Origin of the sequence: Mesorhizobium sp. B2-4-15 (genome assembly GCF_006658505.1) — a bacterium.
Taxonomy (GTDB): Bacteria; Pseudomonadota; Alphaproteobacteria; order Rhizobiales; family Rhizobiaceae; genus Mesorhizobium.
In genome coordinates this window covers 113,505-170,153 of the sequence record NZ_VFUZ01000007.1, presented here as the reverse complement: position 1 = coordinate 170,153, position 56,649 = coordinate 113,505, and the positions used below count along the sequence as shown (strand labels likewise).

Annotated in this window: 52 protein-coding genes and 1 riboswitch (1 of these 53 cut by a window edge); of the genes, 30 read left to right on the top strand and 22 right to left on the bottom strand. The window is 63.1% G+C overall.

Annotation, left to right across the window (positions count from 1 at the left end; genetic code table 11):
• The first annotated feature begins 44 nt into the window (after positions 1 to 44).
• Positions 45 to 1,826: a single-stranded-DNA-specific exonuclease RecJ gene (gene recJ, locus FJ930_RS11095; RefSeq protein WP_141837549.1), complete on the top strand. Its 1,782-nt coding sequence runs from the start codon at positions 45 to 47 to the stop codon at positions 1,824 to 1,826.
• Positions 1,827 to 1,924: 98 nt separating this feature from the next.
• Here the strand turns inward: recJ and FJ930_RS11090 are convergent, their stop codons facing one another.
• The 3 genes from FJ930_RS11090 to folE form a co-directional block, all read right to left on the bottom strand.
• Complete coding sequence (locus FJ930_RS11090; RefSeq protein WP_181176319.1) at positions 1,925 to 2,899, bottom strand: patatin family protein; 975 nt, start codon at positions 2,897 to 2,899, stop codon at positions 1,925 to 1,927.
• A gap of 87 nt (positions 2,900 to 2,986) precedes the next feature.
• Entirely contained in the window at positions 2,987 to 3,442 is a 456-nt protein-coding gene (gene hisI / locus FJ930_RS11085; protein WP_141837547.1) for a phosphoribosyl-AMP cyclohydrolase, read from the bottom strand.
• A gap of 91 nt (positions 3,443 to 3,533) precedes the next feature.
• A complete protein-coding gene (gene folE, locus FJ930_RS11080) occupies positions 3,534 to 4,169 on the bottom strand; it encodes a GTP cyclohydrolase I FolE (RefSeq protein WP_140741165.1) in 636 nt (211 codons plus the stop codon).
• Positions 4,170 to 4,409: 240 nt separating this feature from the next.
• Between folE and FJ930_RS11075 the strand changes: the two genes are divergently transcribed.
• Both FJ930_RS11075 and FJ930_RS11070 read left to right on the top strand, forming a co-directional pair.
• A complete protein-coding gene (locus tag FJ930_RS11075) occupies positions 4,410 to 4,856 on the top strand; it encodes an iron-sulfur cluster assembly scaffold protein (protein WP_140741167.1) in 447 nt (148 codons plus the stop codon).
• 80 nt (positions 4,857 to 4,936) lie between these two features.
• Positions 4,937 to 5,314 carry a cell envelope integrity protein TolA gene (locus FJ930_RS11070; RefSeq protein ID WP_141837545.1) on the top strand — a complete coding sequence of 126 codons (378 nt, stop codon included), beginning with the start codon at positions 4,937 to 4,939 and terminating at the stop codon, positions 5,312 to 5,314.
• A 19-nt stretch (positions 5,315 to 5,333) separates the two neighbouring features.
• On the opposite strand, the gene FJ930_RS11065 is transcribed toward FJ930_RS11070, so the two are convergent.
• A complete protein-coding gene (locus FJ930_RS11065) occupies positions 5,334 to 6,251 on the bottom strand; it encodes a LysR substrate-binding domain-containing protein (protein WP_141837543.1) in 918 nt (305 codons plus the stop codon).
• A gap of 334 nt (positions 6,252 to 6,585) precedes the next feature.
• Between FJ930_RS11065 and yidD the strand changes: the two genes are divergently transcribed.
• The 4 genes from yidD (at position 6,586) to FJ930_RS11040 (ending at position 11,074) form a co-directional block, all read left to right on the top strand.
• A complete protein-coding gene (gene yidD / locus FJ930_RS11055; protein ID WP_140741175.1) occupies positions 6,586 to 6,957 on the top strand; it encodes a membrane protein insertion efficiency factor YidD in 372 nt (123 codons plus the stop codon).
• Between the two features lie 148 nt (positions 6,958 to 7,105).
• Complete coding sequence (blaOXA, locus tag FJ930_RS11050) at positions 7,106 to 7,924, top strand: class D beta-lactamase (protein WP_140741295.1); 819 nt, start codon at positions 7,106 to 7,108, stop codon at positions 7,922 to 7,924.
• 149 nt (positions 7,925 to 8,073) lie between these two features.
• On the top strand, positions 8,074 to 10,050 hold the full coding sequence (gene thrS / locus FJ930_RS11045) for a threonine--tRNA ligase (RefSeq protein WP_141837541.1): 1,977 nt from the start codon (positions 8,074 to 8,076) through the stop codon (positions 10,048 to 10,050).
• An 85-nt stretch (positions 10,051 to 10,135) separates the two neighbouring features.
• Complete coding sequence (locus tag FJ930_RS11040) at positions 10,136 to 11,074, top strand: GNAT family N-acetyltransferase (protein ID WP_141837539.1); 939 nt, start codon at positions 10,136 to 10,138, stop codon at positions 11,072 to 11,074.
• A 79-nt stretch (positions 11,075 to 11,153) separates the two neighbouring features.
• Here FJ930_RS11040 and FJ930_RS11035 read toward each other — a convergent pair whose 3' ends face one another.
• A complete protein-coding gene (locus FJ930_RS11035) occupies positions 11,154 to 12,116 on the bottom strand; it encodes a hypothetical protein (RefSeq protein ID WP_141837537.1) in 963 nt (320 codons plus the stop codon).
• Between the two features lie 154 nt (positions 12,117 to 12,270).
• Here FJ930_RS11035 and FJ930_RS11030 point away from each other — a divergent pair, with 154 nt between their 5' ends.
• Positions 12,271 to 12,855: a nitroreductase gene (locus tag FJ930_RS11030; protein ID WP_141837535.1), complete on the top strand. Its 585-nt coding sequence runs from the start codon at positions 12,271 to 12,273 to the stop codon at positions 12,853 to 12,855.
• Complete coding sequence (locus FJ930_RS11025; RefSeq protein WP_141837533.1) at positions 12,856 to 13,464, top strand: flavin reductase family protein; 609 nt, start codon at positions 12,856 to 12,858, stop codon at positions 13,462 to 13,464. It abuts the gene before it with no gap.
• 79 nt (positions 13,465 to 13,543) lie between these two features.
• On the opposite strand, the gene FJ930_RS11020 is transcribed toward FJ930_RS11025, so the two are convergent.
• Together FJ930_RS11020 and FJ930_RS11015 are read right to left on the bottom strand one after the other, a co-directional pair.
• Positions 13,544 to 14,425: a CoA ester lyase gene (locus FJ930_RS11020; RefSeq protein WP_141837531.1), complete on the bottom strand. Its 882-nt coding sequence runs from the start codon at positions 14,423 to 14,425 to the stop codon at positions 13,544 to 13,546.
• On the bottom strand, positions 14,425 to 14,877 hold the full coding sequence (locus FJ930_RS11015; protein ID WP_141837529.1) for a MaoC family dehydratase: 453 nt from the start codon (positions 14,875 to 14,877) through the stop codon (positions 14,425 to 14,427). Before FJ930_RS11015 ends, FJ930_RS11020 begins: the two co-directional genes overlap by 1 nt.
• A gap of 151 nt (positions 14,878 to 15,028) precedes the next feature.
• Here FJ930_RS11015 and FJ930_RS11010 point away from each other — a divergent pair, with 151 nt between their 5' ends.
• Entirely contained in the window at positions 15,029 to 16,153 is a 1,125-nt protein-coding gene (locus tag FJ930_RS11010) for a DUF2336 domain-containing protein (RefSeq protein ID WP_141837527.1), read from the top strand.
• A 97-nt stretch (positions 16,154 to 16,250) separates the two neighbouring features.
• Here the strand turns inward: FJ930_RS11010 and FJ930_RS11005 are convergent, their stop codons facing one another.
• Positions 16,251 to 18,317, bottom strand: coding sequence for an FUSC family protein (locus tag FJ930_RS11005; protein ID WP_141837525.1), 2,067 nt, complete (start codon positions 18,315 to 18,317; stop codon positions 16,251 to 16,253).
• Positions 18,318 to 18,362: 45 nt separating this feature from the next.
• The gene (parE, locus tag FJ930_RS11000) at positions 18,363 to 20,417 is read right to left on the bottom strand and encodes a DNA topoisomerase IV subunit B (RefSeq protein WP_141837522.1); all 2,055 of its coding nucleotides are present in this window, start codon (positions 20,415 to 20,417) and stop codon (positions 18,363 to 18,365) included.
• Between the two features lie 237 nt (positions 20,418 to 20,654).
• On the opposite strand from parE, the gene cpaB reads away from it, so the two are divergent.
• From cpaB to FJ930_RS10955, 9 genes are all read left to right on the top strand, one after another.
• A complete protein-coding gene (cpaB, locus tag FJ930_RS10995; RefSeq protein WP_246676867.1) occupies positions 20,655 to 21,581 on the top strand; it encodes a Flp pilus assembly protein CpaB in 927 nt (308 codons plus the stop codon).
• 29 nt (positions 21,582 to 21,610) lie between these two features.
• Complete coding sequence (locus FJ930_RS10990; RefSeq protein WP_141837520.1) at positions 21,611 to 23,050, top strand: type II and III secretion system protein family protein; 1,440 nt, start codon at positions 21,611 to 21,613, stop codon at positions 23,048 to 23,050.
• A gap of 4 nt (positions 23,051 to 23,054) precedes the next feature.
• On the top strand, positions 23,055 to 23,321 hold the full coding sequence (locus FJ930_RS10985) for a hypothetical protein (protein WP_141837518.1): 267 nt from the start codon (positions 23,055 to 23,057) through the stop codon (positions 23,319 to 23,321).
• A gap of 50 nt (positions 23,322 to 23,371) precedes the next feature.
• Entirely contained in the window at positions 23,372 to 24,586 is a 1,215-nt protein-coding gene (locus tag FJ930_RS10980) for a CpaE family protein (RefSeq protein ID WP_140741198.1), read from the top strand.
• Positions 24,583 to 26,004, top strand: coding sequence for a CpaF family protein (locus FJ930_RS10975; RefSeq protein ID WP_141837516.1), 1,422 nt, complete (start codon positions 24,583 to 24,585; stop codon positions 26,002 to 26,004). The genes FJ930_RS10980 and FJ930_RS10975 overlap by 4 nt, the downstream gene beginning before the upstream one ends.
• Positions 26,005 to 26,008: 4 nt before the next feature.
• Positions 26,009 to 26,974, top strand: coding sequence for a type II secretion system F family protein (locus FJ930_RS10970; RefSeq protein ID WP_141837514.1), 966 nt, complete (start codon positions 26,009 to 26,011; stop codon positions 26,972 to 26,974).
• Between the two features lies 1 nt (position 26,975).
• Complete coding sequence (locus FJ930_RS10965; protein ID WP_141837512.1) at positions 26,976 to 27,941, top strand: type II secretion system F family protein; 966 nt, start codon at positions 26,976 to 26,978, stop codon at positions 27,939 to 27,941.
• Positions 27,942 to 28,008: 67 nt separating this feature from the next.
• Complete coding sequence (locus FJ930_RS10960; RefSeq protein ID WP_141837510.1) at positions 28,009 to 28,236, top strand: hypothetical protein; 228 nt, start codon at positions 28,009 to 28,011, stop codon at positions 28,234 to 28,236.
• Positions 28,237 to 28,321: 85 nt separating this feature from the next.
• On the top strand, positions 28,322 to 28,795 hold the full coding sequence (locus tag FJ930_RS10955; protein ID WP_141837507.1) for a tetratricopeptide repeat protein: 474 nt from the start codon (positions 28,322 to 28,324) through the stop codon (positions 28,793 to 28,795).
• 56 nt (positions 28,796 to 28,851) lie between these two features.
• Here the strand turns inward: FJ930_RS10955 and gcvP are convergent, their stop codons facing one another.
• Genes gcvP through gcvT form a run of 3 tightly spaced genes read right to left on the bottom strand, consistent with a single transcriptional unit; the run spans position 28,852 to position 33,153 of the window.
• Complete coding sequence (gene gcvP, locus FJ930_RS10950; protein ID WP_141837505.1) at positions 28,852 to 31,662, bottom strand: aminomethyl-transferring glycine dehydrogenase; 2,811 nt, start codon at positions 31,660 to 31,662, stop codon at positions 28,852 to 28,854.
• A gap of 16 nt (positions 31,663 to 31,678) precedes the next feature.
• On the bottom strand, positions 31,679 to 32,047 hold the full coding sequence (gene gcvH, locus FJ930_RS10945) for a glycine cleavage system protein GcvH (protein ID WP_140741208.1): 369 nt from the start codon (positions 32,045 to 32,047) through the stop codon (positions 31,679 to 31,681).
• A gap of 5 nt (positions 32,048 to 32,052) precedes the next feature.
• A complete protein-coding gene (gene gcvT, locus FJ930_RS10940; RefSeq protein ID WP_141837503.1) occupies positions 32,053 to 33,153 on the bottom strand; it encodes a glycine cleavage system aminomethyltransferase GcvT in 1,101 nt (366 codons plus the stop codon).
• Between the two features lie 149 nt (positions 33,154 to 33,302).
• Positions 33,303 to 33,389: riboswitch (glycine riboswitch) on the bottom strand.
• A 304-nt stretch (positions 33,390 to 33,693) separates the two neighbouring features.
• On the opposite strand from gcvT, the gene FJ930_RS10935 reads away from it, so the two are divergent.
• Positions 33,694 to 34,695, top strand: a complete 1,002-nt coding sequence (locus tag FJ930_RS10935) for a hypothetical protein (protein WP_141837502.1) — start codon at positions 33,694 to 33,696, stop codon at positions 34,693 to 34,695.
• Positions 34,696 to 34,743: 48 nt separating this feature from the next.
• On the opposite strand, the gene FJ930_RS10930 is transcribed toward FJ930_RS10935, so the two are convergent.
• The 6 genes from FJ930_RS10930 to FJ930_RS10900 all read right to left on the bottom strand — a co-directional run bounded on the left by FJ930_RS10930 (position 34,744) and on the right by FJ930_RS10900 (position 39,671).
• Entirely contained in the window at positions 34,744 to 35,535 is a 792-nt protein-coding gene (locus tag FJ930_RS10930; protein WP_141837500.1) for a molybdopterin-binding protein, read from the bottom strand.
• Position 35,536: 1 nt separating this feature from the next.
• On the bottom strand, positions 35,537 to 36,418 hold the full coding sequence (locus FJ930_RS10925; protein WP_141837498.1) for a cytochrome b/b6 domain-containing protein: 882 nt from the start codon (positions 36,416 to 36,418) through the stop codon (positions 35,537 to 35,539).
• A gap of 84 nt (positions 36,419 to 36,502) precedes the next feature.
• A complete protein-coding gene (locus FJ930_RS10920) occupies positions 36,503 to 37,183 on the bottom strand; it encodes a DUF1345 domain-containing protein (RefSeq protein ID WP_141837496.1) in 681 nt (226 codons plus the stop codon).
• A 194-nt stretch (positions 37,184 to 37,377) separates the two neighbouring features.
• Positions 37,378 to 37,845: a YaiI/YqxD family protein gene (locus FJ930_RS10910; RefSeq protein WP_141837492.1), complete on the bottom strand. Its 468-nt coding sequence runs from the start codon at positions 37,843 to 37,845 to the stop codon at positions 37,378 to 37,380.
• Positions 37,846 to 37,907: 62 nt separating this feature from the next.
• On the bottom strand, positions 37,908 to 38,477 hold the full coding sequence (gfa, locus tag FJ930_RS10905) for an S-(hydroxymethyl)glutathione synthase (protein ID WP_140741220.1): 570 nt from the start codon (positions 38,475 to 38,477) through the stop codon (positions 37,908 to 37,910).
• Between the two features lie 66 nt (positions 38,478 to 38,543).
• Positions 38,544 to 39,671: an S-(hydroxymethyl)glutathione dehydrogenase/class III alcohol dehydrogenase gene (locus tag FJ930_RS10900; protein ID WP_140693774.1), complete on the bottom strand. Its 1,128-nt coding sequence runs from the start codon at positions 39,669 to 39,671 to the stop codon at positions 38,544 to 38,546.
• A gap of 196 nt (positions 39,672 to 39,867) precedes the next feature.
• On the opposite strand from FJ930_RS10900, the gene FJ930_RS10895 reads away from it, so the two are divergent.
• Both FJ930_RS10895 and dnaE read left to right on the top strand, forming a co-directional pair.
• Positions 39,868 to 41,880 (top strand): acetyl/propionyl/methylcrotonyl-CoA carboxylase subunit alpha, encoded by a 2,013-nt coding sequence (locus tag FJ930_RS10895; protein WP_141837490.1) that lies wholly within the window; start codon positions 39,868 to 39,870, stop codon positions 41,878 to 41,880.
• A gap of 184 nt (positions 41,881 to 42,064) precedes the next feature.
• Complete coding sequence (dnaE, locus tag FJ930_RS10890; RefSeq protein ID WP_181763350.1) at positions 42,065 to 45,535, top strand: DNA polymerase III subunit alpha; 3,471 nt, start codon at positions 42,065 to 42,067, stop codon at positions 45,533 to 45,535.
• A gap of 137 nt (positions 45,536 to 45,672) precedes the next feature.
• On the opposite strand, the gene FJ930_RS10885 is transcribed toward dnaE, so the two are convergent.
• Positions 45,673 to 46,554: a DMT family transporter gene (locus FJ930_RS10885; protein ID WP_140741226.1), complete on the bottom strand. Its 882-nt coding sequence runs from the start codon at positions 46,552 to 46,554 to the stop codon at positions 45,673 to 45,675.
• Positions 46,555 to 46,730: 176 nt separating this feature from the next.
• Between FJ930_RS10885 and FJ930_RS10880 the strand changes: the two genes are divergently transcribed.
• Positions 46,731 to 47,237, top strand: coding sequence for a hypothetical protein (locus tag FJ930_RS10880; protein WP_140741228.1), 507 nt, complete (start codon positions 46,731 to 46,733; stop codon positions 47,235 to 47,237).
• Between the two features lie 65 nt (positions 47,238 to 47,302).
• Here the strand turns inward: FJ930_RS10880 and FJ930_RS10875 are convergent, their stop codons facing one another.
• Complete coding sequence (locus tag FJ930_RS10875) at positions 47,303 to 48,631, bottom strand: DNA polymerase IV (protein WP_141837486.1); 1,329 nt, start codon at positions 48,629 to 48,631, stop codon at positions 47,303 to 47,305.
• 65 nt (positions 48,632 to 48,696) lie between these two features.
• On the opposite strand from FJ930_RS10875, the gene FJ930_RS10870 reads away from it, so the two are divergent.
• Both FJ930_RS10870 and FJ930_RS10865 read left to right on the top strand, forming a co-directional pair.
• Entirely contained in the window at positions 48,697 to 49,278 is a 582-nt protein-coding gene (locus tag FJ930_RS10870) for a GNAT family N-acetyltransferase (protein WP_141837484.1), read from the top strand.
• Between the two features lie 93 nt (positions 49,279 to 49,371).
• The gene (locus FJ930_RS10865) at positions 49,372 to 50,931 is read left to right on the top strand and encodes a hypothetical protein (RefSeq protein WP_141837676.1); all 1,560 of its coding nucleotides are present in this window, start codon (positions 49,372 to 49,374) and stop codon (positions 50,929 to 50,931) included.
• A 49-nt stretch (positions 50,932 to 50,980) separates the two neighbouring features.
• On the opposite strand, the gene FJ930_RS10860 is transcribed toward FJ930_RS10865, so the two are convergent.
• Together FJ930_RS10860 and FJ930_RS10855 are read right to left on the bottom strand one after the other, a co-directional pair.
• A complete protein-coding gene (locus FJ930_RS10860; RefSeq protein ID WP_141837482.1) occupies positions 50,981 to 51,634 on the bottom strand; it encodes a hypothetical protein in 654 nt (217 codons plus the stop codon).
• The gene (locus FJ930_RS10855) at positions 51,631 to 51,930 is read right to left on the bottom strand and encodes a DUF3572 domain-containing protein (protein WP_141837480.1); all 300 of its coding nucleotides are present in this window, start codon (positions 51,928 to 51,930) and stop codon (positions 51,631 to 51,633) included. Before FJ930_RS10855 ends, FJ930_RS10860 begins: the two co-directional genes overlap by 4 nt.
• A 244-nt stretch (positions 51,931 to 52,174) precedes the next feature.
• On the opposite strand from FJ930_RS10855, the gene FJ930_RS10850 reads away from it, so the two are divergent.
• The 5 genes from FJ930_RS10850 to FJ930_RS10825 all read left to right on the top strand — a co-directional run.
• Positions 52,175 to 52,546 carry a response regulator gene (locus FJ930_RS10850; protein WP_006334976.1) on the top strand — a complete coding sequence of 124 codons (372 nt, stop codon included), beginning with the start codon at positions 52,175 to 52,177 and terminating at the stop codon, positions 52,544 to 52,546.
• A 33-nt stretch (positions 52,547 to 52,579) separates the two neighbouring features.
• Positions 52,580 to 53,953, top strand: coding sequence for a PleD family two-component system response regulator (locus FJ930_RS10845; protein WP_141837478.1), 1,374 nt, complete (start codon positions 52,580 to 52,582; stop codon positions 53,951 to 53,953).
• 512 nt (positions 53,954 to 54,465) lie between these two features.
• Positions 54,466 to 55,200, top strand: coding sequence for a FadR/GntR family transcriptional regulator (locus FJ930_RS10835; protein WP_141837476.1), 735 nt, complete (start codon positions 54,466 to 54,468; stop codon positions 55,198 to 55,200).
• Positions 55,197 to 56,384, top strand: coding sequence for a PLP-dependent transferase (locus FJ930_RS10830; RefSeq protein ID WP_141837474.1), 1,188 nt, complete (start codon positions 55,197 to 55,199; stop codon positions 56,382 to 56,384). Before FJ930_RS10835 ends, FJ930_RS10830 begins: the two co-directional genes overlap by 4 nt.
• Before the next feature lie 29 nt (positions 56,385 to 56,413).
• Positions 56,414 to 56,649: the 5' portion of a sugar ABC transporter substrate-binding protein gene (locus tag FJ930_RS10825; RefSeq protein WP_141837472.1), read on the top strand. 1,042 nt of this gene lie beyond the right edge of the window; only the first 236 of its 1,278 coding nucleotides appear in the window; the start codon lies at positions 56,414 to 56,416; its stop codon lies beyond the right edge, outside the window.

Sequence of the window (56,649 nt, the reverse complement as noted above, 5' to 3'; positions counted from 1 at the left end):
GGCCTTTGGCCTATCCTGCGGCCAACCGTGAGTTGGCAAAGCGCATGATGGGCGAAAGGCGTCTTTTCCTCGATGTCAGGCAGTCGGCTACCGGTCTCTCCTGGGAGCACCGGCTGACCGAACGGCAGGACATGATCGCGCTTGCCATCGCGCAGGGCCATGGCGTGCCCGATATCGTCGCGCGCGTCCTGGCCGGACGCGGCGTCACCGCCGAGCAGACCGAGCGGTTCCTCGATCCGACGATCCGCGACCTGTTGCCGGATCCGGCCTCGCTGACGGACATGGACAGAGCCGCCATCCGCATCGCGGCAGCGGTGATGGCGCGGGAAAAGGTCGCGATCTTCGGCGATTACGATGTCGACGGTGCCGCCTCGTCGGCCTTGCTGAAGCGGTTCCTGACGCATTTCTCCGTGCCGTCGGAGATCTATATCCCGGATCGTATCTTCGAGGGCTATGGTCCCAATCCCGATGCCATGCGCGAGCTCGTCTCACGCGGCGCGACCCTCATCGTCACTGTCGATTGCGGCACCAACAGCGCCGTTTCCGTCGACGCGGCCAATGCGGCTGGCGCCGATGTCGTGGTGCTCGACCACCATCAGGTCGGCGGCGCCTTGCCGGCCGCAATTGCGGTCGTCAATCCAAACCGCGACGACGACCTTTCGGGGCAGGGCCATCTCTGTGCCGCGGGCGTGGTCTTCCTGGCCCTGGTGCAGACGGCGAGGGTGCTGCGCGGCCTGACCGATGCCACGCAGCCGGACCTGCTTTCGCTGCTCGATCTCGTGGCGCTTGCCACCGTCTGCGACGTGGTGCCGCTCACCGGCGTCAACCGGGCTTTCGTCGTCAAGGGCCTGCAGATGGCGCGCCAACAGAGGAATGAAGGGCTGGCCGCATTGGCGCGGGTGTCGCGGATCGGCGAACCGATCAGCACCTTCCATCTCGCCTATCTGATCGGTCCGCGCATCAATGCCGGCGGCCGCATCGGCGACGCGGCTCTCGGCAGCCGGCTGCTTGCGACAGACGATCCGGTCGAGGCGGGGACCATTGCCGAAACGCTCGACCGGCTGAACCAGGAGCGGCAGCTGATGGAGCAGGAGATGCTGGCCGCGGCGCGGGCCGAGGCCGATGCCGAGCTTGCGGGTGGCAACGGCCCGGCGATCGTCGTCACCGCCAGCAACAACTGGCATCCCGGCATTGTCGGCCTGCTTGCCTCGCGGCTGAAGGATCATGCGCGCCGGCCAGCCTTCGCCATCGCTTTCAACGCCAACGGCACCGGTACCGGGTCGGGCCGTTCGGTTTCGGGCTTCGATCTTGGGAGATTGGTTCGCGAAGCCGCCGACGCCGGGCTGATCGTCAAGGGCGGCGGCCATGGCATGGCGGCCGGCATCACCGTTGAGCGTGTCAGGCTCGGCGAACTCAGGGCGTTTTTCGAAGAACGGGCGGCTGCCGACGTGTTTCGGCTGCAAGACGAGGAAAGCCTGGCGATCGATGGCGCGCTTGCCGCGGAAGGTGCGACGCTCAGTCTGCTCGATACTCTGGAAAGAGCGGGGCCCTTCGGCGCCGGGCATGTCGCGCCGGTTTTTGCCATGCCGCGCCATCGGCTGGCCGATATCAGGCCAGTCGGCACCAACCACATCCGCGCGGAGCTGCAGTCGGAGAGTGGCGGACGCATTCAGGCGATCGCCTTTCGCGCCGTCGACACGGCGCTTGGCGAATTCCTGTTCAAGAACCGGGGCAAGGCCGTGCATGTCGCCGGCTCGCTGTCAGGCAATTACTGGAACGGCAGCCGCTCGGTGCAATTTCGCATTATCGATGCGGCGCGGGCGTAACCGCCCGAGCCGCGGAACTCAGCTGGCCAATGCATAGCAAAGCAGCGTCACCCTCCGTCAACATTGAACGGCATAGCAGGCATCTCGAAGGGATAACTCTAGGCCAGAACCGACTGCAGCCGGGTCAGTTCGCCGATCTGCGCCATGGTCGCCTGGTAGCCGAGTTGGATCGCCTCGTCGGCGCGATGGAATTCGGTGAGGCCGATATGGCTGAGCTTGGGCTGCAGCGACATGTCAGGCGGATCGCCGGCAAGCCTGGCGCGCGAGATGCGGTCCTGGATGATGTTGAAGGCCTCGACCATGACGCCCGTGATGCCGAGGCGCGTCTGATGCGACTGATGCTCAGGATCGAATTGACCGGCGCGCGGCGCGTCCTTCTCGATGACCAATTCGCCGGCACTGTGCTTTATGACAGCGGCGCGGCCGAACAAATCGTAATGCAGGTTGACCGCGACGACGAGAGGCTGCTCGTAGGCGCGGCAGACCGATACCGGCACCGGATTGACCAACGCTCCGTCGACCAGCACACGGCCGTTGCAATTCACCGGCTCGAACACGCCAGGCAGTGCATAGGATGCGCGCATGGCCGTGATCAGCGAGCCGCTCGACAGCCAGATTTCGTGGCCGGTGCGGATTTCCGATGTGACACAGACGAATGGCTTGGGCAGGTCTTCGAACCGGACACCCGCCACATGCTCACGCAGACGTGCGTCCAGCTTCATGCCGCCGAAGAGGCCGCTGCCGCGCAGATTGAGATCGAGCAGGCCGAAGATGCGCCGCCTGGTGAGGCTGCGGGCGAACTCTTCCAGCTCATCCAGTTTGCCGGCGAGATAACAGCCGCCGACCAGCGCGCCGATCGAGGTGCCGGCGATCATCGAGACTTCGATGCCCGCCTCATCGAGCGCGCGCAGCACGCCGATATGGGCCCAGCCTCTGGCGCAGCCACCGCCCAGGGCGAGCGAAATTCCTGTTTTCCTGGGAGATTTCGTTTCGGATGCGCCGCCGGGAGAGGACAGGCCGTTGGCCTCCCTGACGTCTGGTCTGTTCCGCAATGACGCCCACTCGAGCATCATGATCTCCCTTGTCCCAAGGCTAATATACGGACGGGCCGTATCGAAAGGATGAATCTGTGTGGTTGGTATGAGGCAGAAGGTTCAAGCTCAGGTCTTTCGATACGTGGTTTGCGCATCGAACAGCGGCTTGCTGCCGTCGTCGGCAAGCGTCCCCTTACCGTCGACCAGCCCCACCGTCCGATAAAAGCATGAACGCCGGCCGGTGTGACAGGTTGCGTCGTGGCCCAACACTTTCACGCGGAGCCACAATGCATCCTGGTCGCAGTCGGTGCGCATCTCGATGACATGCTGGAAATTGCCCGAGGTTTCGCCCTTTTTCCAAAGCGCATTGCGCGAGCGCGACCAGTAGTGGGCGACGCCACTCTCCAGGGTCAGCGCCAATGCCTGTGCGTTCATGTGCGCGACCATCAGCAGCATCCCGTCTTCGGCATCGGTGACGACGACGGTCACAAGGCCGGCAGTGTCGAAGCGCGGTGAAAACACCGCGCCTTCTTCCAAGGCCTTCTTGTCTGACGAAGCTTTCGGAAATTCCAGTGCCGACATCACCGATGTATTTTCCTGTTTGACCATGATCTTATCCGGAAAACCGGTTCCCACGTTTCGGGATCATGGTCTAGCGATATCGGCCTAGGCGTTATGCCCCGCCGCCACGCACCATGGTGACAAAACGAACCTGCTCCTCGGGCGTGTCCTTGAAGACGCCGGTGAAGGTGGAGGTGAGTGTGGTGGAGCCCTGCTTGCGGATGCCGCGCATGGCCATGCACATGTGCTCCGCCTCGATCATGACGGCGACGCCGCGAGGGTTGAGCACATCCTGGATAACGCCGGCGATCTGCGCGGTCAGCGCTTCCTGCGTCTGCAGGCGATGGGCAAAGATATCGACGACGCGCGCGATCTTCGACAGGCCGACGACCTTGCCATCCGGCAGATAGCCGACATGCGCCTTGCCGATGATCGGCACCATGTGGTGCTCGCAATGCGAATGGAACTGGATATCCTTTACGATGACGAGGTCATCATAGCCGGCGACTTCCTCGAACGTGCGGCCGAGTTCCTCCGCCGGGCACATGTCGTAGCCGCCGAACATCTCGCGGAAGGCCTTGGCCACGCGTTTGGGCGTGTCGATCAGCCCCTCGCGGTTCGGATTGTCGCCGGTCCAGCGCAGCAAAGTGCGAACGGCGGCCTCGACCTCGGCTTCGCTTGGCCGGTCGGTGACCGGTTTTTCCATGTAGGCGGACTGAGGCATGAGTTTCTTGATGACGGCATCCATAAAAGGCGTCTCCCGTAGTTCCTCTCTCAGGAGGAACGAGTTGAACGGACCACGACCTTTCGGTGTCGGAAACTCGCCCCGTTTCCAGCCCCGTAAGCGGCGTGAACTTCCCGGCCAGGACAGCGGCGTTCGTCGCCTTGTCGTTACCGGATTGCCAGCATTATATAAGACCGTAGCGAGCGAAAGGAAGACGCGGCAGCGGCAATCGCTGTTCGCTGGGCGGCGACGGATTGGAAAATAATGATCAACGACGTCTACAACGCGAAAATTCTCGGTTTTGCCGGAAACATCGCCCGCATCGGCCGGCTCGATCATCCTGACGCAACCGCAAAGGCGCATTCCAAGCTGTGCGGTTCGACGGTCACCGTCGACCTCAAGATGGCGGACGGCGTGGTTACAGACTTCGCCCATGACGTGAAGGCCTGCGCACTTGGCCAGGCGTCGTCCTCGATCATGGCGCAGCATGTCGTCGGCGCGAGTGCCGAGGAGTTGCGCGCGGTGCGCGATACGATGCTGAAGATGCTGAAGGAAAACGGCGAACCGCCGGAGGGGCGCTTCGCCGACCTCAAATATCTGGAGCCGGTGCGCGACTACAAGGCGCGGCATGCCTCGACCATGCTGACCTTCGACGCCGTGGTCGACGCGATCGGTCAGATCGAAAAGAAGCGCGCCGAGCAGGCGGCTTGAGCTTGGGAATTCGCGACCTGACTTGCCGTGGGCTGCTATTTGCCTGGAGCCTTGTCGTCGTATTTGCGTCGAGCGGCGGAGTGGGCAGGGCGGACGTTCAGCGCGATGTCGGCGACTATCTCATGAAGGCCATCCAGCCCTGTTGGAACCAGCCTGCAAACACCCACAGCATTGCGCGCGTCCAGATCAGGTTGAACAAGGACGGTTCGCTCGCCGGCCCGCCAAAAGTCCTCGGTCCTGTCACGTCACAGCCGGACAAAGTAGCCGAGGCGGCCGCCAGGGCAATCACCCGCTGCGCGCCGTTTCCCGGCCTGACGCCCTATGCGGCGCACTACGATCTGTGGCGCGATGTCATCCTCACTTTCAACCCGGCAGAGGACACGTCGGATCAGCCCTTGGGGGTCGATGAGAAGGATCTCGAAAAACTCCTGGAGAAATATCGCAAGAAGCCAGATTAGCCGGAGCAGTGCACGCGCCTCAGGCGTTTGCTCCCAGCGCTCGTCTGCTGTCCGCGAACTCACTTCTCACCCAATCGGCAAAAGCCTTGGCCGGCTCCGGCAGATTTCTCAAGCTCCGGGCCACCAGCCAGTAGGCGCCGGATGCGACGTCGATATCGAACGGCTTGACCAGCGTCCCGGACGCAATCTCCTCGCTGATCTGCAGGAGGTCACCAAGCGCCACGCCATGTCCGAGCAGGGCAGCCTGCTTCGACAGCGACGCATCCGCCAGCATCGGGCCGCGCGCCGGTATGGCGTCGGGCGGTACGCCGGCCGCTTCGAACCAGCGCGCCCAACCCTGACGATTTTCCTCGTGCAAAAGCGTGTAGCGGGCAAGGTCGATCGGCTCCTCCAGGGGAGGGCCCGAGGCGAGTAGGGCCGGCGACAGAACCGGGGAATCGACCGTCGAGGCAAGCCGTTCGGCCTCGGCACGCGGCCACGAGGTGGCCTGCGCGCTGAAGCGCAAGGCAAGCTCCGGCTGATCGCCGCGAAACTCGATCAGCCTTGGATCGACTTCGAGCGAGACGTCGATATCGGGCCGCAATTGGCGAAACCGGTTGAGCCTGGGTACCAGCCACACGGATGCAAGGGACGGCTCGACACTGACGCGAACCACGGACTGCACCGGGGCCGCCACCAATTCCCCGAGCAGCCGATCCATGGCGTCGAAACTTCTGACCAGCTGACCCAGCAGCCGGCGGCCCGCATCCGTCAGTTCGACGCGGCGATGGTGACGCTCGAACAAGGGCTGGCGCAAAAAAGTTTCGAGCTCGCGGATCTGCCGGCTGATCGCCGCTTGCGAGACGAAAAGCTCCTCCGCGGCCCGGCTGAAGCTCAGGTGCCGTCCCGCCGCCTCGAAACTCCGCAATGCCGTCAAAGGCAGGCGTCCGCGCTTCATTCGCATAACCCAGGATTATCCGAAGTGGAAATTATACTCGTTTGAAGGCCAAGGCCAGCGGCGGTCTAATCGTGTCAAAGGAGATACGACCATGATCCAGTTCCTGAACATCTTCGGCGATGTCATGCGGATCGCGACGTTTCAGTGGCGTGACGAAAGACCCGGTGCACGGCGCCGCGAAGAGCCTGCCAGCCCTGAGCGATGGACACCTCCGGTCGACAGACAGCCGTGTCGCCGTTCCCGCCCATGACAGCACGGCGGATAGGGGGCGGGGATTGCGTTCTCGCGACGAAGCCCACATCTATCGCGTGGAAATGCGATACGGAGAACAGCGGTGGATCCGCATGGGCATGCACATAGCGCCGGACCGGCAAGGCATGGCCGCAACTGGCCCGGACCGTGGCGCAAGACGCCCGGTCGCCTCCTCGGCACGTCGCTCGTGCGGCTCTACCAGCTGACGCTGTCCGGCTTTATCGGCAATTCCTGCCGGCATCTGCCGACCTGTTCCGAATACGCGCATGAGGCGATAGCCCGGCATGGCCTGTGGGCCGGCGGCTGGATGGGACTTTTCCGCGTGCTGCGCTGCGGGCCATTCGGCACGCACGGGATCGACCTGGTGCCGGAAGTGCTCGCCGATCGCTACGTCTGGTTCATGCCCTGGCGCTACTGGCGGATCGGCCGCAAGCACAGCAAAACGCGGGCATGATTGCGCCGATCGCGCCTTGGGTGGCAGCGCACGTTTACGATCCGGTAGGGTTAACGCAAGCCTGCACAAAGACTGCGCATTTGAGACAAAATCGAGACAAGAGACCTCGCTAAGCCGCTCGCAACCCACTTCTGGAGCGAGCAGAAAAATGCGTAATGTCGATCGTCTTCCTTTTATCCTGGCTGGAGTCCTGTTCCTGCTGGCCTGGCTGCTGGGGTTTCCGATGCGCGCGCAGTCGGCGCCGCTGGGGGATGTGCAATGCACGCTGATCGCCGACGCCGCGACTGGCAAGACGCTCTATCAGGACGGAGTGTGCGACCAGCGGTTCAGCCCCGCCTCGACGTTCAAGGTGCCGCTTTCGCTGATCGGCTACGATGCGGGCGTCCTGAGCGACGAGCACACGCCGGCCTGGGACTACAAGCCGGAATTCAATGCGGTGAAGCGGGATCAGAAGACCGTCGATCCGGTGATCTGGGAACGCGATTCGGTTCTCTGGTATTCGCGCGAGATCACGCGCCGGCTCGGCAGCGAAAAATTTGCCGGTTATGTATCCAGGTTCAACTATGGCAACGGCGATGTTTCCGGCAATCCCGGCAAGGATGATGGGCTCACCCGTTCCTGGGTCAACTCCTCGCTGCAGATCACGCCGGTCGAACAGGTCGCCTTCCTGCGGCAGGTGCTCGCCGGCAAGATGCCGGTGTCGGCGAAGGCGCATGAAATGACACGCGCCATCATACCGAGCTTCAAGGCTGGCGATTGGGCGGTTCAGGGCAAGACCGGCAGCACCCGGCTCGGCGAGGGTGGCAAGGACAAGCGCTCGCTCGGCTGGTTTGTCGGCTGGGCGCAGAAAGATGGTCGCCAGATCGTGTTCGCCCGGCTCGTCGTCGACACCAAACGGACTGAGATGCCGAAGGGGTTGGCGACACGGGCCGCGTTCCTGAAGGACCTGCCACAACTGATCCAGTGAGCCGGGCTTTACGGCGGCGGCATCTGCTCATAAAAGACTGCCGCCGCCGGACGCCTCCGGCTAACCTGATGCACGCCGCAGCCCCGAACCGCTGTCGACATGCATTTTTACCACCCGCGCTCGTTTGCGGGACTGGATAGGAGATTTCAATGCTGAATTCCGTTTCCCTAACATTTCCCGATGGCTCCGTCCGCGAATACGACGCGGCGATGACCGGTGCCGGTCTCGCCGAATCGATCTCGAAGTCGCTGGCCAAGAAGGCGGTCGCCTATGCCATCGACGGCACCGTGCGCGACCTCAGCGATCCGCTCGGCAAGTCCGGCAAGGTCGAGATCATCACCCGTGAGGACCCGCGTGCGCTGGAACTCATCCGTCACGATGCCGCGCACGTGCTGGCGGAAGCCGTGCAGGAGATATGGCCGGGAACGCAGGTGACCATCGGGCCGGTGATCGAGAACGGATTCTACTACGACTTCGCCCGCAACGAGCCGTTCACCCCGGACGATTTTCCGGTGATCGAGAAGAAAATGCGCGAGATCATCGCGCGCAACAAACCGTTCACCAAGGAAGTCTGGTCGCGCGAGAAGGCGAAGAAAATCTTTGCCGACAAGGGCGAGCGCTACAAGCTGGAACTGATCGACGCCATTCCCGAGGACCAGGACCTCAAGATTTATGCGCAAGGCGACTGGTTCGATCTCTGCCGTGGTCCGCACATGGCCTCGACCGGTCAGATCGGCAACGCCTTCAAGCTGATGAAGGTGGCCGGCGCTTATTGGCGTGGCGACTCGAACAACCCGATGCTGACGCGCATCTACGGCACCGCCTGGGCCGACCAGGCGCAGCTCGAAGCCTATCACACGATGCTGGAGGAGGCCGAGAAGCGCGACCATCGCAAGCTCGGCCGCGAGATGGACCTGTTCCATTTCCAGGAGGAGGGGCCAGGCGTCGTCTTCTGGCACGCCAAGGGCTGGAAGATGTTCCAGAACCTGGTCAACTACATGCGCCGCCGGCTCGACGAACAGGGCTACCAGGAGGTCAACGCGCCGCAGGTGCTCGACAAGAGCCTGTGGGAGACGTCAGGCCACTGGGGCTGGTATCGCGACGCCATGTTCAAGGTGACGGTTGCGGGCGATGACACCGATGACGACCGCATCTTCGCGCTGAAGCCGATGAATTGCCCGGGCCATGTGCAGATTTTCAAGCATGGGTTGAAGTCCTATCGCGATCTGCCCGTAAAGCTTGCGGAATTCGGCAATGTGCATCGTTATGAGCCGTCAGGCGCGTTGCACGGGCTGATGCGCGTGCGCGGCTTCACGCAAGACGATGCGCATATCTTCTGCACGGAGGAGCAACTGGCGTCGGAGTGCCTGCGCATCAACGACCTGATCCTGTCGACCTATGCGGATTTCGGTTTCGACGAAATCAGCGTGAAGCTGTCGACGCGGCCGGACAAGCGTGTCGGCACCGACGAAGCCTGGGACCATGCCGAGGCGATCATGGGCAGCGTGCTGGAGACGATCAGGACGAGGTCCGGCAACCGGATCAAGACCTCGATCAATCCGGGCGAGGGCGCCTTCTACGGGCCGAAGTTCGAATATGTGTTGAAGGATGCCATCGGCCGCGAATGGCAGTGCGGCACGACGCAGGTCGATTTCAACCTGCCTGAACGCTTTGGCGCCTTCTACATCGGCTCGGATTCGGAGAAGAAGCAGCCCGTCATGGTGCATCGTGCCATCTGCGGTTCGATGGAGCGCTTCCTCGGCATCCTGATCGAGAACTATTCCGGCCATTTCCCGCTGTGGTTCGCACCGTTGCAGGTGGTGGTGGCAACGATCACGTCGGACGCCGACCAATATGCGACCGAAGTGGTGGCAAGGCTCAAGGCCGCTGGCTTGTCGGCGGAAGCGGACCTGCGCAACGAGAAGATCAACTACAAAGTCCGCGAGCACAGCCTGGCCAAGGTGCCGGTCATCCTCGTCTGCGGCAAGCGCGAGGCGGAAGAGCAGACGGTCAACATGCGCCGCCTGGGTTCGCGCGATCAGGAATCGCTCGGCCTTGCCCAGGCGATCGCACAACTGAGCGAAGAAGCGATCACACCCGATCGCCGGCGCAAGCGCGCTGCCTGAACGAAAACGTTTTCGATTGAATGGCGGTGGAGCGATCCACCGCCATTTTCACATCCCTGTCACGCCGATCTTGTAACGAGCCCTAATGCTCAAGCTGAAATTGCGCGAACGACCCTTTCCCGAGCTTTCCTACGCCAATCCGCGCCAGCCGGCATTGGCGCGCTGGTTCATTCATTCCGTCGAAGGCCTTTCAGGCCGCGATCGTTTTGCGGTGCTCTATGATTTCTGGCGCCGCCAGGTGGTGCCGAGCGGCGAGCGCATCTTCAGCCGCATGCTCGAGCTGATCGACGTGCGGATGCAAATAGCCGGCCAATGGCCCCCGAAAGACCTGCCCGAAACGCCGCTGGTGATCGTCGCCAATCATCCGTTCGGCATCGGCGACGGCATCGCCGCGCTTTCGCTGGCCGAGCAGTTGGGGCGGCCGTTCCGGGTGATGATCCACAAGGACCTGCTCAAGATCCGCGAAATGGAGCCCTATTCGCTGCCGATCGACTTTTCCGAAACCAAGGAAGCGTTGAAGAACAATCTGGCGGTACGCCATGAGGCGGTGCGGTTGCTCAGGGAAGGCGTCACAATCGTCGTGTTTCCCGCCGGCGGCGTCGCCACCGCGCCGAAGGGTTTCGGCCGGGCAATCGACCTGCCATGGAAGATGTTCCCTGCCAAGCTGATCCAGGATGCCAAGGCCTCCGTCGTCCCGATGCATTTCTCCGGACAGAACGGTCGTCTGTTCCATCTCGTCAGCGGCCCTATGAACATGGCCGAGCGCGACGGGCGCGTGGCAAAGTTCGTCGGCAAAACATCGCTGACCTTGCGCACCTCATTGCTCATCCACGAATTCGCACGGCTCTCCGGCCGGCCCATCGATGTGCGTGTCGGCGATGTGCTGAGCTGGAGTGAACTGGAGCCGTTGCGCGACCGCAAGGCGCTGCTGGAGCGGCTTTATCGCGGCGTCTTCGACCTGGCGCCGCCTTTACCGCGCCGACGGATTCCATTTTTGCCCGCACGGACCAAACTGGCCGCTTAGCAACATTTCGCCTTGATATATCACTAATATATCATGCGGACGGCCGTATGGTCGCGGCCAAGCGATTCCGGCGGCCCCCCTAGTCCGCGCCTTCCTCGGGATCCATCGCCGCGGCTTCGGTGGCCAGAACCTCTATCTCCAGGTTCTGCCCTCCCACAACCGTGAAATCCTTTTGATAAATACGGTCGCGGTTCTTGGCGATGATGGTGTAGTCGCCCTCGGCCAGCACCATCGAGGCGAAGGCGCCGACGGTCTCCTTGATCGGATCGCCGGATTCATTGAGCAGCGACCACGACGTATCGGCGATGGCTTCACCGCCGGCTTCGCGCACCAGCTTCATTGTGATTTCGGCGGCGTGATGCTCGACGGTGGCCTCGGTCAGCTTGCCGGCCTCGACGCGGATGTCGGAGCGGATGACCGCATTGACCGCACCATAGGTCGAGACGACGTGATAGATGCCGGCATTGAGCCGCACGACGCTGTTGGGCTCGACATCGGGAATGATCAGCGCGCGGTCGCCATTGGGTGCGGCATGGCCCTCGTAGATCGAGAAGCGCAGCTTCTTCGGCGGTATGCGTACGCCACCGGACAGAACCGCGTCGAGCTTCAGGCCGCCGGCATCGAGCACGAGGCTTTCCCGCTTGGCGTCCTTGCCGACAGTGATGCGTTTGGTGGCACCAGCGCGGCCATAGGAGGCATGAACCAGGTAGCTGCCGGGCTCGAGCTGGAAGACGGCGTTGCCGCCATGGGCGGAAGCCACCATCGGCAATTTGCCGTTGACGGCTTCAGGCTTGAAGACGCGCCAGACGAGGCCCCGGGTGATGTCGGCGCCCTTGTTGGTCAGCTGGGCGGAAAGCGTGATCGAGCCGCCGCCGCCCAGCGCGAGCGGCGTTTCGCCTTTGGGCGTCGCATAGCTCGAAATTCCGGGAAGTTTGAGGTCGCTTACGCCGTCCTTTTCCTGCGCAACGGCCATGGCGACCGGCAGCAAGAACAGCACGGCACAGAGCCGAAGCAGGAAAAGTCGCAGTCGCCCCTCAAACATGCCTTGCGTTGAAGCCCATGGCGGTGGCAATTTCAAGGCTTAAGAGTCCGATCCGCGACTCTTCAGTCCGGCGCTCGCGCGCCTTTGCCCGAGCCACCCGAATTGCCGATGGTGCGCTTCAGCTCAAAACAGAGTGTCCAGGAGACTTGCGCCCATGGCGTCGCCGATCATCGACTTCCTGCTGACCCGAAATTCAGCGCCGATTCCCGACCTCAAGGAGCCCGGGCCCAGCGACGCCGATATCGCAACGATGATCGCCGCCGCCACGCGCGTACCCGACCATGGCCGGCTGGAACCCTGGCGCTTCATCCTCTATCGCGGCGATGCTCGTGTCGAGATCGGCAGGAAGCTGGCGGAACTCGCCGAACAGCGGGAAGGGCCGCTGCCCGAGGGTCGCCGCAATCAGGAATTGGCGCGCTTCTCGCGCGCGCCGCTGGTGATCGGCGTGGTGTCGGTGCCGAAAGAGAATCCCAAAATACCGCAATGGGAGATGTTCCTGTCCGGCGGCATGGCGGCGATGAACCTGATGGTAGCAGCCAACGCGCTGGGCTACGGCACCAACATGATCAGCAACTGGTATTCCGATGTGCCGGAGGGCAGGGCGATCCTTGGATTGGCGCCGCAGGAGCGCGTCGTCGGTTTCATCCATATCGGCTCCCATGCCGGGCCCGCGCCGGAGCGGCCACGGCCTGACCCGGCAAAGCTCTACGCCGACTACACCGGGCCTTGGGCAGGCTGAATGTTCTACGAGCCGTCCAAGGGGCATGGGCTGTCGCACGATCCGTCGAAGGCGATCGTGGCGCCACGCCCGATCGGCTGGATATCGACGCTGAACAAGGCGGGCGAGATCAATCTCGCGCCGTACTCCTTCTTCAACGCCATTTCGACGCGGCCCTTCATCGTCTGGTTCTCCTCCGAGGGCGAGAAGGACAGCGCCTCCTTCGCCGAGGAGACCGGTGAGTTCGTCGCCAACCTGGTCGGCCGCGATCTGGCGGAGAAGATGAATTACACGTCCGTCAATGCGCCGCGTGGCGTCAATGAGTTCGTCTATGCCGATCTCGCCATGGCACCTTCGCGTCTCGTCAGGCCGCCACGTGTGGCGGTAGCGCCTGCCGCGCTCGAATGCCGGGTGACGGAGGTCTTTCGCCCAAGGGCGCTGAACGGGGCGCCAACGAGCGCCGTCGTCGTCGCCGGCGAAGTGGTGGGCGTGCACATTGACGATGCTTTTCTGAAAGACGGCCTGTTCGATGTCACCAAGGCTGGCAACGTGGCTCGCCTCGGCTACATGGACTATGCCAGCGTCAATGAAATCTTTTCGATGCGCCGGCCGCGCTGGGGCAAGGAATAGATTCCAGGCTTTGGCAAATCACAGCGCGTTGAGGGCATTCGGGCTGTCAAGGCGGCGCGCATGGTAGCGATTGGCGCGTCTAGGCGGAAATCCCTGCCGCCCTCGCGCGTGCCAGGAGCCGCTCGGCGAGCCGCAGATGCGGGCGGTCGTACATCTTGCCGTCGATGCCGACGACACCTGGATTTCCGGCCGCCGCAAACGCCGCGACGATCGCCGCCGATTGTTTCACCGCCTCGGGCGATGGCGTGAAGGCGGCGTTGATGACGGGCACCTGATCGGGGTGGATCGCCATCTTTCCCGTAAAGCCGTCACGCTCGGCTTCGGCGCATTCCGCGGCGAAGGCTGCCATGTCGCGAAAATTCGGGAAAACGGTGTCGATCGCCGCGACTTCCGCGGCGCCGGCCGCCAGGATGGTCATCAGGCGGGCGTGGCGGAACACGTCGGTGTAGCGGCCGTGCCCGTCGCGGGCTGAGCGAGCGCCGACCGCCGCCGAGAGGTCTTCCGCGCCCCAGGTGAGGCCGGCGAGCCGCGCGCTTGCGCCGGCATAGGTCGCGGCGGCAAGCACACCCGCCGGGGTCTCGGTGATGATCGGCAGGATCCTGATCTTGCCGTCGGGCAGGCCATTCTCCGCCTCGCGTACCCTGAGCTTTGCCGAGAGCTGCTGGACGTCCTGCCCGCTGTTGGACTTGGGCAGCATGATGCCGTCCGGCCGCGCCGGTATCAGCGCGGCAAGATCATCATCCCTCAGTCCGCTCGCCAGATCGTTGACCCTGATATAGATCGCCGAGCCGGTTTGTCTCCGGCGTTCGGCGATAAAACGCGCCGCGACCTCTCGCGCCGTTGCCTTGTTCCGCGGCGCCACGGAATCCTCGAGATCGACGATCACCACGTCGGCGCCGGCGCCAAATCCCTTTTCCAGTTTGCGCTCGGAATCGCCGGGGACGAACAGCAGCGAACGCATCAGACGGTCTTCTTCAGCATCATCGCCTGCCGGGCGCATTTGGCGACCAGATCACCATGCTGGTTGTAGGCGCGGTGTTCGAATTCGACGATGCCGCGATCGGGCCTCGACCTGGACTCGCGTACCGAGACGACCGTTGTCTCGACGCGGATGGTGTCGCCATGGAAGACTGGATGCGGAAACAGCGTTTCCCTCATGCCGAGATTGGCGACCGTCGTGCCCACCGTGATGTCGTTGACCGAAATGCCGATCATCAACCCGAGCGTGAACAGCGAGTTGACCAACGGCTTGCCCCATTCGCTTTTCGCGGCGAAATCGAAGTCGATATGCAATGGCTGCGGGTTCAGCGTCATCACCGAAAACAGCATGTTGTCGCTTTCCGTGACGGTCTTGCGCAGCGGGTGCTGGAAGACGTGGCCGACAACAAATTCCTCGAGATGTAGTCCGGCCATTCTCCGTCTCCTGCACTGTCTGACGGTTGATAGGCGCTGCATCCGGCACTCGCAAGCCAGTTAATGAACATGGTGAACGGTTCGTAAACCATTTCTGCCTACCGTCTGCACGGGGCTGGAAACCTTCCGGCAAAGGGCGTTGGCAGGCGGCATGGTTGTTGTTTCGCATTTCCTGAAATGGATCTACACGGCCAGGGTGTCGGAGCGTGCCGCGGCGGCCAATGCGCTGGCCCGGGCCTATGTCAATTCCGAACTGCCGTTCGAGGACCGCTGCGCCGCCGAAGCGGCGCTGACGCTGCTGCTCGACGATGCCTCGTCGAAGGTGCGGCTTGCAATGGCGGAAGCGCTTTCGATGAGCCACCACGCGCCGCTGCAGATCATCAGTGCGCTGGCGTCCGACCAGCCGGAGGTCGCCGGCGTCGTGCTGGCGCGCTCACCACTGCTCACCGACGCCGATCTGATCAACCGCGTGGCGGCGAGCCCGAAAGCAACCCAGAAGTTGATTGCCGACCGTCCGCTCGTCTCGATGGCGCTGGCGGCGGCCATTGCCGAGATCGGCGAGGCGGAAGCCTGCGCTGTCCTGCTTGCCAACAGCGGTGCCGATATCGCTTCGCTGAGCTTCCGCCGCATGGCCGAACGCCACGGGCATCTCCCACAGGTGCGAGAAGCGCTGATATCGGATGCCCGCCTGCCTGCCGACTGCCGGCACATGCTGCTCGTCAAGCTCGGCGAGACATTGAAGACGTCGCCACTGATCATGGCCCTGATGGGCGCCGCGCGTGCCGACCGCGTCATGCGCGATGCCTGCGTCAAGGCCTCGGTAACGCTGATCGAGGGCACGCGGCAGGAAGAACACGCCGCGCTGATCGAACATCTCAGGCTGCGCGGCGATCTCACCGCGAGCTTCCTCATCCGCACCATCGCCCACGGCAAGGTCGATTTCTTCGGCTCCACGCTGGTCGCGCTCGGCCAGCAGTCCGAGCCGCGGGTGAGGGCGCTCCTGGCAGGCGGGCATGATGTGGCTTTGCAAGCGTTGTTCCGTAGCGCCGGCCTCGCCGTCTCCACGCATGCGATCATCCTGCGGGCGCTGAAAATCTGGCGGGAGGTCGCCAATGGCAAGCGCATTGCCGGCGTGCAGGAAGTCAGCTGGCTGATGCTCAAGGAACTGGGCGGGCAATCCGCGGAAGGCGATCTTGCCGCTCTGGTCAAGTCGATCCATCTCGACGCGCTGCGCGAGAACGCGCGCGGCCATGCGCTGGCGATCGCGGCGGCTTAGAGCGGTTCAGCGTTTGATGGAATAGCTGACCCGCTCTAATTCTTTTTCCTACGCAATTCCGGACGGAAAACCGCTGCGCACTTTTCCTGGAATTGCTCTAGCCTCGGTCTTTCGCGAAGAAATCCGGAAAATCCTCGATCGCGGCGGCGATGATGCGCAGCGAGGCTGCGACCTGCAGCATTTCACCGGCGCTGCTTCGCTGTGTGATCGTGGCCGCATACTGTCTGGCGACGGTCACGGTTGAAGTCTGCGGCTCGCCTGGCCGCCGGAACAGCAGCTCGCGCGCCAGTCCGCGCAGAAAATTCGAGATCGAGAGGGTCGTTTCGGCTGCCAAGCTGGAACTTTGCAGCGCGTGGCGCAGGCGCAGGATTTCGACGCCAACGGTGACACCGGCTATGCTGCCGTCCAGAACCGCATCGCCCTTTTTTCCAATGCGCTGCGTCTGCGACATCAGTTGATTGACCCGATCATAGGCGAGACTCTCGAAAGCGGTGCGTCTTGGCACGCGCTCATGCAAGCAGAGGCGCGCCAGGTCTTCGCGCATCACGCGCACGATACGGTTGACGAAGATCCACGGATCGGAGGGCAACACAACGATGAAAACGCCGATCGCCAGCAGGATGCCAACCAGGATTGATGCGCAACCCGCCAGGAAAGGCCCGGGATCATAGGTCATCGCCTGATGCGGGCTGAGGAAAGCCAGGAAATTGATGGCAAAGGCCGTCGCCACGCCAACATAGCGCGGATTGGCCATCGCCAGCGCGGCAGGCACCAGGATCGGCACGACGAAGATCATGAACCAGCCGAAGCCGGGCAAGGCGGGCAGGGCGATCTGACCGACAAGGAAGGCAAAGGGCAGGGCCAGCAAGGTTCCCTTGAAAAAGCCCCAGGCCACTTGCACCGGATCGGGGCGGGCGGCGAACAGGCTGGAGACGACGGAGACCAGGATGACCGTGCCCGCGGCTTCCGACCATTTCGTCGTCAGCCAGAAGGCCGCGACCAGCAAGGTGGCGAGTGCCGCGCGCACAGCGTTGCGCGAGGCCGCATGGTAGTCGCGGTGCACCACCAGCGCGGGCTGCTTGCGCACGCGGGCGGAGCGCGGGGCGGCCGCACGCAACGCGTCGAGGCCGCGCAGCACCTGCTTCAAGGCTTCCGCGAAATCGGCGGCGATGGTCAGGCGAGTGATGGTGCCGAGCTTCTCGTCACCTTGCCCATCCGGCATGTCCGGCATCTGCCGTGCCCTGGCGGCGATGGTATCGAGCCGTGCCACCCACGACGTGGTGTCCTCGAGAGCGCCTGGTTTGGCTGCGAGTTCCCTGACCAGGGTATGCAGGTCGGCGCGCACGGGAATGAGCGCCGCGTTCTTTGGCGCGGCATGGGCATGCAGTGCGCGCGCGGCCGACAGAGCGGACAGAAGCTGGCCGATGGTGCGCCGGACCGGATGTGCGCGGGCCGCCAGGCTCGGCGCCTCCAGCCTTGCATAGACGCGCATTTCACCAAGTATCTCCGCTTCGGCGATCAGCTTTCGGTGAAGATCGGCCAATACCGCGCTGTCGCGGCCGGAAAATGCACCGCCCGCATAGACGGCAAGGTCGAGAATGCAGCGCTTCAGCCTTTCGATGATGGCGTCGCTCGCCAGCTTGGGCAGGATCAGCCGGCTGGTCACGCCGGCGCAGACGATGCCCAGCACGATTTCCGCGCAGCGCGCGACCGCCAGATCGACCACGAGATGGGGTTGGCCGAAAGCCGGCAGGCCAATGATCATCGCGGTGTAGCCGGCAAGCGCCGCGCCATAGGCTTCGGGATTGCGCAACAGCGACGAGACGAAGGTGCTGATGCCGATCCAAACGGCAAGCACGGTCACCAGCAGCCATGGATTGGAGCCGAAGACGGTGGTGATGCCGATTGCAGCCAATCCGCCCGCCAATGTGCCGAGCAGGCGGTAGAAGCCCTTGGCCAGCACCATGCCCGCGACCGGCTGGGCAACGATGAACACCGTCATCATCGCCCACTGCGGATGGTCGAGCTTGAGGGCGTAGGCGGCCAGCAGCGCGATGAGGCCGGCCGAAACGGTTCTAAGGGCGAAGATCCAGTCCGAGCGCGTTGGTCGCGTCAGGCCGGCGAACCGTGTCCCGAGATAATCTTTCAGCCGCGCCCCGATCACATGCTCGACTCCGTGCCCGCACGGACAAGGTAGAGCAGGGGGCGCTCAGATATCCAGCACTTCCGTTTCGGCGAATTCGGCACGTTCCTGGATGAAGCGGAAGCGAGCCTCCGGCTTGGTTCCCATCAGCGCGTCGACCGCGTCCTTGGTCGCCGCCTCGGCATCGATCACATCGACCCGCAGAAGCGTGCGCTTCCTCGGGTCCATGGTGGTCTCCTTGAGCTGCGAGGCCATCATCTCGCCCAGGCCCTTGAAACGGCCGAGCTCGACTTTGCCGCGTCCGGTGAATTCAGTGCGCAGGAGCTCGTCCTTATGCGCGTCGTCGCGAGCATAGGCGACCTTGCCGCCTTGCCTGATCGAGTAAAGCGGCGGCACCGCCAGATAGAGGTGACCGCCACGCACCAGCGCCGGCATCTCCTGGTAGAAGAAGGTGATCAGCAGCGAGGCGATGTGGGCGCCGTCGACGTCGGCGTCGGTCATGATGATGACGCGGTCGTAGCGCAGATCCTCGTCGCGATACTTGGAGCGCGTGCCGCAGCCGAGCGCCTGGATCAGGTCCGATATCTGCTGGTTGGCGGCCAGCTTGTCATTGCCGGCGCTGGCGACGTTGAGGATCTTGCCGCGCAACGGCAGCACTGCCTGGCTGGCACGGTCGCGCGCCTGCTTGGCCGAGCCACCGGCCGAGTCGCCTTCGACGATGAAGAGTTCCGCACCGGCGGCGGCGTTTTGCGTGCAGTCGGCGAGTTTGCCCGGCAGGCGCAGCTTGCGCACCGCGCTCTTGCGCGACACTTCCTTTTCCTGGCGGCGGCGTACGCGCTCGTCGGCGCGAGCGATCACCCATTCGAGCAGCTTCGAGGCTTCCTGCGGATTGTCGGCCAGCCAATGGTCGAAGGGATCGCGGATCGCGGTCTCGACGATCCGGATCGCCTCGATCGTCGCCAGCCTGTCCTTGGTCTGGCCAACGAATTCCGGTTCGCGGATGAACACCGAAAGCATGCCTGCCGCCGAGATCATGACGTCTTCCGAGGTGACGATCGAGGCGCGTTTGTTACCGACAAGATCGGCATAGGCGCGCAGGCCGCGCGTCAGCACGTTACGGAAGCCGGCCTCGTGGGTGCCGCCTTCGCCGGTCGGAATGGTGTTGCAGTAGGAATTGATGAAGCCGTCGCCGCCGAACCAGGTCACCGCCCATTCGAGTGAGCCGTGGCCGCCTTGCCTGTCGCTCTTGCCGGCGAAGATTTCCCGCGTCACCTGGAATTCGTCGCCGAGCGACGCCTTGAGGTAGTCCTTGAGGCCGCCAGGGAAATGGAATTCCGCCTTGGCCGGTGTCTGATCCTTTTCCTTGATCAGCGAGGGGTCGCAGGTCCAGCGGATCTCGACACCACCGAACAGGTAGGCTTTCGAACGCGTCATGCGGTAGAGCCGCGCCGGTTCGAATGCCGCGCCCTTGCCGAAGATCTGCTCGTCGGGATGGAAGCGGATCCTGGTACCGCGCCGGTTGTGGACTTCACCGAGATGCTCAAGGCCGCTCACCGGGATGCCGCGCGAAAAACGCTGGCGGTAGAGCTGACGGCCACGCGCGACCTCGACCTCGAGATGGTCCGACAGCGCGTTGACGACGGAAACGCCGACGCCATGCAGGCCGCCTGACGTCTCATAGACTTTCGAGTCGAACTTGCCGCCCGAATGCAGCGTGGTCATGATCACTTCGAGCGCGGGCTTCTTGTATTTCGGGTGCGGGTCGACCGGAATGCCGCGGCCATTGTCGGTGACGGTGAGAAAGCCATCGGCCGAGAGTTCGACATCAATGAAGGTGGCGTGGCCGGCAACCGCCTCGTCCATCGAGTTGTCGATGACTTCGGCGAACAGGTGGTGCATCGCCTTGTCGTCGGTGCCGCCAATATACATGCCGGGCCGGCGACGCACCGGCTCCAGACCTTCGAGCACCTCGATATCGGCGGCGCTGTAGCCCTCGCTGCCATCCTTGGACGCCGCCGGGCGCTTTGCCGCCTGCACCAGCGGATCCGCCGGGCGCGCGGACGCCCGAACCGGCTGCGGCTGCTTGTCCATATTGGCGAAGAGATCGTTGTTGTCGTCCATGCCTGCCATAGAGTCCGATGCTTCGAATCACCCGTCGATACTGCCACGCTTTTCAGCGCCAAGCGACGGAGGTTCCTGTTACGTTCGGGGGTCTGGCCCCTCTTATCCTAAAACCATTCGATAACCAAGCGGCCGGAAATAGATCAAATGCGGCCGTGCAGGATACCTGATTCTTTAACAATGCCGCCTAGCGTGAGCCCAACATAACAAGAAACTGCGGGCATCAGGGGTTTCGGCGTGAAGGGCAAGGCCATAACGATGATCGGCATCGCTGCCGTTTTCGGCGCGATCTCGATCTTTGCCGCGGATTTCTGGGTCAAGAGCCAGGCCAAGGCCGATGCCGGGGAAAAGACGGCATCGATCGCCGCTCCAACCCCGCCTAAGATCGAATTCAAAACCATCGTCGTGGCGAACGCGCCGTTGCGTTACGGCATGGAGATCGACCGCGCCAAGCTCAGCGAAATCCCGTGGCCGCAGGATTCCCTGCCGCAGGGCGCTTTTGCCACCATCGACGGATTGCTCGGCGAAGGCGGCCGCGTGGTGCTGACGCCGATCGAGGTCAACGAGCCGGTGCTGCTGGCCAAGCTGTCGGGACCGAACGGCCGTGCGACGCTCTCCAACATGCTTGCGCCAGGAATGCGGGCCGTCACCATCCGCACCGACGAGATCGCCGGCGTCGGCGGCTTCGTCACGCCGGGCGACCGGGTCGATGTCGTGCTGACACGCGATGCCGGCGCAATCCAGGAAGTGGCCAAGAATGCCCAAGGGGCTGCTGGTTCGACCGTCACCTCCGAGATTGTCGTCGCCGATGCCAAGGTGCTCAGCGTCGGCCAGGGCGCCGACGAGCGTCAGACGACGCCGCAGGTGGCCAATTCCGTGACCATCCAGGTGACGACCGATGGCGCGCAGAAAGTGGCGCTTGCCCGCACCGTCGGCACGTTGTCGCTGTCGCTGCGGTCGGCCAGCGAAGGCGGTGACGGCAATGGCGGCGTCACCACCATTTCCTCCTTCGGCGGATCGGTGGCGTCCAAGGCCGAGGCGGCGGCCGGCTCGCTGTTCGACGCGGTGGCCAAAGAGCCCGAGAAGCCGAAATTCAAGACGGTCATCGTGACACGCGGCACACAGGCCGAGGAATATCAGGTTCCTTCGCGGGACCAGAAATAAAGGCCGGTGGGGACCGGACGGGACGGACAATGTTGATGCGTACGCTATATCGAATGACGGGTCGGCGGCACTTCGTGCGCGCCTTGGCGATGGTCGTCTCGCTGGCCGCGAGCGGAGTGCTCGCTTTATCCGGCGCTGCCAGGGCGGACAACGATGTCGTCCACGTCTCGTCGACCAGGAATGCATCGATCAAGGTCGCCAAGGGCAAGCCCAAGACGATCATGACGAGTGCAGCTTTCTACCAGATCGTGATCGGCGATCCGGAGATCGCCAACGTCAACCCACTGACCGACAAGTCTTTCTACGTGCTCGGCAACAATCTCGGCACCACCGGTATCGCGCTGTTCGACGACAAGAAGCAACTGGTCGGCACCATCGACATCGAGGTGACGCTCGACACCGACCAACTGGCGAGCACGATCCGCGCCAGCGTGCCGGATGCCAAGATCAAGGTCGGCTCGGCCAATGGCCGTGTCGTGCTGTCGGGCGAGGCGGATGACGCGGTCGCCGCCGAAAAGGCAAACAAGATCGCCACCCGCTTCTCCGGCAAGGAAGAAGTGATCAACTCGGTCAACATCTCATCGTCGCAGCAGGTCCAGCTCAACGTCCGTTTCGTCGAGATCAACCGCCAGGCAGGCCAGGATCTCGGCGCCAAATACAGCGCCAACTTTGCCTACGGCTTTGGTGGGCGCGATGTCTCGCTTGACCCGGGGTCGGTGCCGGCGGCAGGAACCGGTGAAGCCATCGGCCGGCTGCTGTCCAACGGCGTCTCGATTGACATCGCCATCAAGGCCCTGGAAGAGCGCGGCCTTGCCCGACGCCTCGCGGAACCAAACCTTATTGCCCGGTCCGGCGAGACGGCGAGCTTCCTGGCCGGCGGCGAATTTCCGATCCCGGTTTCGGAGGACAATGGCAAGATCTCGGTCAGCTACAAGAAATATGGCGTCAGCCTCGACTTCACGCCGACCGTGCTCAAGGACGGGCTGGTGAGCCTCGACATCGCGCCGGAAGTGTCCTCCATCGATGCGTCGGCCTCCTACAATATCGGCAACATTTCGGTGCCCGGTTTCATCGTTCGCCGCGCCAAGACGTCGGTCGACCTGAAGAACGGCCAGAGCTTCATGATCGCGGGGCTGCTGCAGTCGCAGAACGACATCACCACCTCGCGCATTCCAGGCCTCGGCAAGATGCCGGTGCTCGGACCGCTGTTCTCGTCTAAATCGTATCAGCGGCGCGAGACGGACCTCGTCATCATCGTCACGCCCTATCTGGTCAAGCCCGTCGATCCGTCGAAGAAGATGGCCGGGCCGACGGACGGCACTCAACCGGCCAGCAACGTCGACTATTTTCTCAACAACACCGAGGAGGTGAAGGGGGCGAACAACGGCCGTGCGCTGGCGTTGGCCGATGGCAGCGCCGCGCGGACGGCCACCACGGTCGGTCATTTCCTCGACCTGCCGAAGGATTGAAGCGATGCGTGTGATCCTGAGAGCAAGCATCGTGTTTCTTGCCGGCATCGCCGCCGGCTGCACCAGCGACGACTATGTGCGCAGCGAAGGTCCGACGATAGGCGCCGGCGAAGCGCAGGCCGCCAACACGGTCATGCAGATGGTCGATCCGTGGAAGTACGGTGTCCAGAACACCCGACTCCTCGTGCCGGCCAAGCGCGGTGATGCCGCACCCGTCACATCCGACCAGGCGGCCGGCGCGAAGACGGCGCAGACAAGCACAAGTAACTGATTCCGGCGGGCAACTGATCCAGGCGGCGATCGACTTCACAGGCGGCGAGAATGGCAAACGGCATCAAGACCAAGAAGATTCTGCTCGTGTCGACGGACGGGACCTTCGTGCAGGACACACGCACCGCATTCGCCGCCTCCGAGATCATCCAGCTCTCGACAGTGGAAAAGAATGTCACCGAACTGCGCGGCGAGATACAGGAAACCGACTTCGGCGCCATCATCGTCGATATGGACGCGGCGAAGCTGGAGGAGATCGAATCGCTGCAGCGCGTCATGCGCAGACTGGAGGGCAAGGCCCCGGTGGTCGTCGTCACCCAGGAGTTCAACGCCGCCGTCGTCCGCATCCTGGTGCAGCTCAAGGTCGCGGACTTTCTCGTCAAGCCGATCACCACGGCCGACCTGGTGCGCTCGGTCGTGCGGGCCCTGCAAGGGCCGGGGCGCGAGGAAAACACCGAGTCGCAGATCTACACCTTCATGCCGGCCGCGGGCGGTGTCGGCACCACGACGCTGGCGCTGCAGACGGCGTTCCAGCTGCATCACTCGGTGACGCGCGGCGCCTCGACCTGCGTGGTCGATCTCAATTTCCAGCAGGGCGCCTGCGCGGAATATCTCGACCTCGAGCCGCGTTTCGACATCACCGAGATCGAGAACCAGCCCGAGCGCCTCGACCGGCAGTTGCTGGACGTGATGCTGTCGAAGCATGCGAGCGGATTGTGCGTGCTCGCCGCGCCCGCGCGTCCGTCGGAAATGCGCTCATTCAAGACCGATGTCGTGGTGCGCATGCTGGACCTCGTCTCGGCCTATTTCGACAATGTCGTCATCGACATGCCCCGCACCTGGTTTCCTTGGACGGAGACGGTGCTGCTCGGATCCAACAAGCTCTATATCGTCACCGAGATGACGGTGCCTTGCCTGCGCCATACGCAGCGCCTCATCCAGGCAATCTACGAGACCGCCGGCAAGGAAGTGAAGCCGAACGTCATCGTCAACCGCTTCGAGCAGAAGATGTTCGACAACGGCATCAAGCAGGCGGATGTTCAGGAAATCCTTGGCGAGCATTTCGTCGGCGGCATCGCCAACAACTACCGGCTGGTGCGGGAGGCGGTCGACCGTGGCGTGCCGTTGCACGAGATCGATCCGAACGCCAACGTCGTCAACGACCTGAAGAAGATCATCCTCCCGGAGGAGGTAGCCGCGACCGCGCGCAAATCGACGTCGCTGTTCGGCCTCGGCAAGGGTCTTTTGAAGAGGAGGGCCGGATGACCAGTCGCTTTTCGACCCTGCAGAACCGCGATGCGCGGCCGCAGCGTTCGTCCGAAACAACGCCGGTCGCGCATCACGCGGTGGTGATCCCGACGAGCCGAAAGGCTTTGCCGGTAAAAGCCGAGGTCGCACCGGCAAAGAACGCCAACAGGGTGCTCGATGCCCGCGTACGCATTCATCGGATGCTGCTCGAGGAAATCAACCTTGTCGCCCTGGAGCGCTTGCCGAGGGACGAAATGCGGCGGCAGGTGCATGATTTCGTCTCGGAAAAAACCCGCCAGGAGCGGATGGCGATCAACACCGCCGAACTTGACGCGCTGGTCGACGACATCGTCGACGAGATGGTTGGCCTGGGCCCGCTGGAGCCGCTGCTCAAGGATCCCGACATCAACGACATCCTGATCAACGGCCACCAGAACTGCTTCGTCGAGAAGAAGGGCAAGCTGCAGCAGGTGCACATTCCGTTCAAGGATGAGGCGCATCTGCTTAGAATCATTAACAAGATCGTCGCGGCCGTCGGCCGCCGCGTCGACGAATCGCAGCCAATGGTCGATGCCCGCATGCTGGACGGCTCACGCTTCAACGCGGCCATCCGCCCGGTGGGCGTCGACGGGCCGCTGGTGTCGATCCGCAAATTCTCCAAGAACAAGCTTGGCCTGCACAAGCTGGTCGAGTTCGGCGCCATCACCCAGAACATGGCCGAAGTGCTGGCCGCGGCGGTCCATGCCCGCAAGACGACGATCATTTCCGGCGGCACCGGCACCGGCAAGACAACGATGCTCAACGCATTGTCGGCCTTCATCCCGGAAGACGAGCGGCTGATCACGATCGAGGATGCCGCCGAGCTTCAGCTGCAGCAGCCGCATGTCGCGCGCATGGAGACGCGACCTGCCAACATCGAGGGCCATGGCGAACTGAAGCAACGCGATCTCGTCAAGAACGCGCTGCGCATGCGCCCCGACCGCGTCATCCTCGGCGAGTGCCGCGGCGAGGAGGCTTTCGACATGCTGCAGGCGATGAACACCGGCCATGAAGGATCGATGGCGACCATCCATGCCAACACGCCGCGCGATGCCATTTCGCGCCTCGAACAGATGCTGGGCATGACCGGCATGCCGATGACGGTACAGTCGATCCGCAGCCAGATCGCCAGCGCCATCGACATCATTGTCCAGTTGACCAGGCTTTCCGACGGCAAGCGCAAGGTCACAAGCGTCGCCGAGGTGACGGGCATGGAAGGCGATGTCATCCAGATGCAGGAGATCTTCCGCTTCGTGCGCACCGGTATGGATGCGGACGGCGGGGTTCTCGGCTATTTCGAAGCGACCGGCATCCGGCCGCGCTTCCTCGAGGACCTGCGCGCCATGGGCATCGAATTTCCCGGACGCTATTTCGAACCCGGCCGGCCGCAGGAGTAGCCAAGTGTTCGACGGATTCAGCGCGATCTACGTCGTCTATGCCGGAGCCGCGCTGACCGGCATCCTGATCGCCGAGGCCTGTTATCTTCTCTACGCTGGCCGCAGCGACAAGCGCGCCGCCATCAACCGGCGCATGAAGCTGCAGGAAAACAAGATCAGCCAGGAACAGGTGCTGATCCAGCTGCGCAAGGAGCGCGGCCTCGATGCCGGCACGTCGCGGTTCTCGCCAGACCGGTTCCGTGCCCTGCGCACACAGTCGGGCATGATCATGCCGCTGTCGAAGTTCCTGACGATCACCTGCGGCGTGGCGATGGCCGCGGTCCTGGTCGCCGTCTGGTATGGGTTGCCGCTGCTCATGGGACTCATCCTGTTCTTCGTGCTGGCGCCTCTGCTGCCGGTGGTCGCGATGCGCTTCATGCGCAAACGGCGGCACAAGCGTTTCGGCATGCAACTGCCGGAGGCGCTGGAGCTGATTACGCGCGGCCTCAAGGCCGGCCACCCGGTGCCGGTGGCCATCGCCATGGTGTCGCGCGAAATGCCCGATCCGATCGGTACCGAGTTCGGTGTCGTTGCCGATGAGGTGACCTACGGCTCCGATCTGGTTTCGGCCTTGAACAACCTGTTCGATCGCGTGGGGCACGAAGACCTGCCGCTATTCGTCACCGCCGTCTCGATCCAGTCCAGTTCGGGCGGCAACCTGCGTGAAATCCTCGACGGCCTGTCGTCGACAATACGCGAGCGCGGCAAGCTGCGGCGCAAGGTGCGCGCCATTTCGACCGAAGGCCGCCTGTCCGCCTACATCCTGACGGCAATACCGGCGCTTTTGTTTGCCGCCATCATGGCGTTGATGCCGGGGTTCTACAGGGACGTCTGGGGGGTGCCGAAAACCTGGTACATGCTTGGCGGGTCGGTTACCTGGCTGATGCTGGGCAATCTGATCATGTTCAAGATGTCGAATTTCAGGTTCTGACATGCGCGGTTTCATCGAATTCCTCGCCTCGCTTGCGCCGACCTCCTTGATCCCGGTGGCCGTTACGCTTCTGGCCGTGGGTGTTGTCGCGGTCGCCTGGCCGATGGTGGTTGCCAAGGGTGATCGCAATGACGTGAAGCGCCGCCTCAAGGTTGACGACAGTCGCGTGGCCGCGAAACCCGAGCCAGTGCAGAAGAAGAACGCCGGCGTCGTGCGCGAGAAGGCGGTGAAACGGGCGCAGGAATTCTACGCCAAGAGCGACCCGGAAAATGTTGCCCGGCTGCGCATGAAGCTGATCCAGGCGGGCTACATGGAGCCGCGCGCCGTCGGCATGTTCTTCCTCATTCGCTTCGCGGCACTGGTGGGTGCCGCGACGGGAGCCTTTGTGATCAACCGCTGGATGGCCAGCGCCGACGCGACGATGGCCAGCCGCTGGGCGTTCGTCATCCTGACGGGCGTGGCCGGCTACTTCCTGCCCGGCCTGGTGCTGACCCAGAAAGTGCGGGAGAAGATGCGCGAATACCGCAACGGCTTTCCTGACTTCATGGACCTGTTGATCGTCTGCTCGGATGCGGGCATGAGCATGGAGGCGGGCGTCGAGCGCGTCTCGAAAGAACTCGCCAAGACCTATCCCGCGCTCAGCCAGAATCTGCAGCTGGTGTCACTGGAATTGAGGGCCGGGCGCAGCCTTGACGACGCGCTGAAGGCGCTCGCCGATCGACTCAGCCTGGACGAGGTGCGTTCTTTCGCGACGCTGCTGCAGCAGTCGAAGGAACTCGGCACCAGCCTGTCGGGCGCGCTACGGGTCTTCTCCGACGAAATGCGTCATAAGCGCATGTCGCTGGCCGAGGAGAAGGCACATGCCTTGCCGGCCAAGATGTCGGTGCCGGTCACGGTGTGCATCCTGCCGGTGGTGCTGATGATCGCGATCATTCCGATCATCGTCAAATTGACAGGCGGGCACTAGATGTGTCGGGATGAGTTCAGCCCGGCTTGAACTCATCCCGACGTGTCCCGCGGAGCAATCCACAAGCATGGCGTTCGCGATCAAGGCCAAAATTGCCAACCCCGGCGCGACGACATTCGCCTTCACCGCGCAAAGGACGATGTATGGCGGCAAGCATGTCGCCAAGGGCGATGCGATTTTTCTGAGCGACTTCATTGTAGCGCTTGGGTGGGCGCCTGAATTATCGGTTGCACTGTCCCGTTGTTTGGCCGGCACCTGGTGGTTAACGGCCGGTTTCTCGGAGACCGAATCTTAGCTGCATTTCGGCACCGAAGCTTAACCGCTGTGCTGTAACGTCCTTGCTGAAGAACGACCCGACAAATCGGGCGACGGGGCAGGGCATGCGTCAGGGAAATTTTGCGGCGGCGGCCACCATGGCGGCCGTCCTTATGATCACCGGGTGTACGACGAACGACAACGTCGACACGACCAAGACTACCGCCATTCAGCCTGCGGCAAAGAACATCGACACCTCCGATCTGGCGCAGGGCAAAGCGCAGTTTCGCGACGCCAATTATGGTCTGGCCGAACAGCATTTCCGCAAGGCCGTCGAATTGAAGGCCGACAATGCGGAAGCCTGGATGGGGCTTGCCGCATCCTATGACGAGCTCGGCCGCTTCGACTTTGCCGACCGCGCCTACGACCAACTCCTGAAAGTCGCCGGCCGCAGGCCACAGATCGTCAACAATATGGGCTATTCGCAACTGTTGCGCGGCAACAAGAAGAAAGCCAGGGCGCTGCTGCTCGAGGCCAAGGCCGGCATGGCCGATCCGACGGTTGTCAACGCCAATCTTGCCTTGCTGAACAAGGGCTGATGGGCAAGTCCGAGCCGGTCAAGCCGGCCTTGCATTCGGCTTAGGCCGAGAGACTACTATTCGGCCGCCCCCAGATAGTCCGACAGCGGCGGGCAGGAGCAGACGAGGTTGCGGTCGCCCGCGACATTGTCGATGCGCGACACCGGCGGCCAGTATTTTGCGGCGGTATCCACGTTGCCCGCGGGATAGGCCGCCTCCAGCCGCGAATAGGGATGGGTCCACGTGCCGGCCAGCGCCTCGGCGGCAGTGTGCGGCGCGTTGACCAGCGGGTTGTCGGCCAACGGCCATTCGCCCTTTGCTACCTTCGCCGCTTCGCCGGCGATCGCGATCATGGCCTCGCAGAAGCGATCGAGTTCACCTTTCGGCTCGGATTCCGTCGGCTCCACCATCAGCGTGCCGGCGACCGGGAACGACATGGTCGGTGCATGGAAACCATAGTCGATCAACCGCTTGGCGATGTCATCGACGCTGATGCCGGCGCGCTCCTTGAGCACGCGGGTGTCGAGGATGCATTCATGAGCGATACGATCGCTCCTGCCCTTGTAAAGGAGCGGGAAGTACGACGCGAGCCGCGTCGCCACATAATTGGCCGAGATGATGGCGGTCTCCGTCGCCTGCTTGAGACCGGAAGCGCCCATCATGCGGATGTACATCCAGGTGATCGGCAGGATGGAAGCACTGCCGAACGGTGCCGCCGATACGGCATGGCCTGAGCCTTCGGTAACATGGCCCGGCAGATAGGGTTCCAGATGCGCCTTGACGCCGATCGGGCCGACGCCGGGACCGCCGCCGCCATGCGGGATGCAGAACGTCTTGTGCAGGTTCATGTGGCAGACGTCGGCGCCGATGTCGCCGGGGCGGGCGAGGCCGACCAGGGCGTTTAAGTTGGCGCCATCGAAATAGACCTGGGCACCATGCTCGTGGATGAGGGCGCAGAGGTGGCGCGCGCCTTCCTCGTAGACGCCATGCGTCGAGGGATAGGTGAACATCAGCGCCGCGAGGTTCCTGGAATGCTTGTTGGCCTTGGCCCTGAGATCGTCCATGTCGATATTGCCGTCCTCGGTGCAGCGCACGACGACGACGCTCATGCCCGCCATCGCCGCGCTCGCCGGATTGGTGCCATGCGCCGAGGACGGGATCAGGCAGACGGTGCGATGGCCTTCGCCACGCGAGCGGTGGTAGGCGCGGATGGCCAGCAGCCCGGCATATTCGCCCTGGCTGCCGGCATTGGGCTGCAGGCTTACCGCGTCGAAGCCGGTGATCTCCGACAGCCAGACCTCAAGGTCGCCGACCATGGCGCGATAGCCCGCCGAATGGCTGGCCGGCGCGAAGGGATGCAGATTGGCGACGCTTGGCCAACTCACCGGCATCATCTCTGCAGCGGCATTGAGCTTCATGGTGCAGGAGCCGAGCGGGATCATGGCGCGATCGAGCGCAAGATCCTTGTCGGCCAACCGGCGCAGAAAGCGCATCATTTCGGTTTCCGAATGATTTTCGTGGAACACCGGCTGGGTGAGAAACTCCTTGCCGCGTCCTTTTCCAGGCATGCTGCCGTCGGCGGCGCCGGCTGCCTTGGCGCCGAACAGCGCGGCGATCGCCTCCAGATCGGCTTCGGTCGAGGTTTCATCAAAGCTGATGCCGACATGGTCGGCGTCGATGACGCGCAGCAGCCGGCCGGTTTCTTCGGCGGCCGTGGCGATCGCTTTCGCCTTGCCCTTCATTTCAACCGTCACCGTGTCGAAGCGGCTTGTGCCGAGCACGGGCAGGCCAGCGGCTTTCAGGCCCGCCGCAAGGCGGTTGGCGAGCCCATGGATGCGGCCGGCAATCGCCTGCAGCCCGGCGGGGCCATGCCAGATGGCATAGGCGGTCGCCATGTTGGCGAGCAGCGCCTGCGCGGTACAGATGTTGGACGTCGCCTTGTCGCGGCGGATGTGCTGTTCGCGTGTCTGCAAGGCGAGCCGGTAGCCGGGACGGCCCTTGCTGTCGGTCGACTGGCCGACGAGGCGGCCGGGCATCAGCCGCGTCAGTCTGTCGGAGACCGCGCAATAGGCGGCGTGCGGGCCACCAAAGCCCATCGGCACGCCAAAGCGCTGCATCGGGCCGACGGCGATATCGGCGCCAAGTTTCGCCGGAGCGTCGGTCAGCGTAAGACCGAGCGGGTCGGAAATGAAGACGACGATGGCGCCGGTCGCGCGGGCCTTTTCGATCGCCGCCTTATGGTCGCCATAGACACCGAACGTATCCGGCCAGGAGACGAGCAGGGCGGCGGTGTTGTCGTCGATCGTCTCGCCGTCGACCTCGATGCCGAGCGGCTCGGCGCGCGTGCGCACAACATCCAGCGTCTGCGGATGCGGTGTGCCGGCAAGCGCCACCTTGGTGCGCTTGTCGCGATGGTGGCGCAAGGCAATGCCGACGGCTTCGGCCACCGCCGTTGCCTCATCGAGCAGCGAGGCCGACGCGACCGGCAGACCGGTCAGTTCGGTGACCAGTGTCTGGAAATTGAACAGCATTTCCAGCCGGCCCTGGCTGATCTCCGCCTGGTAAGGGGTATAGGCAGTGTACCAGGCCGGGTTCTCGAACAGATTGCGCTGGATGACCGGCGGCACGTGGACGCCATGGTAGCCGGCGCCAATGAAGCTCTTCAGCACCGTGTTCCTGGCCATGGTCGCCGACAATTCGGCCAGCGCTTCGGCTTCGCTGGCCGGCGCGGGCAAGGCCAGCGGCTGGTCGAGGCGGATCGATCTTGGCACGGCCTGGCTGATCAGCGTCTCGACGGAAGGAACGCCGATGACGGCGAGCATGGCTCTGACATCGTTGATGCCGGGGCCGATATGGCGGGCGGAAAAGGGGGTAGGTGCTGCGGTCATTTTTATCGTCCTGCTATCAGCCGATATGGGCTTTGTAGGCGGTCTCATCCATCAGGCCGGCGAGCTGGCTTTCATCGGCGAGCCTCATCTTCCATAGCCAGCCGGCGCCGGTCGCCGCCGAATTGACCAGCGACGGGTCGGACGACAGCATGCCATTGGCCTCGGTGATCTCGCCGTCGACCGGCGCATAGACGTCGGAGGCGGCCTTGACGGATTCGACCACGACGGCGGTGTCACCCTTGGTGAGCTTCCTTCCCGTCTCGGGCAATTCGACGAAGACGAGGTCGCCGAGTTGCTCCTGGGCATAGTCGGTGATGCCGACAGTGGCGACGCCGCCTTCGACACTGAGCCATTCGTGATCGGCGGTGAAATAGGTCTTTGCCATGAAATTTATCCTTTGCGGTAGCGATGGGGAATAAAGGGCAGGGAACTGATATCGACCGGGATCTTCGTGCCGCGCACGTCGGCGAAGACCCGGGTTCCGGGCTTTGCCAGCGGCGCGGCGACATAGCCCATGGCGACCGGATGACCGGCCGAGGGGCCGAAGCCGCCCGACGTGACATGGCCGGCAGGGTGGCCGTCGGCGTCAAAGAGCGCGGCGCCGGCGCGCACCGGCTGGCGGCCTTCCGGCTTCAGCCCGACTCGCTTTTGCGCCGGGCCGCGTTCCACGGCGGCGCGCAAGGCATCGGCGCCGATAAAGGTGCCGGAAGCCCTGGTGTCCTTCGGGATCGCCCACATCAGCGCCGCGGCGGCGGGGTCTGTCTCCGGTGTGATATCCTGGCCATGCAGGCAAAGTCCGGCCTCCAGCCGCAGGCTGTCGCGCGCGGCGAGACCGATCCAGAGCACGCGCTCATCACCCAGCAGCTTCGCGACGAGGTCGCGCGCATCGGTCTCCGGAAGACCGATCTCGAAACCATCCTCGCCGGTATAGCCGGACCGGCTCATGAACCAGTTCTTCCTGGGTTCGACCCCATGCATGAACAGCAACGAGCCGGTTTCGATGCCCGCACGGGACAGCACTGCCCAGGCCTCGGGCCCCTGGATGGCCAGGAAGACGCGGTCGAGCGGCTCGACCATGGCGTCGAAACCGGCTGCAAGTTCACGCAGGTGCTTTTCGTCGGCGATGGCGTTGCCGGCATTGGCGACCACCATGAAACGGTCGGCGCCGAGCCGGGTGACGATCAGGTCATCCAGGATGCCGCCGGCTTCATTGAGGAAGAACGTCAGCTTGGATTGCGAAACTTCGAGCGCGCCGGCGTCCAGCGGGCAGGAGCGGTCGAGCAGCGCAACGGCTTGCGGCCCGCTGACCTCGAACAGTTTCATATGCGAGATGTCGAAGAGACCCGCGTGCTCGCGGGTATGCAGATGTTCCTTCATGACGCCGGCCGGGTAGGTCAGCGGCATCGACCAGCCGGCAAAGGCGCCGAAGCGCGCGCCTGCGGCCGTGTGGATATCCTCGAGGGGAAGGTGTTTATCGTCGTTGCCCGTCATGTCGTCTCCAGAGTCGCACGCAATCGGCCGCGAATGGCGACCAGTCCGTGCCCCTCTGTCTGAAGCCTGAGAGACTCGCGCAGCCGGAACTCTGTCAGCGGCGCTTACACCTTCGGCGCGGGGGCAAGCCCCGACTTTCCAGAGTGTCTTTCCCGTCCACGGTTCTTTTGCCTGAGAGATTTCGGGCGATTTCCCCTTCGGCGGCAGCTCTCGCTGCTCTCTCCCGCAAACAGGTAGGACTCAAAGCCTGAGCCCTCGACGCGCCATCCATAGCCCGTCGGCGACACCTTGTCACCTCCCAGCGACATCTAAAGCGCGTCGTGCTGAAGCGGGTTTGGGCGATGCGCGTTGGATATTTGTTCTGATGCATGTTGCTTGCTCTCCCAAAACCGCTGCACACCTCGGGTCGAGCCCGAGGGCCTGCTTTTGGGCGACATACATTGGCCGAGAAGTCTTTGCTAACCACGCCATTTGCCCGTTTTTCAAGACATTCATGATACAGCAGGCTGATGTGACGCGTTGCGCGGACGGGGACGACAAATGGGCGAATTGATCATGAGCGCGCCGGTGGCGGGGCTGACATCAAAGATTAGCATTGCTCCGGAGGATGTGGTGATGCTGCGCCGCGACGTGTTCGCCGATGGTGTGGTCACGCGCGGCGAGGCGGAGGCGCTGTTCGCGCTCGACCAGACGGCGCGGAACAAGTGCGCGGAGTGGGCGCCATTCTTTGTCGAGGCAGTGACCGATTACATCGTCCATCAGGAAAGGCCGGAGGGCTACATCTCGCAAGACAATGCCGACTGGCTGATCCGCACGATCTCGCGGGACGGCATGGTCGACCGCGGAACCGAACTCGAATTGCTGGTCCATGTGCTGGAAGAGGCTAAATCGTCGCCGGGCCGGCTCTGCGTCTACGCCCTCGAGCAAGTCGCCCACGCCGTCATCGACGGCAAGGGACCGCTGATGCTGGGCGGCGCCCTGGTTCCGGGATTGATCGCCAAGGCGGAGGTCGAGCTCCTGCGCCGCATCCTCTACGCCCATGGCGGTGACGGCAACATCGCCATTACCCGCGGCGAGGCCGAGGTGCTGTTCAGGATCAATGAACAGACTGCCCATGCCAACAACGACCCCTCCTGGAACGAGCTGTTCGTCAAGGCGATCGCCAACTTCGTCATGTGCTCGGCCGGTTATGAAGCGCCGACCCGCGATGTGGCATTGCGCCAGGAAAGCTTCCTCGATCAAGCCGACCCGGAAATCGGCGGCTTCTTCAGCCGCATGGTCTCCGGTGGCCTTGCCGGAATCATCGAGGCCTACCGGTCCCCGGATGACATCGAAGTCGAATGGGAGGCGAAGAACAGGGCGGCGGAGGCCTTTGCCCGGCGCGCCGAAACGATCGATGCCGGCGAAGCCAAATGGCTGGTCGAGCATATCGGGCTGAATCGGCCTCTCTACGAAAACGAGCGTGCACTGCTGACCCTGATCAAGCATGCCTCGCCGGAAATCCATCCGGCCCTAAAGCCGCTGCTCGAAAAGGTTGCTTGAGTATTGGCTGTTAAGCCGTCGACGTCGGAGCACTATTCTCTCTGACTATCAAATACCACCATACCAGTCGTAGCCATTGTCTTCCCAGTAGCCGCCGCGGCCGCCGCCGACATCGGCGAATCCGTCGACCAACTCGATCTTGTAAAGATACTTGGGCATCTTGTAGCCCAGCTGGCGCTCGACGCGGACGCGTAGCGGCGCGCCGTTCTCGACGGGCAGCGGCTTGCCGTTCAGGCCATAGGCGAGGATCGTCTGCGGGTGGCGTGCGTCAATCAGGTCGATGGTGCCGTAGTATTTGACGTCGCCCGACAGGCTGCGGTCGATCGTGTCGAGACAATGGAACATGACATAGCGAGCCTGCGGCTTCACCACCGCCTGGTCCAGCACCAGCGACAGCGGCGTGCCGGTCCATTTGGCGATGCAGCTCCAGCCCTCGACGCAGTCGTGACGCGTGATCTGGGTGCGGCTCGGCATGTTCTGGAGCTGCTCGCGGCTGAGCGACAGCGGCTTTTCGACAAGGCCGGAAACCTCCAATCGCCAGTCGGCGAAATTGTTGGCGAGCAGGGCCTTGTAGGCGTCGTCATCGGGCGCCGTGACGCCGTTCGGCCGCATTGGCTGACGGATATCGGCCTCGGTGAATTCCTGTGCAAGCGAATCGCGGCCTGCAAGCAGGCGTTGCGCTCGGTGTGTGAGATCATTGGCGTTCTCGAGGAAGCTGCGCAGGCCGTCGCCGATGCTCAGCTGGCTGTCGAAGGCATCGCAACCCGACAAGATGATGCCTGAGGCGCCAAGGCTGGCGGCGGTCAGGAATTTCCGGCGGCTGATCTGGAACTTCGCCATGTCAGGCACTCCTCTGCGCTGTTTCATCGTCCGGTGCTGGAGGATCGGTGCGATACCAGCCGGTGATGATCGAGCGCAGCTCGTTGATCGGTCCCGCGGCGAGGATCATCAGGATGTGGATAATGAAGAAGGCGACCAGCAGCACCATGACGGTGAAATGGATGGTGCGCGCCGTCTGCCGGCCGCCGAGCAGGTCGTTCAGGAACGGCAGCACCGAATTCATGCTCGGCGACATGGCAAGGCCGGTGATGACCATCAGCGGCAAGAGCACGAACAGCACGCCGCCATAGGCCATCTTCTGCAGCGTGTTGTATTCACGTGTGTGGTGGAACTTCAGCTTTGCATGATCGACGATGTCCTGTGGCAGCCGCTTGAGGTCGTCGAGGCGTGGTGCAAGGTCGCGCCGGATATGGCCGTTGATCAGGCTGGCGACCAGCCACACGATCAGCGTCGTCACGAGGATCCAGGCGAAGAAGAAATGCACCACGCGGGCCGTGCCGAGATCATAGTAGGAAGGGATGGTCGCCCAGGATGGGAAACCGCGCGCCGTCTCGTTGCCCGACGGACCCGACCAGCCAAGCACGCCTGTCGTGTCGAAGCGGTGCCCGAAGATTTCCGTGTAGCCGCGCGGCCCTGCGTCGGTATTCTCGGCGCCAATGGCGAAGACGGTGTTGCTGTAGCCAAAACCCGACTGCTTGCCGATGTAGAGCTGTGGTCGGGCATTGAATATCTGCAGGCCGGAAAGCAGCATGAAAAACAGTGAGATGGCCCAGATCCAATGCGTCGTGCGCGTCCAGCGCGACTGACGGTAGATCAAGTTCCTGTCACGTGACGCTGGAGCGTCCGGTCCGGCGGTGGGTTCGCTTTTGGCAACCGATTCCATCTTCTCTCGTCTCCCGGCCTGCGCGGCCATTGTCCTCCTGATACGTTGCGATCCAAAACGATGTTTCATCCGATCACGGATTTATTACGAACCGCCCAGGCTGACGGCGAGGTTGACGGCGGCGGCGACGATCACCGTGTTGAAGAAGAACGACAGGATCGAGTGGACAAGCACGACCCGGCGCATATGCGTCGTCGAGATGTTGGTGTCGGCGGTCTGCGCGGTCATGCCGATGACGGTGGAGAAATAGAGGAAATCCCAGCCTTCCGGCCTTTTGTCGCCCGGGAACAGCAGGCCCCCGACGGGGACTTTCTTCTTGGTTCCGGCATCGACCTCTTCGCCGTCCATCCAGTAGACATGGGCATAATGGAGCGCGGCCATGGCATGGATGGTGAACCAGCCGAGCGGGATCGACAGCAGCGCGAAGCCGAGTTCGATGGGATGGCCTTTGTCCTTCTGGTTGATCAACAGGAACAATGAGATGATGGCGAGGCCGACGACGACCAGCGTGACCGCGAAGATGACCAGCACCGGCTGATCGGTGGCGCGCGCATTCTTGCTGAGATAGGTGCCCGTGAACTTCGGCATCTGGGCGACGACCAGTATGACATAGGCGGCAAAGAAGGCGTTGGCGCCGATCGAATAGGCTAGCGGGGCATGAAGGAGCAACGCCACAAGGAGCGCAAAGACACCAATACACGCCGACATTACAAACAGCATGTGCCGCTGCATCGGCTTCTTGATTGGAGGCGTTTCGGCGGCCATGGCGGTCTCCACCCTGAATGGCGCTCTGCTTCTAGAACAGTTCACCGTTTCACGGAAACGGCGAACCGCTCTATCTCTTGTTTTGGCGCAATTCCGGACGGAAAACCGCCAAGCACTTTTCCTGGAATTGCCTTATCTCTTGTTTTGACGCAATTCCGGACGGAAAACCGCTACGCACTTTTCCTGGAATTGCTTCAGCTGGGTGTGGCGGATTTCAGCGCGCGCCGCAAGATACGGTCGAGCTCGCCGAGGAACCGCGAGCGGTCCTGGGGCGCGAAGCTGGCATTGTAGCCCTTGCTTTCGCCTGTCTCGCGCAAATGCTGCTTGAGGTCGCGCATGGCCACCGCCATGCCGATGGTTTCCGGCGTGAAGGGACGTCCGGTGGGCCCAAGCACATGCGCGCCAAGCGCCACCGCACGGGCGGCAAGCGGAATGTCCGCTGTCACCACGACATCGTTGGGTTTGGCGTTCTCGACGATCCAGTCATCGGCGGCGTCGGCGCCTTTGGAGACGACGACGTTGCGGATCATCGGATCGCGTGAGGGCCGCAGGCCGCCATTGGAGACATGGGTGACGACGATGCCAAGGCGGTCGGCGACTTTCTCGACCTCGGCCTTCACCGGGCATGCGTCGGCATCGACGTAGATGGCGGGTGCGGGCATTGTCTCTCCAGGAACGCGCGGGGGCCGGAAACATATCCGGCCCCCGCCTGGAATCTCAGCTATCATGCCGGCAGGGCGCCAGACCTCTTGGCCGTCCAGGTGGCGATGTAGTCCATGAGGCCGGGGTTGAGGCAGTCATAGGGTTCGAGCCCGATCGACTTCAGCTGGCCGCGGATGCCGTCCATGCGGCCCGGATCGACACCGGATTCGATGATCGAGGAGACAAAGGCGGTGAAGCCCGGCGGCGACCAGCCGTCCTCCTCGAAGCGCTCGGGGTGGATGAAGGTCAGGCCCTTGAACGGATGATCGCGCTCGACCGGCCCGTGCATGTGGACGCCGCAGCCGGTGCAGGCATGACGCTGGATCAATGCGGCGGGGTCGACCACCTTGAGCTTGTCGCCATTTTCGGCGACGGTGACATCGCCGGTGCCGGCCACGGCCACGACAGAGAACACCGCACCGTCCGGCTTCCAGCATTTGGTGCAGCCGCAGGCGTGGTTGTGGGCGATCTGGCCCTTGACCTTCACCTTCACCGGGTTGCTGGTGCAAAGGCAGATCAGCGTGCCGCCGGCAAAGCTCGCGCTCTCCTTGGGCAGCCCATTGTCGATTTTTGGATGCAGTTTCTCCGCCATTCCATTTCCTCCCGTTTGTGAACCACAGAGGTCGCTGGCCGGTTGGCTGGCGGCGTGTGGCTGGCTTCAGTAAACGACGACGCTTCGGATCGACTTGCCCTCATGCATGAGGTCGAACCCCTTGTTGATGTCCTCGAGCTTCAGCGTGTGGGTGATCATCGGATCGATCTGGATCTTGCCGTCCATGTACCAGTCGACGATTTTGGGCACGTCGGTGCGGCCGCGCGCGCCGCCGAAGGCGGTGCCCATCCAGCTGCGGCCGGTGACCAGCTGGAACGGCCGCGTCGAGATCTCCTGGCCGGCGCCGGCGACGCCGATGACGACCGACTTGCCCCAGCCGCGATGCGAGGCTTCCAGCGCCTGGCGCATCACCTTGGTGTTGCCGGTGCAGTCGAACGTGTAGTCGGCGCCGCCGATCTGGTCGGCACCGCGCTTGGTCATGTTGACGAGGTAAGGCACGATGTCGCCGTCGATCTCCTTCGGATTGACGAAATGCGTCATGCCGAAGCGCTCGCCCCATTCCTTCTTGTCGTTGTTCAGGTCGACGCCGATGATCATGTCGGCGCCGGCAAGCTTCAGGCCCTGGATGACGTTGAGGCCAATGCCGCCGAGACCGAAGACGACGGCGGTGGCGCCTTGCTCGACCTTGGCGGTGTTGATGACCGCACCGATGCCGGTGGTGACGCCGCAGCCGATGTAGCAGATCTTGTCGAAAGGGGCGTCCGGATTGACCTTGGCCACCGCGATCTCGGGAAGCACGGTGAAGTTGGAGAAGGTCGAGCAGCCCATATAGTGGAAGATCTTGTCCTTGCCGATGGAAAAGCGCGACGAGCCGTCCGGCATCAGGCCTTGCCCCTGGGTGGCGCGGATGGCGGTGCAGAGGTTGGTTTTCCTGGACAGGCAGGACGGGCACTGCCGGCATTCGGGCGTATAGAGCGGGATGACATGGTCGCCCTTCCTGACCGAGGTGACGCCCTTGCCGACATCGACCACGACACCGGCGCCTTCGTGGCCCAGAATGGCCGGGAAGATGCCTTCGGGATCGGCGCCCGACAGGGTGAACTCGTCGGTGTGGCAGATGCCGGTCGCCTTGATCTCGACCAGCACCTCGCCGGGCTGAGGACCGTCGAGGTCGACCTCCATGATCTCCAGCGGCTTTCCGGCGGCGACGGCGACAGCGGCGCGCGTTTTCATCAGGCAATTCCTCCAAAGGCGATTTTTGCGCACGCTTTCAGGTTTTGCCTCGACGATCAACTGCTAGCTGGTTGCACACTTGGGCCAGCGTGCAGAATTTTATTCCCTAACCGATTGAAAGGCGGCGATTGACCCACCCGGCTTGACCGCGCCAGCACAGGTCATAAAAGGAACGGCCGACCCGAGGGATATCCGCATGTTCACCAAGATCCTGATCGCCAACCGTGGCGAGATCGCCTGCCGCGTCATCAAGACGGCACGCAAGATGGGCATTGCCACGGTCGCCGTCTATTCCGATGCCGATCGCGACGCGGTGCATGTCGAGATGGCCGACGAAGCGGTGCATATCGGACCGTCGCCGGCGGCGCAGAGCTACCTCGTCCCTGAAAAGATCATCGCAGCCTGTAAGCAGACTGGCGCCCAGGCCGTGCATCCGGGCTATGGCTTCCTGTCCGAGCGAGCGGCCTTCTGCGAAGCCCTGGAGAAAGAAGGCATCGTCTTCATCGGTCCCAAGCCGAAGGCGATCAGGGCGATGGGCGACAAGATCGAATCGAAGAAGTTCGCCAACGCCGCCAAGGTTTCGACGGTTCCGGGCTGGCTCGGCGTGATCGAGAATGCCGACCATGCGGAGAAGATCGCCGGCGAAATCGGCTATCCCGTGATGATCAAGGCCTCGGCCGGTGGTGGCGGCAAGGGCATGCGCATCGCCTGGAACCAGTCGGAAGTGCGCGACGGGTTTGACCGGGCCCGCTCCGAGGCCAAGAGCTCGTTCGGCGACGACCGTGTTTTCATCGAAAAGTTCGTCGTCGACCCGCGCCACATCGAGATCCAGGTGCTGGCCGACGCGCATGGCAACGCGCTCTACCTCGGCGAACGCGAATGTTCGATCCAGCGCCGCAACCAGAAGGTGGCGGAAGAGGCGCCTTCGCCATTCCTCGATGCCAAGACCAGAAAGGCCATGGGCGAGCAGTCGGTGGCGCTGGCCAGGGCCGTCGACTATCAGAGCGCGGGCACGGTCGAGTTCATCGTCGACAAGGACAAGAACTTCTATTTCCTTGAGATGAACACGCGATTGCAGGTCGAGCATCCGGTGACGGAGCTCGTCACCGGCATCGATCTGGTCGAGCAGATGATCCGCGTCGCCGCCGGCGAGAAGCTTGCTTTGAAGCAGAGCGATATCAAGCTGAACGGCTGGGCGGTGGAGAGCCGGCTCTACGCCGAGGATCCCTACCGCAATTTCCTGCCGTCGATCGGCCGGCTGACCCGCTACCGGCCGCCCGAGGAAGGACAGTTCGGCGATGTCGTCGTCCGCAACGACACCGGCGTCACCGAGGGTTCGGAGATCTCGATGTTCTACGATCCGATGCTGGCCAAGCTGTGCACCTGGGCGCCGACGCGGCTCGAAGCCATCGACGCCATGTCGGAAGCGCTCGACAGTTTTGTGGTTGACGGCATCGAGCACAACATTCCGTTCCTGGCGGCGCTGATGCAGCACCCGCGCTGGCGGGAAGGGGCGATATCGACCGGGTTCATCGCCGAGGAATATCCCGATGGTTTTGCGCCCATCGTGCCGAACAGCGAGGAAAAGGCCGTGCTGGCCTCGATCGCGACCGCGGTCGAACTGCTGCGCCGCGACCGGCTCGACCGTTTGGGTGGGCGCCTGGCGCCGCATTCGGGAGCGCTCAAGCGCGACTGGGTGGTTAAGCTCGGCGAGGATTATCTGCCGGCGGCCATCCTCGAAGGCATGATTTCCATTCCGATGGAGATCGACCTGTCGATCGACGGCGGCAAGGCGCTGACCGTTTCGTCCGACTGGCGGCCGGGCGACCTCATCTGGCGCGGCACGGTCGGCAAGCGCCAAGTCACCGCCCAGATCCGGCCGGTTGCAAATGGTCTTCGCATCGCCTGGAAAGGCATGTCGGTGGCCGCGCGGGCGATGCTGCCGCGCACCGCCGAACTGGAAAAACTGATGCCGGAGAAGGTGGCGCCGGACACGTCGAAGCTGCTGCTCTGCCCGATGCCTGGCCTTGTCGTGTCGATCGCCGTCGCCGAGGGCCAGGAGGTCAAGGCCGGCGAGACTTTGGCCGTGGTCGAGGCGATGAAGATGGAAAACGTGCTGCGCGCTGAACGCGACCTTGTCGTGTCGAGACTGAACGCCAAGCCGGGCGACAGCCTGGCTGTCGACGCGGTGATCATGGAATTCGCCTGAGAGACTGAGGCGAGCCGGGCAGGTCGCGGAAGCCTGTGGCTGGTGGTCGTTTGTGCTGGACTGGTATCGCCCGGTCCCGGACAATACATCTCCATCGACTCAAGTTTTACGGGCAGCACGAGAAATCATGGCGGATGAGAGACTTCCACGCGACCCCCTGAAGCGCGAAGCCGCGATTGCGGCCATGCCGCCGAAGGCGCCCGTGCGGCCGTTCGTCCATCTGCGGGTGCATTCGGCCTATTCGCTGCTCGAGGGCGCGCTTCAGCTTGGCAAGATCGTCGGCCATGCGCTGAAAGACGAAGCCCCGGCGATTGCCGTCACCGACACCAACAATCTGTTCGGCGCGCTGGAATTCGCCCAGAAGGCGGTCAAGGACGGCATCCAGCCGATCATCGGCTGCCAGATCGCGCTCGCCTTTTCCGGCGAAAACAGCGACGGCCAGCGCGACCGCCGGCGGCAAGGCCCGGAGATGCGGCCGGTCGTCCTGATCGCGGCGACCGAAGCCGGCTATTCCAATCTGGTCAGGCTTGTCAGCCGCGTCTACCTGGAAACGCCACCCGGCGAAGCCGTGCACCTGACCACCGGGATGCTGGAGGGGCAGGCTGATGGGCTGATCTGCCTCAGCGGCGGACCGCGCGGCCCGATCGGCAGCGCCTTGAAGGAAGATCGCCGCGATCTTGCCGAGACGCGGCTTTTGACGCTCAAGGCGATGTTCGGCGACCGCCTCTATGTCGAACTGGAACGGGTTGCCGGCTACGACCGGATGATCGAACATTCGACGATCGATCTGGCCTATGCGCACGAGCTGCCACTGGTCGCCACCAACGAGGCGTTTTTCTCATCGCGCGACGATTATGAGGCGCATGACGCGCTGATTGCCATTGCCGAAGGCTCGGTCGTCGCCGTCGACACCCGCCGCCGGCTGTCGCCGGACAATTTCCTGCGCAGCCAGACCGACATGTCGCAGCTGTTCGCCGACCTGCCGGAAGCGATCGACAACACAGTCGAAATCGCGCTGCGCTGCTCCTACTACCCAAAGAACCGCAGCCCGATCCTGCCGCGCTTCACCGGCGGCGACAGTGCCGACAAGGACGCGGCCGAAAAGGCCGAGGCCGCGGAACTCGCCCGGCAGGCGCGAGAGGGGCTCGACGCCCGCCTTGCCCTGCATGGACCGACCCCGGGCTACACGGTCGAGCAATATCGCGAGCGGCTCGAATTCGAGCTCGGCATCATCGAGAAGATGAAGTTCCCCGGCTACTTCCTGATCGTTGCCGACTTCATCAAATGGGCCAAGGCACAGGGCATTCCGGTCGGTCCGGGCCGTGGTTCGGGCGCCGGATCGCTGGTCGCCTATTCGACGACCATCACCGACATCGATCCGCTGCGATTCTCCTTGCTGTTCGAGCGCTTCCTCAATCCGGACCGCGTGTCGATGCCCGACTTCGACATCGACTTCTGCCAGGACCGCCGCGAAGAGGTGATCCGTTATGTCCAGCAGAAATACGGCCGCGACCAGGTCGGCCAGATCATCACCTTCGGTACGCTGCAGGCCCGGGCCGTGCTGCGCGACGTCGGCCGCGTGCTGCAGATGCCCTACGGCCAGGTCGACAAGCTGTCCAAGATGGTGCCGCAGAACCCGGCCAATCCGGTCAAGCTCGCCGATGCCATCGCCAACGAGCCACGCTTTGCCGAGGAGGCCGAGAAGGAGCCGATCGTCCAGACGCTGCTCGACATGGCGCAGAAGCTGGAAGGGCTCTACCGTCACGCCTCGACGCACGCCGCTGGCATCGTTATCGGCGACCGGCCGCTGTCGGAGCTGGTGCCGATGTACCGCGATCCGCGCTCGGACATGCCTGTCACCCAGTTCAACATGAAATATGTCGAGCAGGCCGGGCTGGTGAAGTTCGACTTCCTCGGCCTGAAAACGCTGACGGTGCTGGAGACGGCGGTGAAACTGATCCGCCGCCGCGGCATCGACATCGACTTGGCGACAATCCCGCTCGATGATCCCGACACCTACGCCATGCTGTCGCGCGGCGAGGTGGTTGGCGTGTTCCAGGTTGAAAGTGCCGGCATGCGCAAGGCGCTGATCGGCATGCGGCCCGACTGCATCGAGGACATCATCGCGCTGGTCGCGCTCTACCGGCCGGGCCCGATGGAAAATATCCCGACCTACAACGCCAGAAAGCATGGCGAGGAGGAGATGGCCTCGATCCATCCCAAGATCGACCATCTGGTGAAGGAGACGCAAGGCGTCATCGTCTACCAGGAACAGGTCATGCAGATCGCGCAGGAGCTGTCGGGCTATTCGCTCGGCGAAGCCGATCTTCTGCGCCGCGCCATGGGCAAGAAGATCCGCGCCGAGATGGACAAGCAGCGCGAGCGCTTCGTCTCGGGTGCTGTCGAGCGCGGCGTTGCCAAGCCGCAAGCCGACTTCATTTTCGACCTGCTGGCCAAGTTCGCCGATTATGGTTTCAATAAGTCGCACGCCGCCGCCTACGCCGTGGTCTCCTATCAGACGGCCTATCTCAAGGCGCATTACCCGGTCGAGTTCCTGGCGGCATCGATGACGCTCGACATGGGCAACACCGACAAGCTCGCAGACTTCCGGCAGGATGCATTGCGCCTTGGCATCGAGGTGCTGGCGCCGTCCGTTATGACGAGTTTTCGTCCCTTCGAGGTCGGCGAGAACCGCATCTATTATTCGATGGCCGCGCTCAAGGGCGTCGGCGACGCGGCGGTCGAGCATATCGTTGCCGTGCGAGGTGAAAAGCCGTTCAAGAACCTTGCCGATTTCTGCGAACGGGTCGATCCCAAGATCGTCGGCAAGCGCGTCTTCGAAAGCCTGATCATGGCCGGCGCGCTCGACTGCTTCGGCCACGACCGCGCTCAGATGATGGCCGGCGTCGAACGGATGATGGGGCTGGCATCACTTGCCCAGCAGAACGCGGTTTCCGGCCAGGCCGACATTTTCGGCGCTTCGTTGGGCGCACAGTCGCAGGCGCTCAACCTGCCGGCAACGGATCCGTGGCTGGCCGCCGACCGCCTGCACCGCGAATTCCAGGTCGTCGGCTTCTATCTCTCGGCTCATCCGCTCGACGAGTACAAGGCGGCGCTGCAGAAGATGCGGGTGCAGACCTGGGGCGAGTTCTCGGCCGCCGTCAAGCGGGGCGCCACCGCCGGCCGGCTTGCCGGCACGGTGACGACCAAGCAGGAGCGCAAGACACGCACCGGCAACAAAATGGGGGTGGTGCAGTTCTCCGACACGTCGGGACAGTATGAGGCCGTTCTGTTTTCGGAAGGATTGGCCCAGTTTCGCGACTTCCTGGAGCCTGGCCGCTCCGTCGTCATCCAGGTCGCCGCCGAGGACAGGCCCGAGGGCGTCAATTTGCGCATCAACTCCGTGCAATCGCTGGAGGACGAGGCAAGCCGCATCCAGAAGGCGCTGCGCATTTTCGTCAGGAACGAAGGACCGGCGTCGATGATCCAGTCCCAACTCACCCAGCGCGGCGAAAGCCAGGTCAGCATTATCGTGATCAAGGAAGAGGCGCAGGGCGAGATCGAGATTGCCTTGCAGGGCGGCTACCGCGTCTCGCCGCAGATCGCTTCGGCGATGCGCGCGGTGCCGGGCGTGGTCGAAGTGGAACTGGTGTGATCGCCGCCTTTGCCAGGTGACCACGCATCGGGCGGCATCCGCCGCCTATATCACCGTGATCGGCAAGAAGGCTTCGGACAAGGTCACATCAAGAGACCGTTCCGCACCGGCGCGGCTGCGCCAAGAGGCTGGTCGGCCTACGATGCCGCCACTTCAGCCGGCTGTACCGGTTTGCGCTGCAGATTGAGCAGGTTGCCCATCAGGATGAGCAGCGCACCGCCCGCGGTGAAGGCGTCGATCTGTTCGCTATAGAGCAGCCAGCCAACCAGCGCCGACAAGGGGACGCGCAGGAAATCCATGGGTGAAATGACGGTCGCGTCCGCATAGGTGAGCGCGCGGGCCATGCAGAAATGCGACGACATGCCACTGAAGGCGATCAGCAGGATCCACGGCCAGAGTTCAAGCGATGGGTTGCGCCACACATAGAGCGCCGGGATGAGGCCAACGGCGGACTGGATGATCAGCATCCAGAAAATGATGCGCACGACACTGTCGGTGCGCGTCAGCGATTTGACAAGAACCAATGAGGCGCCGAAACAGACCGCGGCGCCCAGCACGACCAGATGTCCGGGATCGACCGCGTCGACGCCGGGACGGACGATGATCACCACGCCGATCAGTCCCAGCACGACCGCCGCAAGCTTGGGGCGGTTCAGCCTTTCGCCAAGGAAGGTCACGGCCAGGATTGCCGTCCAGATCGGCGTCGTGAATTCGATCGAGATCAACACCGCCAGCGGGATCAGCGTCAGCGCGTAGAGCCACGCCGCCTGACCGCTGTAGTGGACGACATTGCGGGCGATATGGGCGAGGGGACGCTGCGTGCGCATCGCCGCAAATCCGCCTGTCGTCATCACCAGCGGCAACAGGATGAAAAAGCCGATCACCGAACGCAGTTCCAGCACCTGGAAGACGTTGAGCTCGGCTGTCGTGGCGCGGCCAGCGACCGACATCGCCAGGAACGAGGCAATCGACAGCGCCATCCAGAACGCGGCCTTGGTGATCGAAGGGGTGGGTGCCATGTCAGCTATCTCGCAGGCGGTGACTGGCGGGGCAATCGCTAGCCGCGCCATTCTTCTGGGCCAGTTGCGGTGGTGCTGGTCCGAAACGGTCGTTTCGCAGACGGAACTTGATGACGGAAGGGGCGTTGAGACGTGGGGTTCACCTGATGGATAACCACCTGACGAGGAGAGGGTCGATGATGTCACCAGCGCGATTTGTGCTTTGCGGGTGCCTGCTGGTCGCTGCCAATGCGGCACATGCCGACGAGGCCAAATTTCTCCAGTCCTTTAAGGGGAATTTCGCCGGCAAGGGGGCTGTCCAGGTGACGACAGAGGCCCCGACCGTCAGCGTTTCCTGCACATTCAAATCGGATTCGACATCATCCTCGTTGTCGCTCGACGGCAACTGCCGCGGCCTTATCCTGGTGAGCCGCGCCATCAGCGCGCATCTGAAAACCAGTGGCACCAGATACAGCGGCGTCTATGTGGGATCGCGCACTGGTCCGGCGCAGCTCAACGGCAGCCGCTCCGGCAATGCGATCAATCTCGCCATCCGCTGGGCCAAGCCCGTCAATGGCAACAGCGTTTCGCAATTGACCGTGGAGAAAAAAGGCACCGACGGCATTCTGTTGACCGTCACCGACCACGATCCCAAAACCGGCAAGAACGTGGTGACCAGTCGCATCGATCTGAAGCGCACCTGACGGGTGCATTGATATTCAGGTGATGTCTGGGCTGAATCTCTATACCGGATATCCGATATCCAGCGTCAGTCCTCGAGCGGCTCCGGCGGGTGGGCATCGCGGCCCCTGCCGAACGTATAGCCGGTTTCCACCGCCTTGCGCCCGAACTTGTCGCGTAGCGCATCGATGGCGCCTTCAGCCATGGCGCGCTTGCGCGACTGGATGTCGACGAGGTCTGGCGGGTCGGCCTTGTCGTCGTCGGAAAGGTCGCTGACGCCGATGCCGAGCAGCCGGTATTTCGTTCCGTCAGCTTCCCGGCGCAAAAGGTCCACGCCGGTCGAAAAGATGCGGTCCGCGAGCCTCGTCGGGTCTCCGAGCTGGCGGTTGCGGGTGCGCAGCTTGAAATCCTGGGTCTTCAGTTTCAGCACTACGGTGCGCCCGGCGATGCCTGACTTTTTCAGCCGCGCCGAGACCTTTTCCGAAAGACCCCTCAGCACCGAGACCAGTTCTTCGAATGACGCGATGTCGGTGTCGAAGGTGGTTTCGGCCGATACGCTCTTGGCGTCCTGGTCAGGGTCGACGCGGCGGACGTCCTCTCCGCGCGAAAGCCGGTAGAGCCGGTCACCCATTGAACCATAGCGGCGCATCAAGTCGCCGCGCTCCATCCTTTGAAGCTGGCCAATGGTGCGGATGCCGTCGCGCTCCAGCGTGGCGTTGAACGCCTTGCCGACGCCCCAGATCATGGTCACCGGCTGCGGCGCCAGGAAGCCGACCGCCTCGGCCTCGCCGATGACCGAGAAGCCGCGCGGCTTGCGGAAATCCGACGCGATCTTGGCGAGGAACTTGCAGTAGGAGAGGCCGGCTGAAACCGTGATGCCGATCTCCGTCTCGACCGCCTGCGCAAAGCGCGCCAGCACCACCGCCGGCGGCAGACCGTGCAACCGCTCGGTGCCGGCGAGATCGAGAAATGCCTCGTCGATCGACAGCGGCTCGACCAATGGCGTCAGCGCCTGCATCATTGCGCGCACTTCGCGGCCGACATGCACATATTTTTCCATGTTGGGCGGGATCACGACGGCCTCGGGGCAGGCTTCGAGCGCCTTGAACATCGGCATGGCGGAGCGCACGCCCCTGATACGGGCGATGTAGCATGCGGTGGAGACGACCCCGCGCTTGCCGCCGCCTATGATCAGCGGCTTGTCCTTGAACGCCGGGTTGTCGCGCTTTTCGATCGCCGCGTAGAAGGCATCGCAGTCAATATGGGCCAGATGCAGCCGGTAAAGCTCCGGATGGCGGGCAAGGCGGGGGCTGCCGCAGCGCTCGCAGCGGCGCGTTTCACTGCGCTGAAACGTCAGGCAGTCACGACAAAAACCGTGATCAGGATTGTTGACAGGGGCCGCCATCGCTGCGAACATAAAGAGAACAGGGGCAATGGTACGACAGTGCAGGGCCAGCGACAAGCTTGGCCTGGGGAGAACATATGAGCACGACCATAGTACCGCTGACGCCTGAGCTCTGGCCTGAATTCGAGGACCTTTTCGGCAAGCAGGGCGCCTGTTACGGCTGCTGGTGCACGCATTTCCGGCTGGCGCCGGCGGCGCGGCGCGAGAGCAGCCGCGAACGCAACAAGGACCACATCAAGGCGCGCATCGAAGCTGGTCCACCGCCCGGCCTGCTGGCCGTCGAGGATGGGAAGGCGGTTGGCTGGATGCAGATCGGACCGCGCGCCGACGTGCCCGAATGGAACAACAAGGGCAGGGGCTCGGCACCGATCGATCCCGCCGACGCTTCTGATCCGGCCGTTTGGGCGATCTCCTGCTTTTTCATCCGAGCCAAGGCGCGGGGATGGGGCATTACGCATCGCCTCGTTGAAGGCGGCATCGATTTCGCCCGCAGAAGCGGGGCACGCCTTGTCGAGGCCTGCCCGATCGACCTGTCCCGCGATTCGCGCTCCATCGGGCTGTTCGTCGGCTCGTCGCGCGTGTTCGAAAAGGCCGGGTTCGAGAGGCTCGTCGAGCGGAAGGCCGGCCGGCCATTGATGCGACTGGTGCTGGGCGCCTGAACATCGCTGTCTTGCAGTTGTGATTGTATTTCCCTACCAGAAGTACGAACAGATTTTTGCCTTTCGACCAAACGGAGAGTTCCCGTGACCCGTATGTTGCCAGTTGCCATTACCGCGCTCCTGCTCAGCGCGCCCGCTTTCGGCCAGACCGTCGACAGCCAGGGCGCGAAGCAATTGTCCGATGACCTGTCCCGCTATGTTGGCAAGCAGGCGCTCGACAAGAGCATCCTGAAGGTTTCGGTCGAAGGCAACGCCTACAAGATCGTGTTTGATTTCAAGGCTCTGGCCGGGACATTTCCCGACCAGAAGCTGGTGAAATTCGACTTTGCGCCCTACGCCCTGCTGGTCAAGCCGCGCAGTGACGGATCCTGGGATGTCTCGATGGATTTTTCGCAAAGCGCATCTTTCGAGTTCAACGGGCCCGAGGGGCTGCAAAGCACACAGTTTTCAATCAAGGACGGCAAGGGTTCCGGCGTCTACGATCCGAAACTGGCCGCCTTTACCAGCGGCGCCAGCTCGATCGCGAGCATGACGATGGCATCGAAGGACGCCAAGCAGCAGATCGATATGAGCGCTGGCGCGGGCACCGCGACTCTGTCCGCGACCAAGGCGGCCAATGGCGGCGTCGATTTCACGACATCGCAAAAGATTTCGAGCTTCGTCGAAGCGATAAAATACAATGATCCCGAGAGCGGGCTGAATTTTCCGGTCACGATAAGGTCGCCGGAATTGTCGGTGGAAGCCAGTGGCAAGGGCGTGCAGACCAAGCCGCTGCTCGACCTCCTGGCATTTGCCGTGGCCAATGAAGACGAGAAGACGCTGAAGGCAAACCAGGCGCAACTCAAGTCGCTTCTGCTCGCCGCGCTTCCGGTGTGGGAGCGCATCGATGGCACTTATGGCTTCAAGGATTTCGCGGTCGACAGCCCGATCGGCACTTTCGGGGCGACCCAGCTCAGCGCCGTGTTCGGTACCGACGGCGTCTCCCAGAACGGCAAGATCAGCTATGGCATCAAGGCTTCAGGGCTGACCGTGCCGCAGCAGCTTTTGCCAAGCTGGAGCGTGGCGCTGCTGCCCACCGATATCGACCTGAACTTCGGCGGCGCGAACATCGATCTCGACAGCATGGCGAAGAAGGCTATCGAAGCCTTTGATCTCAATCACAAACCGCCGTTGTCGGCGGAATTCGGCGACCAGCTCAAGGCCGACTTCCTGGCCAAGACGCCGAAGGTCGTTATCGGTCACAGCACCGTCAAGAACAAAGACATGGAGATCGCGCTGGAAGGCGAGATGACAAGCTTCGGCCAGAAACCCGACGCGAGTCTCACTGTCGATGTCGCCGGCTTCGACAAGATCATGGCGCATCTGCAGGAGGCGGCAAAGGCGCAGCCGGAGATCGGGCAGTATGTGCCTGTCGCTCTCATGGCGAAGGGTTTTGCCAAAACGCTGCCGGATGGCAAGTTGGAGTGGGTTATCAACACCAAGGCTGACGGCTCGGTCGCTGTCAACGGTGTCATGCTGAAGCCTGCCGATCCCGCAGTGGACGATAGCGTCGATGACGGTAACGGCGCGGACGATGGCAACGGCGACGATAGTGGCGGTAGCGATAATGGCGGTAACGACAATGGCGGATCAGGAGCGAAACTGAACCCTTGAGGGTTCAGCCCTCGATCCCGAAACCAAAGTCACTTTTGGGCGATTTGCCTTAGAACCCCAGCGCGCCCGCGATCTTCGGCCCGGCTTCGCGCCAGTCCTGGACGACGATGACGTCGCCCGGGACTGGCGGCAGGAACGCACGTAGCGAATTGTCGGCCATCAGGTGGAAAAGATTTGCGTCGGCGACCGATTCCCGCACCGACGCCAGATTGTGCGGCTGATCGTCGACGAAAACCACCGGCCGGCTGCTACGGCCGCGCAGCCTCGCCACCGCTGGTCCCTTGGCCATTTCAGTGGTCAGCAGCGGATAGTTTAGCCCCAGGGCATCGAGATGGGCCCGGCGCACGGCGCGATGCTTGTGCGGCATGGCCGTCAGCATGATGATCTCGGCGTTGTCGCCAAGTCTTGCCAGGGCTTCCACGGCACCGTCGGTGATGCTCTGCCAATCGGCTTGCGCATCGAAGAAATCGCCCAGAAGTGCCGTGACTTCCGGCTGTTCGATCAGGCGGCCGCTGGCTGTTTCGGCGATATTGCCGGTCAGCCTGAAGGACGCCAGTGTCAGGCCATAACCGCGCGCCTTGAGGAAGTGCGGAAAGGGGCGGATGAATTCGAGCACGACGTCGTCGACGTCGAGCACCAGCAGCGGCCGGTCGTCGGCCGCCAGCTCCTCGATCTGGCGCGCGGTCTCCGGATCATCGCTCATATCGAACGCTCATGGTTGTCGTCGCCGAGCGGCAAGGCGCGCAACGCCTTGCCGACGGCCGCCGGCGGCGTACCGGTTTCCTCGGCAAAGCGCATCAGGGTCGGCTCGTGGGCGAGAATGAACTGCAGGACGCCGGCCAGGAATCCCGGCTCGCCGGCGGCCCTGCGGATCGAATGCGCCTCTATTCCGGTGATCGCCAGAAAACGCGGCAACAGCTCCGGATCGGTGGCAACGAAACCCAGCGCCTTCACGGCAAGGGTTTCCGCCTCTTCGCGCATTGACGCCGCGTTTGCCATCACTACCTTCGGTATGCGGAATGAGTCTCTTCCGCAGTAATGGCAAGAGTTGTTTGCGGCAAGCTTTACAACGCGGCGCGCCTTTTCGACGCGCGGGAAGACGGGGTGGAAATCGCGCTGCTTTGCAGCCATAGGTTTCCGTTTCGTCAATCATATTGCCGTATAGTGAAGCAGGGTTTGGTGCGCTCGAGGAAGAACGCATGACGGCCGCCTTCGAGCGGAGGGCGACCGGGACGGGATGTCGATGCCGAAGAAGGTCATGATCGTCGAGGACAATGAGCTCAATATGAAGCTCTTTCGGGACCTCATCGAAGCAAGTGGATACGAGACGGTGCGCACCCGCAATGGTTTGGAGGCGCTCGACCTTGCCCGCCAGCATCGGCCGGATCTCATCCTGATGGACATCCAGTTGCCCGAAGTGTCGGGTCTGGAGGTGACCAAATGGCTGAAGGAAGACGACGACCTGCATGTCATCCCGGTCATCGCGGTGACTGCCTTCGCGATGAAAGGGGACGAGGAACGCATCCGCCAGGGCGGCTGCGAGGCCTATATCTCAAAGCCGATCTCGGTGCCGCGTTTCATCGAAACCATCAAATCCTATCTGGGCGATGCCTGATGTGCCTTTCCAGCCGAGCCGGAGCCTTGTGAAATGACCGCGCGGATCCTCGTCGTCGACGACATCCCTGCCAATGTGAGGCTGCTGGAGGTTCGGCTGCTGGCCGAATATTTCGAGGTGCTGACCGCCACCAACGGGCTTGACGCGATCGAGACCTGCGAAAACGGCAAGGTCGACGTGGTGTTGCTGGATGTTATGATGCCCGACATGGATGGGTTCGAGGTCTGCCGGCGGCTGAAGAGCGATCCGGCGACATCGCACATCCCGGTGGTGATGATCACCGCGCTCGACCAGGTGTCCGACCGCGTGCGCGGGCTGGAAGCCGGCGCCGACGACTTCCTGACCAAGCCCGTGAACGACCTGCAGCTGATGACGCGGGTCAAGAGCCTGGTCAGGTTGAAGTCTCTGACCGACGAGCTCAGGCTGCGCGCTTCGACGACCCGCAACATCGGAATCGAAGAGTTGCTCAGCCGCAATTTCGCATCCGAGGACACGACGCCAAAAGTGCTTTTGATCGACGAGCGCAAATCGTCGGTCGAGCGCATCGAGAAGATGCTGCGCGACCGTGCCGACCTCGACGTCACCAGCGATCCACACGCCGGTTTCTTCCAGGCCGCCGAGACACCCTACGAATGCGTGATGATCTCGACGGCCTTCGCCGATTTCGATCCGCTCAGGCTCTGCTCGCAATTGCGCTCGCTCGACCGAACCCGTTTCGTGCCGATCATTCTCCTGGCGGAGGAGGGCGAGGAGGAGCGCATCATCCGCGGCCTCGAACTCGGCATCAACGACTATCTGATGCGGCCGATCGACCAGCAGGAACTGACGGCACGGCTGCGCACCCAGGTGCGCCGCAAGCGCTACAATGACCAATTGCGCGCCAGCGTCACCCAAACCATCGAGATGGCGGTAACGGACGGCCTGACCGGGCTGCATAACCGCCGCTATCTCGACAGCCATCTGCAGACGCTGTTCGACCGCGCCGTGGCGCGGCGCCGGCCGTTGTCGGTGATGATCACCGATCTTGACCGCTTCAAGTCCATCAATGACGCGCATGGCCACGATGGCGGTGACGAGGTGCTGCGGGAATTCGCGCGGCGGCTGCGCAAGAATGTTCGCGGCATCGACCTTGCCTGCCGTTTCGGCGGCGAAGAGTTCGTGGTGGTCATGCCGGACACCGATGGCGCGGTGGCCGAGAAGGTGGCCGAACGCATCCGTGCCGAGATCGCCCAGAAGCCGTTTGCCCTCGGTGCCGATGGCAAGACCATCGAGGTCACCGTCAGTGTTGGCGTGTCGTCGGTACTGAAGGGCGTGGATACGGTGGCGGCGCTGATGAAGCGTGCCGATCTCGCGCTCTATGAAGCCAAGAGTGGCGGCCGCAACCGCGTCGTCGCCAAAGCGGCGTAACGGCCCAGGCTCGATTATCCATGCGCTCCCGACAGGGTTACCCGTTTACCTTAATCCAAGCGATTCGCGAGCCTTGGTTAAGAAAGTGTTGATTTTCATAAGCTCTTGCGCAAGTGTGCTGGTCAAGACGAAGCCGGCACGAGGGTAGATAGCCGGCTCGATCTCTCGAATACCCCATGATGCTCAGGTCCGCCGCATCTCCTGGGTCCGTGGGGTCGGCCGGCCGGCGCTGGCACATAGTGGCCTCCTCGTACCGCTGCCAAACGCCGACCGGCCCCCTTTGTTTCAAAACGGACTCAAGACTCTGTACCAAGCCCGAAATATCAGGGGCTTTTTCATGCGCGGAAAATCTGAATAACGCTTCCTGAACTATGGCGACTTCAACCGATAAGGCTGTTTGCCACTCGCCGACCGTGCCTCTCGCAGACATTCGATGGCCTCCTGACAAGCGATTGACAGGGGCCTTCTTCTGTGTAGAAATTGGTTGGACCATTGAACCACTTGGAATTGATGTGGACCAGAACAGCCTGCCACCCATTCAGACGACGGCGCGCGACGACGCCGTGCTGAAGGCTTTGGTGGGCTTTGTGCGTGCCGAAGCCCTGCAGCCCGGCGAGCGGCTGCCGACGGAGCGTATTCTGGCCGAGCGGCTGAAGGTCAGCCGCAACACGGTGCGCGAGGCACTGACGCGGTGGGAAGGGCTCGGTCTCGTCGAGCGCCGGCAAGGCAGTGGCACCTACCTCAAGGCGGCTGTGTCTCCTGACATGCTGCACATGCCGCTGACGCTGGCGGGCGGCAACGATTTCACCAGCCTGATGCAGACTCTGGAAATCCGCCGTGCGCTGGAAGCTGAGGCGGCGGCCCTTTGCGCCGAGCGCGCGAGCCAAGCCGATATCGCCGAGATCGAACGCAAGCTCGACATCATGGAACAGGCGTTTCGCACCCGTGACGGCATGTCGTCGGAAGAGGATTGGGAATTCCACCAGGCGATCTACAGGGTTTCGGGCAATCCGCTGTTCGAACAGATCATCGCCGCTATGCACGAACTGTTCCACCGCTTCTGGGAGCATCCGCTCGGCGTGCGCGACTTCGGCCACGCCAGCTTTCCCTACCACCGCACCATCTACGAATTTATCGCCGCGCGTGACCCGCAAGGCGCGCGCGCCGAGGCGCTCAAGCTGATCGCCACCGTCGAGGACGACCTCAAGCGCGGTGCGGCCAAACTCAAACTTCCGAGCCAGACATGAACGAGCATCCGACCGGTTTCGACCACGACTATCTTGCCGAGGCGGCGACGCTTCTGGCGCATGACGAACCGTTCCCTGGTGGCGCGGTGGTGCCGCCGATCTACCAGACGTCGCTGTTCACCTTCGCCAACTATGCCGAAATGGCGGATACGTTTGCCGGCAAACGAAAGCAGCCGATCTATTCGCGCGGCGACAACCCGACGGTGATGGAGTTCGAGGCGCGCGTGGCCGCGCTCGAGGGCGCCGAGGCCGCGCGCGGCTTTTCAAGTGGCATGGCTGCGATCAGCGCTACCGTGCTTGCCTTCGTCGGCGCCGGCGAGCGCATCGTTGCGGTCCGCAATTGCTATGGCGACGCCTACCGCCTTTTCGAGCGGCTTCTGCCGCGCCTCAATATCAAGGTCGACTATGTCGACGGTTCCTATCCCGATGCGGTCGCGGCGGCACTTCCCGGCGCCAAGCTGCTCTATCTGGAAAGCCCGACCTCGATGATGTTCGAGCTGCAGGACCTGCCACACCTGACCCGCCTGGCCAGGGAGCAGGGCATCGTCACCACCATCGACAATTCCTGGGCGACGCCGGTTTTCCAGAAGCCGATCTCGCACGGCGTCGATCTCGTGCTGCACTCGGCCTCGAAATATCTCGGCGGCCATAGCGACACCGTCGCCGGCGTAGTGGCGGGTTCGGCCGCGCACATCAAGCATATCAACGAGCAGACGTACTCCTATCTCGGCGGCAAGCTGTCGCCGTTCGAGGCCTGGCTGCTGTTGCGTGGACTGCGGACGCTGCCGTTGCGTTTGCCGCATCATATGAAGAGCGGGCTCACAATCGCCGAGCGGCTGAAGGCGCATGGCAATGTCGAGCGGGTCAACCATCCCGCCTATTCGAACCATCCCGGCAAAGCGACGCTTGCCGGCTATGCCGGCCTGTTCTCTTTCCAGGTGACGGACGATATCGACATCCCGGTTTTCGTCGATGCGATGAAATATTTCCGCATCGGCGTCAGTTGGGGCGGGCACGAGAGCCTGGTCGTGCCGGCCAAGGCGTCGCTGGAGCAGACGCCAGGACTGAATTCGATGGCGCGCTTCGGCGTCAGCCCCCGAACCATCCGCTTCAATGTCGGATTGGAAAGTGTCGAGGACCTCTGGGCCGATATCGCCCAGGCCTTCGAAAAAGCCAGAAAATAACAAGCAGGTTCAAAATGGGAGTCTTGAACATGAAAAAACTGACCGTCATGCTTGCCACCGTTGCGGGGCTGGCGATTTCCGCCGGGAGCGCGCTGGCCGATTCGACCCTCAAGATGGTCGAAGTCATCACCAGCCCGCCGCGCACCGAGTTCCTGAAAAAGCAGATCGCCGAGTTCGAAGCCGCCAATCCCGGCGTCAAGATCGAACTGGTGTCGTTGCCCTGGGGACAGGCCTTCGAGAAATTCCTGACCATGGTGCAGGCCGG

Coding starts and splice junctions, on each gene's coding strand:
- FJ930_RS10910 (WP_141837492.1), bottom strand. CDS start 37,845: ATGCCCGCACCCGCCATCTACGTCGATGCCGACGCATGCCCGGTGAAG.
- thrS (WP_141837541.1), top strand. CDS start 8,074: ATGCTGAATTCCGTTTCCCTAACATTTCCCGATGGCTCCGTCCGCGAA.
- FJ930_RS10880 (WP_140741228.1), top strand. CDS start 46,731: ATGATGTCACCAGCGCGATTTGTGCTTTGCGGGTGCCTGCTGGTCGCT.
- FJ930_RS10860 (WP_141837482.1), bottom strand. CDS start 51,634: ATGAGCGATGATCCGGAGACCGCGCGCCAGATCGAGGAGCTGGCGGCC.
- FJ930_RS10865 (WP_141837676.1), top strand. CDS start 49,372: ATGTTGCCAGTTGCCATTACCGCGCTCCTGCTCAGCGCGCCCGCTTTC.
- FJ930_RS10900 (WP_140693774.1), bottom strand. CDS start 39,671: ATGAAAACGCGCGCCGCTGTCGCCGTCGCCGCCGGAAAGCCGCTGGAG.
- gcvH (WP_140741208.1), bottom strand. CDS start 32,047: ATGGCAAAGACCTATTTCACCGCCGATCACGAATGGCTCAGTGTCGAA.
- FJ930_RS11025 (WP_141837533.1), top strand. CDS start 12,856: ATGTTCTACGAGCCGTCCAAGGGGCATGGGCTGTCGCACGATCCGTCG.
- FJ930_RS10830 (WP_141837474.1), top strand. CDS start 55,197: ATGAACGAGCATCCGACCGGTTTCGACCACGACTATCTTGCCGAGGCG.
- FJ930_RS11075 (WP_140741167.1), top strand. CDS start 4,410: ATGATCAACGACGTCTACAACGCGAAAATTCTCGGTTTTGCCGGAAAC.
- FJ930_RS10965 (WP_141837512.1), top strand. CDS start 26,976: ATGCGCGGTTTCATCGAATTCCTCGCCTCGCTTGCGCCGACCTCCTTG.
- gcvT (WP_141837503.1), bottom strand. CDS start 33,153: ATGACGGGCAACGACGATAAACACCTTCCCCTCGAGGATATCCACACG.
- blaOXA (WP_140741295.1), top strand. CDS start 7,106: ATGCGTAATGTCGATCGTCTTCCTTTTATCCTGGCTGGAGTCCTGTTC.
- FJ930_RS10895 (WP_141837490.1), top strand. CDS start 39,868: ATGTTCACCAAGATCCTGATCGCCAACCGTGGCGAGATCGCCTGCCGC.
- parE (WP_141837522.1), bottom strand. CDS start 20,417: ATGGACGACAACAACGATCTCTTCGCCAATATGGACAAGCAGCCGCAG.
- FJ930_RS10960 (WP_141837510.1), top strand. CDS start 28,009: ATGGCGTTCGCGATCAAGGCCAAAATTGCCAACCCCGGCGCGACGACA.
- FJ930_RS10990 (WP_141837520.1), top strand. CDS start 21,611: ATGTTGATGCGTACGCTATATCGAATGACGGGTCGGCGGCACTTCGTG.
- FJ930_RS11010 (WP_141837527.1), top strand. CDS start 15,029: ATGGTTGTTGTTTCGCATTTCCTGAAATGGATCTACACGGCCAGGGTG.
- FJ930_RS11015 (WP_141837529.1), bottom strand. CDS start 14,877: ATGGCCGGACTACATCTCGAGGAATTTGTTGTCGGCCACGTCTTCCAG.
- FJ930_RS10855 (WP_141837480.1), bottom strand. CDS start 51,930: ATGGCAAACGCGGCGTCAATGCGCGAAGAGGCGGAAACCCTTGCCGTG.
- recJ (WP_141837549.1), top strand. CDS start 45: ATGATGGGCGAAAGGCGTCTTTTCCTCGATGTCAGGCAGTCGGCTACC.
- FJ930_RS10975 (WP_141837516.1), top strand. CDS start 24,583: ATGACCAGTCGCTTTTCGACCCTGCAGAACCGCGATGCGCGGCCGCAG.
- FJ930_RS10845 (WP_141837478.1), top strand. CDS start 52,580: ATGACCGCGCGGATCCTCGTCGTCGACGACATCCCTGCCAATGTGAGG.
- gfa (WP_140741220.1), bottom strand. CDS start 38,477: ATGGCGGAGAAACTGCATCCAAAAATCGACAATGGGCTGCCCAAGGAG.
- hisI (WP_141837547.1), bottom strand. CDS start 3,442: ATGTCGGCACTGGAATTTCCGAAAGCTTCGTCAGACAAGAAGGCCTTG.
- FJ930_RS10980 (WP_140741198.1), top strand. CDS start 23,372: ATGGCAAACGGCATCAAGACCAAGAAGATTCTGCTCGTGTCGACGGAC.
- FJ930_RS10875 (WP_141837486.1), bottom strand. CDS start 48,631: ATGTTCGCAGCGATGGCGGCCCCTGTCAACAATCCTGATCACGGTTTT.
- FJ930_RS10850 (WP_006334976.1), top strand. CDS start 52,175: ATGCCGAAGAAGGTCATGATCGTCGAGGACAATGAGCTCAATATGAAG.
- FJ930_RS11035 (WP_141837537.1), bottom strand. CDS start 12,116: ATGTTTGAGGGGCGACTGCGACTTTTCCTGCTTCGGCTCTGTGCCGTG.
- FJ930_RS11020 (WP_141837531.1), bottom strand. CDS start 14,425: ATGCGTTCGCTGCTGTTCGTCCCCGGCGATTCCGAGCGCAAACTGGAA.
- FJ930_RS10920 (WP_141837496.1), bottom strand. CDS start 37,183: ATGGCCGCCGAAACGCCTCCAATCAAGAAGCCGATGCAGCGGCACATG.
- FJ930_RS11090 (WP_181176319.1), bottom strand. CDS start 2,899: ATGATGCTCGAGTGGGCGTCATTGCGGAACAGACCAGACGTCAGGGAG.
- FJ930_RS10885 (WP_140741226.1), bottom strand. CDS start 46,554: ATGGCACCCACCCCTTCGATCACCAAGGCCGCGTTCTGGATGGCGCTG.
- FJ930_RS10985 (WP_141837518.1), top strand. CDS start 23,055: ATGCGTGTGATCCTGAGAGCAAGCATCGTGTTTCTTGCCGGCATCGCC.
- FJ930_RS10925 (WP_141837498.1), bottom strand. CDS start 36,418: ATGGAATCGGTTGCCAAAAGCGAACCCACCGCCGGACCGGACGCTCCA.
- FJ930_RS11065 (WP_141837543.1), bottom strand. CDS start 6,251: ATGAAGCGCGGACGCCTGCCTTTGACGGCATTGCGGAGTTTCGAGGCG.
- FJ930_RS10935 (WP_141837502.1), top strand. CDS start 33,694: ATGGGCGAATTGATCATGAGCGCGCCGGTGGCGGGGCTGACATCAAAG.
- folE (WP_140741165.1), bottom strand. CDS start 4,169: ATGGATGCCGTCATCAAGAAACTCATGCCTCAGTCCGCCTACATGGAA.
- gcvP (WP_141837505.1), bottom strand. CDS start 31,662: ATGACCGCAGCACCTACCCCCTTTTCCGCCCGCCATATCGGCCCCGGC.
- FJ930_RS10930 (WP_141837500.1), bottom strand. CDS start 35,535: ATGGCGAAGTTCCAGATCAGCCGCCGGAAATTCCTGACCGCCGCCAGC.
- FJ930_RS11040 (WP_141837539.1), top strand. CDS start 10,136: ATGCTCAAGCTGAAATTGCGCGAACGACCCTTTCCCGAGCTTTCCTAC.
- FJ930_RS10870 (WP_141837484.1), top strand. CDS start 48,697: ATGAGCACGACCATAGTACCGCTGACGCCTGAGCTCTGGCCTGAATTC.
- FJ930_RS11030 (WP_141837535.1), top strand. CDS start 12,271: ATGGCGTCGCCGATCATCGACTTCCTGCTGACCCGAAATTCAGCGCCG.
- dnaE (WP_181763350.1), top strand. CDS start 42,065: ATGCCGCCGAAGGCGCCCGTGCGGCCGTTCGTCCATCTGCGGGTGCAT.
- FJ930_RS10955 (WP_141837507.1), top strand. CDS start 28,322: ATGCGTCAGGGAAATTTTGCGGCGGCGGCCACCATGGCGGCCGTCCTT.